General features: G+C 65.1%; 51 protein-coding genes, 1 tRNA gene and 1 pseudogene. 21 read left to right on the top strand and 32 right to left on the bottom strand.

The genetic code is table 11. The features are described 5' to 3' along the window. Nucleotides 1–140 precede the first annotated feature (140 nt). The 3 genes from DV027_RS12350 to DV027_RS12360 all read right to left on the bottom strand — a co-directional run bounded on the left by DV027_RS12350 (nt 141) and on the right by DV027_RS12360 (nt 1,804). Complete coding sequence (locus tag DV027_RS12350; RefSeq protein WP_130732254.1) at nt 141–653, bottom strand: DUF192 domain-containing protein; 513 nt, start codon at nt 651–653, stop codon at nt 141–143. A gap of 35 nt (nt 654–688) precedes the next feature. Then, the gene (locus DV027_RS12355; protein ID WP_130732256.1) at nt 689–1,348 is read right to left on the bottom strand and encodes an MBL fold metallo-hydrolase; all 660 of its coding nucleotides are present in this window, start codon (nt 1,346–1,348) and stop codon (nt 689–691) included. Nucleotides 1,349–1,423: 75 nt separating this feature from the next. Beyond that, nucleotides 1,424–1,804 (bottom strand): host attachment protein, encoded by a 381-nt coding sequence (locus DV027_RS12360; protein WP_130732258.1) that lies wholly within the window; start codon nt 1,802–1,804, stop codon nt 1,424–1,426. A 129-nt stretch (nt 1,805–1,933) separates the two neighbouring features. On the opposite strand from DV027_RS12360, the gene DV027_RS12365 reads away from it, so the two are divergent. The 4 genes and pseudogenes from DV027_RS12365 to DV027_RS12380 all read left to right on the top strand — a co-directional run bounded on the left by DV027_RS12365 (nt 1,934) and on the right by DV027_RS12380 (nt 5,160). Further along, nucleotides 1,934–3,019 (top strand): XdhC family protein, encoded by a 1,086-nt coding sequence (locus tag DV027_RS12365; RefSeq protein ID WP_130732260.1) that lies wholly within the window; start codon nt 1,934–1,936, stop codon nt 3,017–3,019. Between the two features lie 29 nt (nt 3,020–3,048). Beyond that, nucleotides 3,049–3,543 (top strand): annotated as a pseudogene (locus DV027_RS12370) (nucleotidyltransferase family protein); the annotation flags it as partial. 195 nt (nt 3,544–3,738) lie between these two features. Further along, nucleotides 3,739–4,089, top strand: a complete 351-nt coding sequence (locus DV027_RS12375; protein ID WP_130732330.1) for a RidA family protein — start codon at nt 3,739–3,741, stop codon at nt 4,087–4,089. Between the two features lie 321 nt (nt 4,090–4,410). Then, on the top strand, nt 4,411–5,160 hold the full coding sequence (locus DV027_RS12380) for a CHAP domain-containing protein (RefSeq protein ID WP_207303485.1): 750 nt from the start codon (nt 4,411–4,413) through the stop codon (nt 5,158–5,160). A gap of 139 nt (nt 5,161–5,299) precedes the next feature. On the opposite strand, the gene DV027_RS12385 is transcribed toward DV027_RS12380, so the two are convergent. The 14 genes from DV027_RS12385 to rfaD all read right to left on the bottom strand — a co-directional run bounded on the left by DV027_RS12385 (nt 5,300) and on the right by rfaD (nt 17,500). Then, on the bottom strand, nt 5,300–5,761 hold the full coding sequence (locus DV027_RS12385; protein WP_130732264.1) for a 23S rRNA (pseudouridine(1915)-N(3))-methyltransferase RlmH: 462 nt from the start codon (nt 5,759–5,761) through the stop codon (nt 5,300–5,302). A 3-nt stretch (nt 5,762–5,764) separates the two neighbouring features. Further along, nucleotides 5,765–6,214: a ribosome silencing factor gene (gene rsfS, locus DV027_RS12390; RefSeq protein ID WP_130732332.1), complete on the bottom strand. Its 450-nt coding sequence runs from the start codon at nt 6,212–6,214 to the stop codon at nt 5,765–5,767. A gap of 89 nt (nt 6,215–6,303) precedes the next feature. Next, entirely contained in the window at nt 6,304–6,897 is a 594-nt protein-coding gene (locus tag DV027_RS12395; protein WP_130732266.1) for a nicotinate-nucleotide adenylyltransferase, read from the bottom strand. A gap of 35 nt (nt 6,898–6,932) precedes the next feature. Further along, on the bottom strand, nt 6,933–8,216 hold the full coding sequence (locus DV027_RS12400) for a glutamate-5-semialdehyde dehydrogenase (RefSeq protein ID WP_130732268.1): 1,284 nt from the start codon (nt 8,214–8,216) through the stop codon (nt 6,933–6,935). Between the two features lie 46 nt (nt 8,217–8,262). After that, on the bottom strand, nt 8,263–9,357 hold the full coding sequence (gene ychF, locus DV027_RS12405; protein WP_130732270.1) for a redox-regulated ATPase YchF: 1,095 nt from the start codon (nt 9,355–9,357) through the stop codon (nt 8,263–8,265). 6 nt (nt 9,358–9,363) lie between these two features. Beyond that, nucleotides 9,364–9,936 (bottom strand): aminoacyl-tRNA hydrolase, encoded by a 573-nt coding sequence (gene pth / locus DV027_RS12410; protein ID WP_130732272.1) that lies wholly within the window; start codon nt 9,934–9,936, stop codon nt 9,364–9,366. A gap of 41 nt (nt 9,937–9,977) precedes the next feature. Then, the gene (locus DV027_RS12415) at nt 9,978–10,598 is read right to left on the bottom strand and encodes a 50S ribosomal protein L25/general stress protein Ctc (protein ID WP_130732274.1); all 621 of its coding nucleotides are present in this window, start codon (nt 10,596–10,598) and stop codon (nt 9,978–9,980) included. A 113-nt stretch (nt 10,599–10,711) separates the two neighbouring features. Then, nucleotides 10,712–11,302, bottom strand: a complete 591-nt coding sequence (locus tag DV027_RS12420) for a histidine phosphatase family protein (RefSeq protein ID WP_130732276.1) — start codon at nt 11,300–11,302, stop codon at nt 10,712–10,714. Nucleotides 11,303–11,384: 82 nt separating this feature from the next. After that, nucleotides 11,385–12,374, bottom strand: coding sequence for a ribose-phosphate pyrophosphokinase (locus tag DV027_RS12425; RefSeq protein WP_130732278.1), 990 nt, complete (start codon nt 12,372–12,374; stop codon nt 11,385–11,387). Nucleotides 12,375–12,666: 292 nt separating this feature from the next. Further along, the gene (locus DV027_RS12430; protein WP_242621890.1) at nt 12,667–13,653 is read right to left on the bottom strand and encodes a hypothetical protein; all 987 of its coding nucleotides are present in this window, start codon (nt 13,651–13,653) and stop codon (nt 12,667–12,669) included. A 7-nt stretch (nt 13,654–13,660) separates the two neighbouring features. Continuing rightward, nucleotides 13,661–14,458, bottom strand: a complete 798-nt coding sequence (gene pgeF, locus DV027_RS12435; protein WP_130732280.1) for a peptidoglycan editing factor PgeF — start codon at nt 14,456–14,458, stop codon at nt 13,661–13,663. Nucleotides 14,459–14,582: 124 nt separating this feature from the next. Further along, a complete protein-coding gene (locus DV027_RS12440) occupies nt 14,583–15,620 on the bottom strand; it encodes a class I SAM-dependent methyltransferase (RefSeq protein ID WP_130732282.1) in 1,038 nt (345 codons plus the stop codon). Further along, nucleotides 15,617–16,471, bottom strand: a complete 855-nt coding sequence (lgt, locus tag DV027_RS12445) for a prolipoprotein diacylglyceryl transferase (protein WP_130732284.1) — start codon at nt 16,469–16,471, stop codon at nt 15,617–15,619. The genes DV027_RS12440 and lgt overlap by 4 nt, the downstream gene beginning before the upstream one ends. Nucleotides 16,472–16,519: 48 nt before the next feature. Further along, nucleotides 16,520–17,500: an ADP-glyceromanno-heptose 6-epimerase gene (gene rfaD, locus DV027_RS12450; protein WP_130732336.1), complete on the bottom strand. Its 981-nt coding sequence runs from the start codon at nt 17,498–17,500 to the stop codon at nt 16,520–16,522. A 162-nt stretch (nt 17,501–17,662) separates the two neighbouring features. Between rfaD and DV027_RS12455 the strand changes: the two genes are divergently transcribed. The 5 genes from DV027_RS12455 to DV027_RS12475 all read left to right on the top strand — a co-directional run bounded on the left by DV027_RS12455 (nt 17,663) and on the right by DV027_RS12475 (nt 20,429). Next, nucleotides 17,663–17,953 (top strand): accessory factor UbiK family protein, encoded by a 291-nt coding sequence (locus DV027_RS12455; protein WP_061275473.1) that lies wholly within the window; start codon nt 17,663–17,665, stop codon nt 17,951–17,953. A 149-nt stretch (nt 17,954–18,102) separates the two neighbouring features. Continuing rightward, nucleotides 18,103–18,606, top strand: a complete 504-nt coding sequence (locus tag DV027_RS12460) for a type III secretion system chaperone family protein (protein ID WP_061275471.1) — start codon at nt 18,103–18,105, stop codon at nt 18,604–18,606. Beyond that, on the top strand, nt 18,606–19,442 hold the full coding sequence (gene proC / locus DV027_RS12465) for a pyrroline-5-carboxylate reductase (RefSeq protein ID WP_130732286.1): 837 nt from the start codon (nt 18,606–18,608) through the stop codon (nt 19,440–19,442). Before DV027_RS12460 ends, proC begins: the two co-directional genes overlap by 1 nt. Nucleotides 19,443–19,499: 57 nt before the next feature. Next, the gene (locus DV027_RS12470; protein ID WP_130732288.1) at nt 19,500–20,132 is read left to right on the top strand and encodes a TetR family transcriptional regulator; all 633 of its coding nucleotides are present in this window, start codon (nt 19,500–19,502) and stop codon (nt 20,130–20,132) included. 222 nt (nt 20,133–20,354) lie between these two features. After that, nucleotides 20,355–20,429: transfer RNA gene (locus DV027_RS12475), tRNA-Gln, on the top strand. Between the two features lie 98 nt (nt 20,430–20,527). Here the strand turns inward: DV027_RS12475 and DV027_RS12480 are convergent. Together DV027_RS12480 and DV027_RS12485 are read right to left on the bottom strand one after the other, a co-directional pair. Beyond that, nucleotides 20,528–21,562: an alpha-E domain-containing protein gene (locus DV027_RS12480; protein ID WP_130732290.1), complete on the bottom strand. Its 1,035-nt coding sequence runs from the start codon at nt 21,560–21,562 to the stop codon at nt 20,528–20,530. Further along, a complete protein-coding gene (locus tag DV027_RS12485) occupies nt 21,544–23,010 on the bottom strand; it encodes a circularly permuted type 2 ATP-grasp protein (RefSeq protein WP_130732292.1) in 1,467 nt (488 codons plus the stop codon). Before DV027_RS12485 ends, DV027_RS12480 begins: the two co-directional genes overlap by 19 nt. Before the next feature lie 279 nt (nt 23,011–23,289). On the opposite strand from DV027_RS12485, the gene DV027_RS12490 reads away from it, so the two are divergent. After that, complete coding sequence (locus DV027_RS12490) at nt 23,290–24,201, top strand: transglutaminase family protein (RefSeq protein WP_130732294.1); 912 nt, start codon at nt 23,290–23,292, stop codon at nt 24,199–24,201. Further along, nucleotides 24,198–25,259, top strand: a complete 1,062-nt coding sequence (locus tag DV027_RS12495) for a zinc-binding metallopeptidase family protein (protein ID WP_130732338.1) — start codon at nt 24,198–24,200, stop codon at nt 25,257–25,259. The genes DV027_RS12490 and DV027_RS12495 overlap by 4 nt, the downstream gene beginning before the upstream one ends. A gap of 84 nt (nt 25,260–25,343) precedes the next feature. Here the strand turns inward: DV027_RS12495 and DV027_RS12500 are convergent, their stop codons facing one another. Continuing rightward, on the bottom strand, nt 25,344–26,282 hold the full coding sequence (locus DV027_RS12500; RefSeq protein WP_130732296.1) for a LysR family transcriptional regulator: 939 nt from the start codon (nt 26,280–26,282) through the stop codon (nt 25,344–25,346). Between the two features lie 106 nt (nt 26,283–26,388). On the opposite strand from DV027_RS12500, the gene DV027_RS12505 reads away from it, so the two are divergent. The 3 genes from DV027_RS12505 to DV027_RS12515 are packed head-to-tail and all read left to right on the top strand — an operon-like array spanning nt 26,389 to nt 29,128. Next, on the top strand, nt 26,389–27,132 hold the full coding sequence (locus DV027_RS12505) for a (Fe-S)-binding protein (RefSeq protein ID WP_129551661.1): 744 nt from the start codon (nt 26,389–26,391) through the stop codon (nt 27,130–27,132). Next, on the top strand, nt 27,129–28,544 hold the full coding sequence (locus DV027_RS12510) for a lactate utilization protein B (RefSeq protein WP_130732298.1): 1,416 nt from the start codon (nt 27,129–27,131) through the stop codon (nt 28,542–28,544). The genes DV027_RS12505 and DV027_RS12510 overlap by 4 nt, the downstream gene beginning before the upstream one ends. Beyond that, a complete protein-coding gene (locus tag DV027_RS12515; protein WP_130732300.1) occupies nt 28,541–29,128 on the top strand; it encodes a LutC/YkgG family protein in 588 nt (195 codons plus the stop codon). The genes DV027_RS12510 and DV027_RS12515 overlap by 4 nt, the downstream gene beginning before the upstream one ends. A gap of 48 nt (nt 29,129–29,176) precedes the next feature. Here the strand turns inward: DV027_RS12515 and DV027_RS12520 are convergent, their stop codons facing one another. Then, nucleotides 29,177–29,446 carry an HU family DNA-binding protein gene (locus DV027_RS12520; protein ID WP_010514654.1) on the bottom strand — a complete coding sequence of 90 codons (270 nt, stop codon included), beginning with the start codon at nt 29,444–29,446 and terminating at the stop codon, nt 29,177–29,179. A 197-nt stretch (nt 29,447–29,643) separates the two neighbouring features. Here DV027_RS12520 and DV027_RS12525 point away from each other — a divergent pair, with 197 nt between their 5' ends. Then, complete coding sequence (locus tag DV027_RS12525; protein WP_130732302.1) at nt 29,644–29,925, top strand: hypothetical protein; 282 nt, start codon at nt 29,644–29,646, stop codon at nt 29,923–29,925. Here DV027_RS12525 and DV027_RS12530 read toward each other — a convergent pair. After that, entirely contained in the window at nt 29,915–31,264 is a 1,350-nt protein-coding gene (locus DV027_RS12530) for a calcium-binding protein (protein WP_130732304.1), read from the bottom strand. The genes DV027_RS12525 and DV027_RS12530 overlap by 11 nt on opposite strands. A gap of 150 nt (nt 31,265–31,414) precedes the next feature. Next, on the bottom strand, nt 31,415–33,475 hold the full coding sequence (locus DV027_RS12535) for an NAD(+) synthase (protein WP_130732306.1): 2,061 nt from the start codon (nt 33,473–33,475) through the stop codon (nt 31,415–31,417). A 160-nt stretch (nt 33,476–33,635) separates the two neighbouring features. On the opposite strand from DV027_RS12535, the gene DV027_RS12540 reads away from it, so the two are divergent. Continuing rightward, the gene (locus tag DV027_RS12540) at nt 33,636–33,812 is read left to right on the top strand and encodes a DUF1328 domain-containing protein (protein ID WP_078526178.1); all 177 of its coding nucleotides are present in this window, start codon (nt 33,636–33,638) and stop codon (nt 33,810–33,812) included. Here DV027_RS12540 and DV027_RS12545 read toward each other — a convergent pair. From DV027_RS12545 to DV027_RS12575, 7 genes are all read right to left on the bottom strand, one after another. Beyond that, the gene (locus tag DV027_RS12545; protein ID WP_130732308.1) at nt 33,766–34,275 is read right to left on the bottom strand and encodes a disulfide bond formation protein B; all 510 of its coding nucleotides are present in this window, start codon (nt 34,273–34,275) and stop codon (nt 33,766–33,768) included. The genes DV027_RS12540 and DV027_RS12545 overlap by 47 nt on opposite strands. Before the next feature lie 6 nt (nt 34,276–34,281). Beyond that, complete coding sequence (locus DV027_RS12550; RefSeq protein WP_130732310.1) at nt 34,282–35,634, bottom strand: alpha,alpha-trehalose-phosphate synthase (UDP-forming); 1,353 nt, start codon at nt 35,632–35,634, stop codon at nt 34,282–34,284. After that, nucleotides 35,622–36,377, bottom strand: a complete 756-nt coding sequence (gene otsB / locus DV027_RS12555; RefSeq protein WP_130732312.1) for a trehalose-phosphatase — start codon at nt 36,375–36,377, stop codon at nt 35,622–35,624. The genes DV027_RS12550 and otsB overlap by 13 nt, the downstream gene beginning before the upstream one ends. A 96-nt stretch (nt 36,378–36,473) precedes the next feature. Then, the gene (locus tag DV027_RS12560; protein ID WP_130732314.1) at nt 36,474–37,115 is read right to left on the bottom strand and encodes a DUF2155 domain-containing protein; all 642 of its coding nucleotides are present in this window, start codon (nt 37,113–37,115) and stop codon (nt 36,474–36,476) included. After that, entirely contained in the window at nt 37,112–37,330 is a 219-nt protein-coding gene (locus DV027_RS12565) for a hypothetical protein (protein WP_130732316.1), read from the bottom strand. Before DV027_RS12565 ends, DV027_RS12560 begins: the two co-directional genes overlap by 4 nt. Then, nucleotides 37,327–37,863 (bottom strand): outer membrane lipid asymmetry maintenance protein MlaD, encoded by a 537-nt coding sequence (mlaD, locus tag DV027_RS12570; RefSeq protein WP_130732318.1) that lies wholly within the window; start codon nt 37,861–37,863, stop codon nt 37,327–37,329. The genes DV027_RS12565 and mlaD overlap by 4 nt, the downstream gene beginning before the upstream one ends. Nucleotides 37,864–37,922: 59 nt before the next feature. Next, nucleotides 37,923–38,291, bottom strand: coding sequence for an NADH-ubiquinone oxidoreductase subunit NDUFA12 family protein (locus tag DV027_RS12575; RefSeq protein WP_061272448.1), 369 nt, complete (start codon nt 38,289–38,291; stop codon nt 37,923–37,925). 301 nt (nt 38,292–38,592) lie between these two features. On the opposite strand from DV027_RS12575, the gene DV027_RS12580 reads away from it, so the two are divergent. From DV027_RS12580 to DV027_RS12590, 3 genes are all read left to right on the top strand, one after another. Further along, the gene (locus DV027_RS12580) at nt 38,593–40,155 is read left to right on the top strand and encodes a TSCPD domain-containing protein (protein ID WP_207303486.1); all 1,563 of its coding nucleotides are present in this window, start codon (nt 38,593–38,595) and stop codon (nt 40,153–40,155) included. Nucleotides 40,156–40,198: 43 nt separating this feature from the next. Then, nucleotides 40,199–40,666, top strand: a complete 468-nt coding sequence (locus DV027_RS12585) for a RidA family protein (protein ID WP_130732322.1) — start codon at nt 40,199–40,201, stop codon at nt 40,664–40,666. A 77-nt stretch (nt 40,667–40,743) separates the two neighbouring features. Then, entirely contained in the window at nt 40,744–41,898 is a 1,155-nt protein-coding gene (locus DV027_RS12590) for a GNAT family N-acetyltransferase (RefSeq protein ID WP_165399191.1), read from the top strand. A 9-nt stretch (nt 41,899–41,907) separates the two neighbouring features. On the opposite strand, the gene DV027_RS18090 is transcribed toward DV027_RS12590, so the two are convergent. Continuing rightward, nucleotides 41,908–42,030: a hypothetical protein gene (locus tag DV027_RS18090; RefSeq protein WP_275101002.1), complete on the bottom strand. Its 123-nt coding sequence runs from the start codon at nt 42,028–42,030 to the stop codon at nt 41,908–41,910. Nucleotides 42,031–42,116: 86 nt separating this feature from the next. Here DV027_RS18090 and DV027_RS12595 point away from each other — a divergent pair, with 86 nt between their 5' ends. Then, the gene (locus DV027_RS12595; protein ID WP_130732324.1) at nt 42,117–43,103 is read left to right on the top strand and encodes a zinc-dependent alcohol dehydrogenase family protein; all 987 of its coding nucleotides are present in this window, start codon (nt 42,117–42,119) and stop codon (nt 43,101–43,103) included. A 284-nt stretch (nt 43,104–43,387) separates the two neighbouring features. Then, nucleotides 43,388–45,163 (top strand): DEAD/DEAH box helicase, encoded by a 1,776-nt coding sequence (locus tag DV027_RS12600; protein WP_130732326.1) that lies wholly within the window; start codon nt 43,388–43,390, stop codon nt 45,161–45,163. Between the two features lie 322 nt (nt 45,164–45,485). Here DV027_RS12600 and DV027_RS12605 read toward each other — a convergent pair whose 3' ends face one another. Then, nucleotides 45,486–45,842, bottom strand: coding sequence for a hypothetical protein (locus tag DV027_RS12605; RefSeq protein ID WP_242621892.1), 357 nt, complete (start codon nt 45,840–45,842; stop codon nt 45,486–45,488). Nucleotides 45,843–45,983: the final 141 nt, after the last annotated feature.

Raw genomic sequence — 45,983 nt, forward strand, 5'->3', positions numbered from 1 at the left:
CTCAAGAAGTTTCCTCAGCGCCGCCGGTGATTGGGGATATAGGACCACCATCACATACCGTCAATCAGAAAATCGCACCGGAGATGAAAAATATGGTCCGGGGTGCCATCAAGCCCCCGGAAAACAGCCAGATAATAGAATCACTTACCGGCGGGCTTGTTGGCCAGCACGTCAGAATCGACCTTGTCACCCACCACGATTCCCAGTTTTTCGGTAATGCCGGCCTGCAGTTCCAGGGTTGCGCGCACGGGGCCGTGGCTGCTGATGCGGGCCAGGCTGAGTGGCACGGCGTTCTCGACAATGGAGGAGATGCGGTTATCCGCGCCGATAAAGACGATATCGAGCGGGGCCTTGGTGTTCTCCATCCACATGTCGCTCTGGCGCGGATAGGACCAGACGAAGATCATCCCGGCATCGGCAGGCACTGACGGGCGGAACATCTCACCCACCTGCTGCTCGCGCGGGGTCATGGCCTTTTCCACCGTGAACACGTGCTTTGCGCCATCGGCCGTGGTGATGGTGAGCGGCACGGTGGGCAGCGGGGCCTGCGCGTGGGTGGGTTCACCCGTTTCCTCCGCCGCCATGGCGGGAACGGACACTGCGGCCATGCATACGGCCAGGGCCAGCCACCGGCCCGCCTTGAAGGACATCATAAGCAAATACTCTCCTGCACCCTTTGATCTGTCTGTCAGGTCAGGAAGGGATTGCCCTTCCGCTCCGCGCCGATTGTCGTTGCGGGACCATGACCGGGCAGGATCGTGACATCATCATCCAATGTAAGCAATTCCCGCCCGATCGCCCCAATCAGCTGCGCATGGTCGCCATAGGGGAAATCGGTCCGCCCCACGCCGCCCTTGAACAGGGTATCGCCCACAAAGGCGAAACGGGCAGCGGGATCATAAAACACGACATGGCCCGGCGTATGGCCGGGCACATGACGCACCTCAAAGCTGTGGCCCAGCGCTTCGAGCGTTTCACCATGCTTTACAAACCGGTCGGGCCTTACATTTTCCACCCCGGTCAGGCCGAACAGGGCGCCTTGCTGCACAATGGTTTCAAGCAGGGGCGCATCGGCCTTATCCGGCCCCAGCACCGGCACGGGAGCCCCCTGCCGGGCCGAGAGCGCGCGCCGCAGGGCATCGGCCCCGCCCGCGTGGTCGAGATGGCCGTGGGTGAGCCAGATGGCATCCACCGTCAGGGCCCTGTCCGTCAGGGCGGCCATGATGCGGGGCACATCACCCCCGGGATCAACCACGACCGCATGATGCGTATCGGGGTTCCACAGGATGGAGCAGTTCTGCCCGAATGCGGTCACGGGCACGACTTCGAGTGACAGGGGTGCTGGCATGATAAAAAGCCCTACAAACAAAAAATGCGCCCCACGCTACCGCGGGGCGCACCGTTACTGAACCACGCAGGCGGCTCAGCGCTCCTTGGCGAGCGGCCAGCCGGTGGCCGGAATATCGAAATGCGGGGCCAGCTTGTTGTCCGGTGTGTTGGTCAGGTCATGCTCGACAACCTTCACCACCAGCGGGCGGGCTTCCACGTCCAGATGTTCGCGGATCTGGTGCATCACCTCGCCGGGGGCGGCAAGCGCCAGGCCCGGTGTTTCCTTCGCGCGGATGGCCTTGTTCAGGAACTCGGCAATCACCTTGCCATAGGCACCATTGCGCGGGGCATCCATGCCCTTGGCATCGTCGCTCTTGAGGTGGGTGATGGTGGCCAGGCCGTGTTCGCCGTGCTTGAGGATGCGGGCGTGAATGCTATCGGCCACAACATACCAGACCGGATCGACATAGCTCATGTAAAATACTCCGTTCATGCATCGGGCCACCCTGTGGTGGCCCACGTGTTGTTACATTACATGGGGTGTTCGGGCATGCATGTCCAGCGGGTGACAGGCGCACATGCGTGCTGATAAAGTAAAGCTGCCATGACAAAGCTTTCCTCTACGCCCGATCCTCTGGATCTCCTGATTGAATGGGCCCGGGCGGGACTGCCCTGCGCCCTTGCCACCGTCACCTCGACATGGGGCAGTTCCCCCCGGCCTGCGGGCAGCATGATGGCCGTGTGCGAGAATGGTCGCATCGAAGGCTCGGTCAGCGGCGGCTGCGTGGAAGGCGCCGTCATAGAAGAAGCCGCCACCGTCATGCACACCGGCACGCCGGCCGCCCTGTCCCATGGCGTATCGAGCGATGATGCCTGGGCGGTGGGGCTGGCCTGTGGGGGGCGGCTTGATGTGTACGTGGCCGCCATCGGCACCCCGGCCCGCCCGCAGGGCACGCTGCCGCTGGAAATGCTGGAAACCGTGGCCGAAAAGCGCCGCGCCCGCGTGCCGGTCATCATGGCGACCGAACTTGCCACCGGCACGTGCCGCCTGCTGTATGATACCAGCACCCCCGCCACCGCCCCCGCCACGGACCTTGAAGCCCGCCTGGCCGCCCGCGCGCGCGAGGTGTTTGAAACCGGCCGCAGCCTGCGGCTGGAAGATGAAGCGGGGCAGGCCATATGGTTCCTGCATCTCGTGCCCATGCCGCCGCGCCTTCTGGTAGTGGGGGCGGTGCATATCGCGCAGGTGCTGGCCCCCATGGCGCAGACCACCGGCTTTTCGGTCACGGTCATTGACCCGCGCACGCAGCTTGCCACGCCCGAGCGCTTTCCCGGCATCACGCTGGATACCGACTGGCCCGATGAAGCCCTTGCACGGCTGGGTATCGATAACCAGACCGCCATCGTTACCCTGACGCATGACGCCAAGCTCGATGACCCGACGCTGCAATACGCCCTGGGCAGCGAGGCCTTCTATATAGGCGCGCTCGGCTCGCGCAAAACGCAGGCCTCCCGCGTGGCCCGGCTGCATGAGGCCGGTTTTGACACAGGCCGCATCGCGCGCATCCACGGCCCCGTTGGGCTTGCCATTGGCGCGGTCGGGGCGGCGGAAATCGCGCTCTCGATCCTGGCCGAGATCGTGGCCGTGCGGCACAACAAGCCACTGGGGCGGGTATCGGGCTGGGCGTGACCGCCGCACCGGGGCGCATCGCCGCCATCGTGCTGGCGGCGGGCGCCTCGAGCCGCACGGCGCCCGCGCACAAGCTGCTTGCCCCGGATGCCACCGGCCTGCCCATGATCGCCCGCACCCTGCGCGCGGTCATGGCCAGCCGGGCCGACCCCGTTGTGGTCGTGCTGGGCCACCGGGCCGCCGAGATCCGGCAGGCGGCAATGCTGGGGCTGGAACCGGGCCGCCTGCCCCATTTCATCATCGCGCCCGACCATGCCCATGGCCTGTCACGCACGCTGGCCGCAGGTGTGGGGGCGGTCATGGATGACCCCACCATAACAGGTGCGCTGATCTGCCTTGGTGACATGCCGCTGGTCGGCACGGAACTGCTCGACCGCATGATGGCCACATTCCATGCCCATCCCGGCTGCCCCGGCGTGCTGGCCACGCATGAGGGCAGGCGTGGCAACCCGGTGCTGTGGAGCCGCAGCCTCTTTGCCGCCCTGACGGCAGGCCACGGCGATAGCGGGGCCCGCCACCTGCTGGCACGGCATGCCACCGCCATGCCCCGGGTGGCGGCAGGTGCGGAAATCACGGCGGATTTTGATACCCCGGAACGGCTGGCGGAATTCAGCCGCCTTTTCGGCGCGGAGCAGTTGACCTCAGCCCGGGCCAGCGCGAAGAGGGAAGGCAGCGCATGTGGCGCGCCGCATGCCAACCAACCAACCAGGACCCATAACATGAGCAAGATCATTCGCACCGAGCCCAACGCCATCCTGTCGAAGGTGGTGGAGTATCATGGCTTCCTGTTCACGCAGGGATTCGTGGCGCGCGACCTGTCCGCCGACATCACGGCCCAGACCAAGGACGTGCTGGCCCAGATCGACGCGGCGCTGGAGCTGCATGGCACCGACAACACCCGCCTGCTGCAGACCCAGATCTGGCTGAAGGACATCAATGACCGTGATGCGCTGAACGCCGTATGGGGCCCCTGGCTGCCCAAGGGCGGCGCACCGGCCCGCGCCTGTGTCGAGGCCAAGATGGCGCATCCGGACGTGCTGGTCGAAATCATGGTCATCGCGACCAAATAAGACCCCGGGGCAGCGGGAAGGGAGCCTGTGAAACATGTCACATTTTTGCAACTTTCCCGCTTTCCCAGAATCATTCTACTTCTGTTCTCCCCGCTGGAATCCTTGGGATAAGCGACGGAAAATCAGGGCGTAAACAGTCCGAATAAAGAATATATTCCTATTTTTTTAATCTGAGCACGTTTTTGGGGGAAATATGCAATGTTGCTCTTCATCCTCCACAGCGCAGGCTTGTCAGACTTGCAATGGGCTTGCTACTCGATGAACGCGATGTGAGCGGATCATTTTGAGAATCACCCGGATGCGGTGGAGAGATTGCGAAAAATGCGGATCAGAAACATGAAGCGTGGCGTCTTGCTTTCCGTCCTTACGGCCACTTTCGGATTCATGTTTTCTGAACAGGGTCAGGCCCATGCCGTACGGCATGTCAGCCATGTGCACCCGACCACCCCTTCCCATCATGTTTCCGTCCATCATGCCGCCTACCATGGCACCCATAGCCATGAGCGCGGGCATGTCATCCAGTGCGTGGCCTTCGCCAAGGCGGCATCCGATGTCGAGATTCGCGGCAACGCGGTAGACTGGTGGTATAACGCCGCAGGCCGCTACGCACGCGGCAACGCACCGGAGGAGGGCAGCGTGCTCAACTTCCGTGGCACGCGCCGCATGCCGCTTGGACACGTGGCCGTGGTGCGCCAGGTGGTCAATAACCGCACCATCGTCATTGACCAGTCGCACTGGGGCCAGCGCGGCATCAGCCGCGACGTGCCGGTGATCGATGTCTCCCCCAATAATGACTGGTCGGCCGTGCGCGTGGCGCTCAACAGCCGCAACGGCGCCTTTGGCAGCATCTACCCCACCTACGGCTTCATCTACGCCCGGCCTGACACCACCTCGCACATGATGCTGAGCACCTACCAGAAGGCCATGCGCAACCCTGCCGTCATGGCGCAGGCGCATACCACTACCCGCCGCAACAGCACGGAAGTGGCCGAAGCGCCTGAGGGCATTGCCGGACGGGCTTCCTCATCCCTCGCCTATTCGGATGACGCGCCCAACCGTTCGCTACGCTAAAACGCACACCCGGCACGGGGCCTGTTTTCAGGCAGTTTTTTCAAAAAAAACCTGAGATAACACTGCTTTTTTAAAAAAGTGGTGCGTCAGGTCATGCAACTTCATGCTCATTTTCCATAACGACCACACGGGCAGCCTTTCAGTCAGGACGGCCCGCACGGTGATAGGGATGCCCGGCTGAAATGGCGCGGGCGCGATAAAGCTGCTCGGCCAGCATGCCGCGCACGAGCATGTGCGGCCACGTCATCTTGCCAAGCGAGAGCGTATGGTCGGCACGCTGCACAACCGGGCCATCAAGCCCTTCCGCCCCGCCAATGACAAAGCACAGCGGCCGCGGCGTCTCGATCCACTGTTCCACCGCGCGCGAAAAGGCCATGCTATCGTAGGTGCGGCCGCCTTCATCCATGGCCACGACAATGGCGCGATCCGGCAGGGCAGCCAGAATCGCCTGCCCTTCCCTGCGCTTGATCTCGTTGGGCGCGCCGCGCCCTTCAGGCAGTTCAACCAGCTTGATGCGGGGCGAAAGCCGGGTGGCATAACGCTCGAACAGGTCGCGCTCCACCCGGTCCTTCATGCGCCCCACGGCAATCAGGTGAAACAAGGCTTACGCCACCGGGCCTGCGGGCGCCTCCGGCGGCACGTCCAGGTCATCGCCCCACATGCGCTCCAGCCCATAAAGCGCGCGGGCTTCAGCCTTGAACAGATGCACCACGATATCGCCTGCATCCAGCAGCACCCAGTCGGAGCCGGTCGCCCCTTCCGTGCGCACGCGCTTGAGCCCGGCCTCGCCCAGCTTGCGCTCGATATGCGCGGCCATGGCAGCGATCTGCCGGTCAGCCAGACCGGTGGCGATGACCATGCGGTCGGCAAAGGAAGCGCGGCCCGTCAGGTCGATCACCACGATATCCTCAGCCTTGTCATCTTCCAGGCTGGTGGTGATGATCTCCAGAAACTGTTCCACGCGCGGGTCAGGCTCGCGCGTTTCGGCACGGGCCGGGCCGGCCACGGCAGCCTTCTTGCGCGGCGTGCCCGGCACCTGCACGGCACTGCCCAGTGAACCCGTGACGGCACGCGGCGCGGCATGGGGGCTGCCGGTACGGCGCTTGGCGCCACTCTCGGCTATAGGCTTTCTGGTTATGGCTGTTACTCCCGTCGGCGGCCATGCGCGGCCTGCGATGCACGTATTTCTGTAGCTGATATAGCGTTCTGCGGCGCGGGAAGAAAGACCCATGCGGGCGGCGTGCATGTTGCCAGCGTTCCCGCCCTGCGCGCGGGCAGCCGCCAGCGCGCAAGCCTGCGGGCAATCTGGCCGTGCAATGCGGCAGGATTATAGCCAGGGCGCGGCAATACGGCGAAGGGGGCCATCTGCACGATATCGCGCCACCGCCGCCACCGGTTCATCTGCGCCAGCCCATCCGCCCCCATCAGCCAGACAAAACGCACATGCGGGAAGAGCCGCTTCAGCCGCGCCAGCGTATCGACCGTATAGCGGGTGCCAATGCGGCTTTCGATATCGGTGGCCACCAGCCGCCTGCCCGCAACACCATCAATACGCGCCCGCACCCCCGCCAGCCGTTGCGCCAGCGGGGCCATGCCCGCTACCGGCTTGAGCGGATTGCCCGGCGAGACAAGGAACCATACCTGATCCAGCCGCAACTGCCGCAACGCCCGGCAGGCCAGTTGCACATGTCCCTCATGAACGGGGTTGAACGAGCCACCAAGCAGGCCCACGCGCATGCGTCGGCCATCGCCATGCGCCGGTATCAACAGGATCAGGCCCGGACCTGCCCCGTGCCGATCACCTCGTAACGGAAAGTGGTAAGCTGCTCGAGCCCGACCGGCCCACGGGCATGAAAGCGCCCGGTGGCGATGCCGATCTCGGCGCCAAAGCCGAACTCGCCGCCATCACAGAACTGGGTGGAGGCATTCCACATCACCACCGCGCTATCCGTGCCGTTGAGGAAGGTGGTGGCGGCCTGCGCATCTTCCGTCACGATGGCCTCGGTATGGGCGCTGCCATAACGGGCGATATGGGCCAGCGCATCCTCCACGCCATCGACTACGGCAACCGAGAGCACGGCATCAAGCCATTCGGTGGCGAAATCCGCATCGGTGGCGGCAGGCAGGTCGGGGATGATCGCGCGCGCGCGATCATCGGCACGGAAGGTGCAGCCGCGGGTCGCCAGATCCTCGATCAGGCCGGGCAGGATTTTCGGCGCAATGGCCTGGTCCACCAGCAGCGTCTCGGTCGCGCCACAGATTCCGGGGCGGCGCAGCTTGGCGTTGAGCACGATGCGCCGCGCCATTTCCAGATCAGCCGCCGCATGCACATAGGTGTGGCAAAGCCCTTCGGCATGGGCCAGCACCGGCACGCGGGCCTCGGCACAGACACGCTCGACCAGCGACTTGCCACCACGCGGAATGATGAGGTCGATCAGCCCGGCGGCCCCCAGCATGGAGGCCACATGGGCGCGGTCGGCATCGGGCGGGATCTGCACGCATTCAACCGGCAGCCCCGCAGCCGCAAGCCCCGCCTGCATGGCCGCATGGATCACGCGCGCGCTGTTCAGGCTGTCCGACCCGCCGCGCAGGATCACGGCATTGCCGGACTTGATGCACAGCCCCGCCGCATCCGCGCCCACATTGGGGCGGCTTTCATAAATCATGCCAATCACGCCCACGGGCGTTGCCACCCGGCGGATGCGCAGGCCGTTGGGCCGGTCCCATTCCGCCATGATGTGCCCCACGGGGTCCGGCAGGGCGGCAATCTGTTCAAGCCCCTGCGCCATGGCCTCGACCCGCTCGGGGTTGAGTGTCAGCCGGTCACGGAAGGCAGCCGCCCCGGTAAACGCCGCCACGTCACGCGCATTGGCCGCGAGCAGTTCCGGCTGGGCCGCGCGCAGGGCGGCAGCGGCGGCACCCAGGGCCTTGTTGCGGGTTTCGGTCGTGCTGCGGGCCAGCACGCGGGCCGCCGTGCGGGAGGCGAGCGCCATGGTGCGGATCACGTCCGGCTGCGGTGCGTCGGCCCGCGTGGGGGTTGCAACAGCCTGGTCCATGATCCGTAACTCCCTGATCTATTCCTGAACGGGCACTGTGCCCGTATCAGACGTTAAAGCGGAACAGCAGGACATCACCATCCTGCACCACGTAATCCCGCCCCTCGATGCGCAGCTTGCCCGCCTCACGGGCACCGGCCTCGCCATTGCAGGCGATGTAATCATTATATGCAATGGTCTCGCACGCAATGAAGCCCCGCTCGAAATCGTTATGAATGACGGCGGCGGCCTGCGGGGCCTTCGTGCCTTCGGTAATGGTCCAGGCCCGCGTCTCCTTGGGGCCTACGGTAAAGTAGGTGCTCAGGCCCAGAAGGCGGTAGCCTGCGGCAATGACGCGGTCGAGCCCGCTATCCTTCAGGCCAAGCCCGTCCAGGAACTCGACCCGGTCTTCCGCGCCCAGCTGGCTCACTTCGGCCTCGATCGCAGCCGAGACGACAACCATCGCCGCCCCCTCTTCTTCCGCCCGCGCGCGCACGCGCTCGGAAAATTCGTTGCCGGTGGCAGCCGAGGCTTCATCCACGTTGCACACATACAGCACCGGCTTCGAGGTCATGAGCTGCAGGCGGCGCACGGCCTCCTCCTGCCCCGCCGGGATGGCCTTGCGCGCGGGCAGGCCCTCACGCAGGGCTTCGATCAGCGGCTCCATCAGTTCAACCTGGGCTGCCGCCTCGCGGTCATTTCCGCGCGCCTTCTTCTGCAGCGCCACGATCCGCTTCTCCAGCGATTCGAGGTCGGCCAGCATCAGTTCGGTCTCGATGATCTCGGCATCGCGGATGGGGTCCACGCCACCTTCCACATGGGTGATGTCGTCATCTTCAAAGCAGCGCAGCACGTGGATGATGGCATCCACCTCGCGGATATTGGCCAGGAACTGGTTGCCCAGGCCCTCCCCGCGCGAGGCGCCGCGCACGAGGCCCGCAATGTCCACGAACTCGAGGCTGGTGGGCAGGATCTTCTGCGACTTGCCAATCCGCGCCAGTTCCGCCAGCCGCGCATCGGGCACGGCCACGCGCCCGACATTGGGCTCGATGGTGCAGAACGGATAGTTCGCGGCCTGCGCCGACGCGGTCTCGGTCAGGGCGTTGAACAGGGTCGATTTGCCCACGTTGGGCAGGCCCACGATGCCACAGTTAAAGCCCATACGCCCTTACTCCCCGGCCTGCGCGGCCATTCTTGTCATGAACAGTTCCGGCCTGCCATCCGCCAGCAGCGTGGCTTCATCAGCCAACGTATCAAGCATCGGGTCCAGCCACTCGCGGTCCGTGCGGGAAAAATCGCCCAGCACATGGCCCGTCACACGCTCGCGGCTGCCGGGATGCCCGATGCCAAGCCGCACGCGCCAGTATTCTTTCGTGCCCAGCATGCGGTCCATCGACCGCAGGCCGTTATGCCCCGCCGCCCCGCCGCCACGCTTGACGCGGATGCGGCCCGGCTCGAGGTCAAGTTCGTCATGGAAGGCCGTAATGGCCTCGGGCGGCAGCTTGTAGAAGGCCGCCGCCTGCTGAACGCTCTCGCCCGAGAGGTTCATGTAGGTCATGGGCTTGAGCAGCAGCACCTTGTGCCGCCCCACCATGCCTTCGGCAATCTCGCCACGGAAGCGCTTGCGCCACGGGCCAAACCCGTGGCGCTGCGCAATCCGGTCCACCGCCATGAAGCCGACATTGTGACGATTCCGGCTCATCCCCGCCTCGGGATTACCAAGACCGGTCCAGAGCAGCATCGTTCAGTCTCCTGTCAGGGTTCGTGGCGGTGGGCGGGCAATCAGCCCTCGGCTGCGCCTTCGGCGCCTTCAGCAGCCTCGGGCTCTTCATCAACACTCGGCGGCGCCACGTTGGCGATGACGAAGTTGTTGTCCTGCAGCACGGGGGTCACTTTTTCGGTGCCCTTGAGGTCTTCCCAGCGCACGTTGTCGTGGAAGTCGAGCTTGGACAGGTCGGCGGTGAAGAATTCCGGAATATCAGCCGGATCAACCACGACATCGACCGTGTGGCGGACGATGTTCATCACGCCACCGCGCTTGACACCCGGGGAGACATCTTCACCCGTGAAGCGGACTGCCACTTCCACATGCACCTTGTGGCCGGCGGCGAGGCGCTGGTAATCCACATGGATCGGGGCATCGGTTACGGGGTGCAGCTGGATCTCGCGCAGCAGGGCGTGCACGGATGCGCCACCTTCAACGGAGATGTCATAGATGCGCGAACGCCAGCCGGACTTGTGCAGCTCACGCTTCACGATACGGGGGTCGAGCGCGATCAGGGTGGGTTCCTGGCCGCCGCCATAGATTACGCCGGGCACGTGGCCGGCACGCCTCGTTGCACGCGCTGCCCCCTTACCAGCCTTCGCGCGCGAAGAGACTTCGATTTTGGTGAATTTGGTCACTTGTCTGCTCCTGAAACACAAGCGCGCGGGCCTCCAGGGGTGCCAGCGCGTGCGCGGCGTTTAACGGAAAACCGCGCCTTATGCAATCACCAAGCCCGGACAGCCCCGGTTTTTCAGGAAAGCGCGGTGAGACTCCACACCTGCGTCGCCCCCGGCTCGGCCCACATGGGGGTAGCGTTGGGCAGGCGCACGTTGGGCTTGAGGTGCATGGCCGCGCGCAGCGCGCGGAACATCGCGCCATGGCACACGATCAGCGGCACGCCATCTTGCTCAAGCGCGCGATTGACGGCCGAGACCGCGCGCTCGCGCAGGTCGGCAAAGCTTTCGCCATCAGGGGGGGTATAGTCGCCCGCGATCCAGCTATCGTACCACGAGCCCATCGGCTTGCCTTCTTCCGCCCCGAAGCAGACTTCCTTCAGCCCGTCATCAAGGGCGACCTCCAGGCGGGGGGCGCCATGTGCCGCAAGCTGGTCGGCCACGATCTCGGCCGTGCGGCGTGCGCGCACCAGCGGCGAGGAGACAATGCGCACGATGGGCGCGTGGTCGCGCCAGTGCCGCGCCAGCAGCAGCCCTGCCGCCTCGGCCTGGGCAACACCCGTGGCATTGAGCGGAATATCGGTGCGCCCCTGCGAGCGCCCCTGCGCATTCCAGTCCGTTTCCCCATGGCGCAGGTACCAGTATGGCCGGGTAATCAGGTCAGTCATGCGTCGTTCCTTCAACTCTACTACACCCTTGGGGGTAGCGCCGCGCGGGCGGGGCGGTCAATCCCGCCCTGCCCCAAAGCGTTCAGTCAAACAGCGAGGAAACGGAGCTTTCATCGGATATGGCCTGCATGGCGCGCGAAATCAGGGCCGCCGTGCTGATCTGGCGGATATTGGCCGATTCCTTCACCGCCTCGGTCGCCCTGATGCTGTCGGTCAGCGTCAGCATGCCCAGCGGTGACTGGGCCACGCGGCTGACCGCGCTGCCGGTCAGCACGCCGTGGGTCACATACGCCTCGACTGCTGCGGCCCCGTGCTTCATCAGCGCTTCGGCCGCGTTGCACAGCGAGCCGCCGCTATCGACGATATCATCGACCAGGATGCAGTAACGGCCCCGCACGTCACCGATCACGTTCATCACCTCCGACACGCCCGCGCGTTCGCGGCGCTTGTCGATGATGGCAAGATCCACGTTCAGCCGCTGCGCGAGCTGGCGGGCGCGCACCACGCCGCCCACGTCGGGCGAGACGATCATGAGGTTGTGCGGGCCACCGGGAATGTCCATCGGCGGTGCGTCATAGGGCAGCGGGGGCTCGCCCTCGAGCTTCATGCGGCCACGGATGTCGCGCGTGAACAGGGGCGCTGCGTAAAGGTTATCGACCGGTATGTCGAAGAAGCCCTGGATCTGCATGGCGTGCAGGTCCATGGTCAGCACGCGGTTCGCACCGGCCTCGACCAGGATGTTGGCCACGAGCTTGGCGCTGATGGGCGTGCGGGGGCCGGATTTGCGGTCCTGCCGGGCATAGCCGAAATACGGCATGACCGCCGTGATGCGCCGTGCCGAGCCCCGGCGCAGGGCATCGAGCATGATCAGCAGTTCCATGAGGTTGTCATTGGTGGGCGAGCAGGTGCTCTGGATGACGAACACATCCTCGCCACGCACGTTTTCATGAATCTCGACAAAAATTTCCATGTCGGCAAAACGCCGCACGGTCGCGTTGCAGAGCGGTAGGCCCAGCTCCGCCGCAACTTTCTCGGCGAGAGGCAGGTTGCTGTTACAGGCGACAATTTTCATCGTGTGACGCTCCCGGGCGGCGGTAGAGGCGCTGGAGGGCGGTTTTTCCGCCCCCGTCGTGTATGTGCGGCGTTCTATCAACCGGCACATGGCCTGTCACCTGCCTAAGGGTCTGCAAACCTGCACGTCTGCCCCCCGTTGCCGATCCGTCACACCCTTGTGGCCTGCCGGGCAGCAGGGCCGCTTTTTTCTACAGGCCGCGCCAGAACGCCACCTTTTTTGAGAAAAGGCAGCACCCGGAAACTTTTATTATTTTTTATCAGGGCCTTGTTTTTTAAAGACCCATTCAAATTCAGGGCTGCGCAGGAGCCGCGGAAGATGCGCTGGCCGCCGGGGCTGGAGCCGGTGCGCTGCCTGGCGCGGGCAGGGTGCCATCGGCGGCAAGCGGCGCGTTTTCGCGGCCGGAATAGCGGGTGATGATCTGGCGCACGGCCCCTGCCGCCTCATCGGCAGCGGCCACGGCCACATCGCCCCAGCGGGAATCCAGCGAATGGGCCGCGATGTCATGAATCTGGGTGGCAGCACCGGCTTCGGTGCCCTGTGCGTCGAGCACCTTCCATGTCAGCACGATATGCTGCTGCGGCGTGGTGGATGTAGTGGTCACCGCATCATTAAGCACCACGGTGCAGCGCACCGTGTAATCCGCGCCCGTCGCCGCATGCCGCAGGTCTTCATGCGCATCGGGGAAGGCGGCTGTAAAGGCGCGGGCCAATGCGCGGTCGCCATCGCCCGGCGCGCCCTGCACGCCCGCGAAATAGACATGGGCGGGGCGATTCTTGAGGCTGTTGGGGTCTTTCTGCATCTGGGCGGCCTGGATGCCGGTCAGCAGTTCGGCAACCCCGGGGGCCACCTCCTGCGCCGAGCGGGTCTCAGCCTGCCCGTCCGTTGCCTGCCATTGCGCCGCGGGCACCGCGGCGCCGCTCATATGGCCGCGTTCCTCGCCCTTGGGGGTCATGACGGCATAGGTGGGAATGACCGTGTCACCCTGCGCCGTGGTGGTCATTTTCAGCCACCAGTCACCCGGCTTGGCGGGCTGGCCCAGGGCGGGCACCGACTGCGCGAGCATGGCCTCGACCATGGCATGCTGCCAGGCCTGCGCGCCGGCCTCATCCGTGCCCGATGCACTGGAAACCGGCACGGCCAGCCGCGCGGTGGGGGGCTGCGCGCCGGAGCCATCATGGCGGAAGGGGTGCGGCACATCCACGCAGCCACCCAGCAGGGAAAGCCCCACAAGGGCCGCGAGCGCGCCCGACCGGCGGGCAAGAACGTCTGACATCATGGCCCCCTTATACCGCCCGGCAGGCGATAACGGAAATCTGGTGCCCGATCGGCCCACCCCCTGCCAGCGTGCGGCGACGATGGCTGAAAAACTGCGCCTCATCACGCAGCGTGTCGAGGCCAAGCGCCACGGCGGATCCCACCCCGCACCGCTCAAGGCGCATGACGCAGAAACCCGGCAGGTCGAACATGAAATGCCCTGCCCGCCCAGCCGGGCGGAAAAACGCGCCAGCCGTTTCATCACACGCCAGCACGGCACTGCGCATGTCCGGCCCGACCTCGTAGCTGCCCGGCGCAATACAGGGACCGACCACAGCGGTGATCTCACCTGCGGCGCAGCCCAGCGCGCCCATTGCCGCCACCGTGGCCTCGATAATGCCGCCACACGCGCCCCGCCAGCCCGCATGGGCCGCGCCCACCACCGTGCCCTGCGCATTACTGAACAGAATCGGCGCGCAATCCGCCGTAATCACGCCCAGCGCCAGGCCGGGCGTGGCGGTGACCAGCGCATCGCCCTCCGGCCCGGCCCCTGCGGGCCAGGGAGCTGTTGCCGTGAGCACCCGGTCGCCATGCACCTGTGTCAGGCCCAGAAGATGGTCGGGCGCGACACCGACATACCGCGCCACGCGGCGGCGGTTCTCGTGCAAGGCGCGGGGGTCATCAGCGGAGCGGGTCGAGCAGTTGAGCGTGGCATAGGGCCCGGTGGAGACCCCGCCAAGGCGGGTGAAAAATCCATGCCGCATGCCTTCAAGGGCCGGGGCCGGGGCCCGCACCACCTGCGCATCCGTGATCGCGCTATCCGTCATCACTGTTTTTCCCTTTACCCCTGACGGGCTGGCTTAAAGTCATAAAAGTTTCCGGGTGCCACCCTTTTCCAAAAAGGCAGCGCCCCCTGAAGCTTTTGAAAAAAAAGCTTCACCAAAAACTTCCCTATGCTGACTGCGGGGAGCGATCCTCGCGCAATCCCGCAAAACCCGGCAGGAGACCCGCCACCCCCACCGACAGCCCCAGCACGCGAAACAGCCGCCCCATCAGCTCAGGTGCGGCCAGCCGCCTTGCCGCCGCCCTGATGTCGTGTGCCTGGTCGGGTGCCGCGCGCGCAAGCTGCTCACAGCGCGCGCCCAGCCCGAGGGCTGCAAGGAAATCGCCCTGCTCCACACTCCCCCATGCATCCATCCCGCAAGCCGCCTGCGCCATGCTGGCAAAATCGACATGGGCGGTCAGGTCCGCCGTGCCGGGGCCGCATAGCGGGTCGACAGGCTGGCCCGCCCGTAGCGCCTGCAGGCTGTCACCCCAGGCCGGGGCGTCATAACCGTAATCAATCAGCAGCGCCGCCCCGCGCCCGCGTTGCAGGCGGGCGGCAAGGTTACGGACAAAATCGAGCGCGGGCTGGCAGGTTTCCAGCACGCAGCCCTCGGGAACGGACCGCGCACAAGCCGGGTGCCCGGATGGCAGGACAGCCGCCTGCTCCACAAACCGCCCCGCCTGCACAAAGCGCTCCGCCCAGCCCTGCCCGTGGCGCACGAACTGGCGGATGGGCAGCGCATCCACAAACTCGTTGGCCAGCAGGACCAGAGGCCCCTCGGGCAGGCTGGCCAATCCATCATGCCAGTTGACCGGGTTGGGCGTGGCCGCCTTCAGGGCCGCGTTCTGGCAGGCGCGCAGGCGGGGCGAGGTCTCGATCAGGTGCACCTGTGCCGCTTCGTGGCAGGCGGGGGCAATGCTGCGCAGCAGGCGCAGGGCATCGGCCATGAGCGTGCCCCGCCCCGGACCGGCCTCGGCCAGCACGAAGGAGGCGGGGCGGCCAAGCTGCCCCCACACCACGGCCACCCACGCGCCCAGCAATTCACCGAACATCTGCGAGATTTCAGGCGAGGTCGTAAAATCGGCAAACGGGTCGCGGCCTGCGTAATAGGCCGCGTTGGCCCGCGCCATGAAGTGGTCCAGCCGTTCGGGCTGCCCGGTCATGCCTTGGCCCCGGCGTCATCTTCCGCCGGTTCCGCCATCACCACGGTGCGGGCGGGGCGCATATACGCATTAAGCATCAGACCCAGCCCGCCAATGGCCATGGGCACGCACAGGACCTGCCCCATGGTCACGCCAAAGGGCAGGAAGCCGATGAACGCATCGGGCTCACGGAAGCATTCGCACACCGTGCGCGCCACCGCGTAGCCAAACAGGAACAGCCCGGCAATGAAACCAGGGTGCTGGCGCACCTTCAGGCTGCGCGAGACGCACCACAGCAGGGTGAACAGCAAAAGCCCCTCGGCAAAGGCTTCATAAAGTTCGGATGGATGGCGCGGCTCCGGCCCGGCATCGGGAAAGATCATGGCCCAGGGCAGCGAGGGCGAAGCGGGGCGGCCCCACAGTTCGCCATTGATGAAGTTGGCGATGCGCCCCAGCCCCAGCCCGATGGGCACCACCGTGGTGATCCGGTCGGAAAAGGCCAGGAAGCTCAGACCGTTGAGCCGCGTGAATGCAATCAGCGCAATGATCACGCCCGCAGCCCCCCCATGGAACGACATGCCCCCATGCCACACCTGCAATATGGCCAGCGGGTGCGTGAGGTAATAGCCGGGCTGGTAGAACAGGATGTAGCCAAGCCGCCCACCCAGCACCACGCCCAGCGTGGCCCATGTCAGGAAGTCATCGACCTGCAGCGCCGTGGCGGCCCGGGGTGCGAGGGCTGCGAGGCGGCGGGCAATGCGCCACCCCGCCACCAGCGCCACGATATAGGCCATGGCGTACCAGCGTATGGCGAACGGCCCGAAATGGACCATTACCGGATCAAACTGCGGAAAGACCAGAACAGGCAGCATGGGCCGACTTTCAGTAATCAGGAAAGGAGCAGGGGCAGCACCCGATGCCTAGAGATAGGGATCGGGGGTGGCAAGATAGTCGTGCACGTAGCGCCGCACGCCATCCTCCAGCGTGGTGAAGGGATGGCTGTAGCCCGCAGCCCGCAGCCTGCGCATGTCGGCACAGGTAAAGGACTGGTACTGCCCGCGCAGGGATTGCGGCATGTCGATGAACTCGATCCTGGGCGCAACACCCGCCGCATCGCACACCGCATGCGCAAGGTCGGCATAGGTGCGCGCAATGCCGGTGCCGCAGTTGAACAGTCCGCACACATTCGTATGGTCCAGCAGCCACAGCATGACATTGACCACATCCCCCACCCAGATGAAGTCACGCGCCTGCGCGCCATCGGCCAGGCCCGGCACGTCGGAGCGGAACAGCGTGAGCGGCCCGCCTGCCCGCGCCTCGTCATACTTGACCTTCACCACCGAGATCATGCGCCCCTTGTGGTATTCGTTGGGGCCATAGACATTGAAAAACTTCAGCCCCGCCCATGAAAGGCCCGACAGCTCGCCACGGCCCAGACGGCGGTGCAAAATCTGGTCGAACGCCTGCTTGGACCAGCCATACAGGTTGAGCGGGCTGAGCCGGTCCAGCCCCGCCGGGTCATCGCTGAACTGCTCGACCTTGTCGGCCGCCCCATAGGTCGCGGCTGATGAGGCATAGATGAAGCGCACGCCCTCATGCGCGCACCACTGCGCCAGGCGGCATGACAGATCAACGTTGGTGCGCCACACGAGGTCGCCATCGGTTGCCGTGGTCTCGCTGATCGCACCGAGATGCACCACCGCCGACACATCGGGCCGGGTGGCCAGCCACCCCTCAAGCGCCTCGGGGGCCACGACCTGCACGGGGGCATGGTGGCGCAGGTTGCGCCATTTGCCAGCACTCCCCAGCCAGTCCACCACGACCGTGTCGACCCCGCGCGCGTGCAGGGCCTGCTGCATGCACGAGCCGATAAAGCCCGCGCCCCCCGTAATCACGATCACTGCTCCGCACCCCGCTGCTGCCTGCACATTGATTGCGGCACACGATGGCCGCCACAATCGTGCGGATAGCCCTGAGGCGGCAATGTGTCTATAGTAGCGCCTTTCCCCTTCGCGCGGCAGCCGGGTCACGGTGGCGGCGCGGAACGTCATGGAGTATCCACTATGTCCGACAGGCCCCGCATTTTTGATGACCTTGCCGGTGTGGCCGGCGGCGCGTTCTCCGCCCTTGCTGGCGTGCGCGAGGAAATCGGCGCCATGGTCCGTGCCCGCGTGGATGAAACACTCGGCAGCCTGAACCTCGTGCGCCGCGATGAATTTGAAGTGGTGCGCGAAGTCGCGACCCGCGCGCGCCTGGCACAGGGCGAGATGGAAAACCGCATCGCCCGCCTTGAAGAGCGCGTATCCGACCTGGAAGCCAGCCTGACCACCCCCACCCCGCATGCCGGTAGCTGAACGAGGCTTGCAGCCAGTGCCTGCGGGCCATAGTGTAACAGGACGGTCCGCGCCCTGATTCCCCGCAACAGGACACGGACCGGGTTGCAGAGACACGGAATCCGGCGTCACGGCCGGATCTCCTCCACGACGGCTTCGGGGAGTGCCACATGCCTGCTCTGACTCAGATCACCACCTCTCGTAATACAAACCCGCTCGACCAGATGGAACAGATCGTGGGCGGCTACGACTGGAACTTCGAGCGCCGCAGCGATTCGGAAATGGCAGCCGAGGCACCGGGCAAATGGTGTGATTACGGCCTGTTCTTCTGCTGGTCGGAAGAGGTGAACGCCATGCACTTTACCTGCACGTTCGACCTCAAGGTGCCGCCCGAGCAGCGCCGCAACCTGTTCGAACTCGTGGCGCTGGCGAATGAGCGGCTGTGGATCGGCCATTTCGGCATGGATCTTGACCACGGCACGCCCGTATTCCGCCACGCGGTGCTGCTGCGCGGCTCGCGCGGGGCCTCGATGGAAAGCCTTGAGGACATGATCGACATCGCCCTGACGGAATGCGAGCGATTCTACCCTGCCTTCCAGTTCGTGCTGTGGGGCGGCAAGAAACCGGCCGAAGCCCTCGAGGCGGCCATGCTTGACTGCGCGGGGATGGCGTAATGGGCGAACTCCTTCCGCCGCTGCTCCTCATTGGCTGCGGCAAGATGGGGGGGGCCATGTTCGATGGCTGGCTGAAGGAGGGGCTTGCCCCTTCCTTCATCGTCGATCGCCATCGCGACTCGGTGCCGCCGCCGCATCAGCTCGTGCGCAGCCTCGACGCGGTTCCCGCCAGTTTCCGCCCCGGCATGATCGTGCTGGCCACCAAGCCCCAGAAGGTGGACGCGGTGCTGCCCGCCCTCGCCCCCTTCGCCGCCCACGCCCCCGTTCTGTCCGTGCTGGCAGGCCGCACGGTGGGGAGCCTGAGTTCGGCCCTGAGTGCCTGCCTGCCCGCAGGCAGCCCGCCGCCTGCCGTGATCCGCGCCATGCCCAACACGCCCAGCGCCATCGGGCAGGGCATGACGGTGTGTTACGCCCCGCCACCCGCAACCCCGGCCGACCGCAGGCTTTGCGCGCGCCTGATGAGCGCCGTGGGCGAAGTGGCCTGGATCGACCATGAAGACCAGATGGACATGGTCACCGCCATTTCAGGCAGTGGGCCGGCCTATGTGTTCCTGCTTGCCGAACTGCTCGAGCAGGTGGGCATCGAGCACGGCCTGCCCGCCCCCCTTGCCCGCCAGATCGCGCGCCAGACGGTGGCAGGCTCCGGCGCGCTCATGCAGGCCAGCGGGCTTGATGCCGCCACCCTGCGCCAGAACGTGACCAGCCCCGGCGGCACGACACAGCAGGCCCTTGCGGTGCTGATGGCGCCCGATGCCTGGCCCGCCACGCTCGAGACAGCCCTTGCCGCCGCCGCACGGCGCGCGCGTGAACTGTCAGGCCCGCAGCCCGTTTCATGATACAGCGGCAGCTTGCGGCCACCATTTCCATCCCCAACCCGGAAGATCAGACCCTCCATGGATAACGACCTGTTTGACGCCACCCTTCTCCGCTCCGCGCTGGAGCGTGCCGGTTCGCACGGATGGCGGCGCACCACGGTCGTTGATGCCGCGCGTGATGCCGGGCTGAGCCTCGAGACCGCACGCAAGCGCTTTGCATGCAAGACCGGGCTGCTGTTCATGCTCGGGCGCCTGGCCGATGAATCAGCACTGGTGGAAGACGGGACGGAAGGCAGCGTGCGCGACAAACTGTTCGACATGCTCATGCGCAGGCTCGATGTGTTCCAGCAATACCGTGAGGGCGTGCGCAGCGTGCTGCGCGCCCTGCCCACCGACCCTGTTCTGGCCGTGCTGCTCGGTGGCGCCACGCTGGAAAGCATGCAGTGGATCGCCACCGCCGCAGGCGTCGACACCACCGGCCTTGCCGGGGCGCTGCGCCTGCAGGCGCTGGTGGGCGTATGGACCCTGACCCTGCGCACATGGGACCGCGATGACAGCACCGACATGGGCCAGACCATGGCGGCACTGGAGGAGGCGCTCAAACGCGCGGGCCGCTTCGTCTCCTTCGGGCCTGAGCCCAGCGAACCCACGGCACCCGCAGGCCACGACACCGACCCGCTGGTGGACCTGCCGCTTGAACCTTCAGCCTGACGTGTCAGGGCGCTGTTAAAAACAACATACTGGTAAAACAGAATAAAAGTTTTTGGGTGCCGTCTTTTTTCAAAAAGGCGACGTGCTTTTGAAGCTTTTTGAAAAAAGCTTCACCAAAAACTTCTTTCCGATGGGCGCGATGTTTTGCAGGCAGACTTTTCAAACCGCGCCTGAGATATTAGAACAGCATCACGCCACGCGAATCGCGGAGCGTTTGCCTGTTGGGGCGTAGCCAAGTGGTAAGGCAGCGGATTTTGATTCCGCCATGCGGAGGTTCGAACCCTCCCGCCCCAGCCAGTTCCTTCCTGAAAAACAGCATGTGACATGCCCGGCCCGTATTGTGCTGGCGCTAGAAATTAAACCGCCTTTTTTCAAGAAGGCGGCGTGCCTGGAAGCTATTGCCCATTACCCGCCACCTGCAAGGCCACGGGCGGCCAGAAGGCACCCGCGATCTCGTTCTGGATCAGCCGCAGTTCGCGCTGGATCCAGTCCATGTATTCATGCAGCCCGCGCAGGATGATGTCTTCCACCGTCTGTTCGGCCAATGTCACGCGCAGTTCCTCCACCCGCTCCAGAATCGGCCCGCAATGGCGCAGCCGGTATTCCCCCGCCAGGGAACCGAGCACGCTGTAAACACAGCGCAGGCTGGTGGAGAGCGAACGGGGAAACCCGTCATTCTTGAGCAGGAAGCCCACGATATAGGCAGGCGTCATGCCCTCGGGCAGCACGCGGCGGAAGGCGTGGTAGGCAGCAGCCGAGCGCAGCACCGAAGTCCACTGGCTCAGGTCGATGTCCGACCCCACCCCTTCGCCACAGGGCAGCAGGGTGTGGTATTTGATGTCGATCAGCCGCGTGATCTGGTCCGCGCGCTCCAGGTTCTTGCCCAGCAGGTAGAACAGCCATGCCTGGTCGCGGTAGAGCGTGCCCTCGGTTATGCCGAAATGGGTTTGGCATTCCTGCTTGAGCCGCGTGCATAGCGTGGACAGGTAGCTTGCCCCCACATCATCGGGCCCAAGGTCCATGGCCCAGCGGGTAAAGACATTGAGGTGCATCCACATCTCGGTCGAGATCAGCGGGCGCAGCACGCGGGCGTTTTCGCGCACGCACCGCGCCATGGACACGATCGAATCCGGATTATCGGGATCGGTGATGTAAAAGCCGACCACGGTGCGCTCGGTCGCCACCTTGTGGCGCAGGAAGAACGTCTCCTCATCGGCATTGATGCGGATGACGCTATCCCACCCCGCATCCATGTTGCTGGCATGCACCGATGTGCCCGTGACCTCGATCAGCCGGGCCATGTTCTCGATGCGCTCCATGTAGCGCGCCAGCCACATCGTGCTTTCCGCATAGCGCGAGAGCAGGTTGCGCAGGCCCGGCAGCACCGGGGTGGGAAAAACCGAAACCTGTGTCATGACGCCAGCACCCATGTATCCTTGGCCCCGCCGCCCTGCGAGGAATTGACCACAAGCGACCCCTTGCGCAGCGCCACCCGCGACAGGCCGCCCGGCAGCACCCATGTCTCGCGCCCGGTTACGGCAAACGGCCGCAGGTCCACATGCCGCGCCTCGACGCCTGCGGGGCACAACGTGGGCGAGACCGACAGGCTGATGACGGGCTGGCTGATGTAATTGGCCGGGTCCGCGCGCAGCCTGCCGCGAAAATCCTCCAGCTCGGCCTGGGTTGCGTGCGGGCCGATCAGCAGGCCGTAGCCGCCCGATTCGCCCACCGGCTTGACCACAAGGTGCTCAAGGTTGGCCAGCGTATAGGCCAGCCCCTCGGGCTCGGCGCAGATATGCGTCTCCACATTGGTCAGGATCGGCTCTTCATCAAGGTAGTAGCGGATGATGCGTGGCATGTAGGCATAGACCGCCTTGTCATCGGCCACACCGGTGCCGATGGCGTTGGCCAGCGTGACATTGCCGCGCCGGTAGGCATCGACCAGCCCCGGCACGCCCAGCAGGCTGTCGGGGTTGAACACCTCGGGGTCTAGGAAGTCGTCATTGAGCCTGCGATAGATGGAATGCACCGGCCGCAGCCCGGCTACGGTGCGCATGTACACCCGCCCGTCCTCCACGGTCAGGTCGCGCCCTTCCACCAGCGGAATGCCCATCTCGCGCGCGAGGAACACATGCTCGAAATAGGCGGCGTTGTAGATGCCCGGCGAGAGCAGGACCACCTGTGGGTCATCCACGCCAGCAGGCGCCACCTCGGCCAGCGCGCGGTGCAGGCGGGGGCCATATTCATCGACCGGGCGCAGGTCCAGCCCGGAGGCGAGGTCGGGCATGAGGCGCAGCATCATCTGCCGGTCCTCGAGCACATAGGACACGCCTGAGGGCGTGCGCGCGTTATCCTCAAGCACCAGAAAGCGGCCATCGCGGTCGCGCACGAGGTCGGTGCCGTTGATGTGCACGTACACCCCGCCGGGCACGTCCAGCCCCACCATGGCCTGGCAGTAATTGGCGTTGCCCAGCACCAGCTGGGCCGGGATCACGCCATCACGCAATATGCGCCGCTCGTGATAGATGTCATGCAGGAACAGGTTGATGGCCCTGACGCGCTGCTGCACGCCGCGCTCGACATGATCCCACTCGGGCGCTGTCAGCACGCGGGGAATGACATCGAACGGCAGCACGCGATCGATCGCCTCGCGGTCGGAATAGACGGTAAACGTGATGCCGAGGCGGTAGAACTGCGCCTCGACGGCTGCAGCACGCCGACGCAGCTCGGCCAGGTCAAAGCAGGCCAGCCGGTCGCGCACCTGCTGCAGCCCGGCGGGCGGGATGTCCTTGCGGTTGAGCAGTTCACAGAAAAAATCCGGGACATCATACGTCGCGAACAGCCCGGCGGCCTGTGCCGCCATCTTCATGTCACTCATGCCCTGCCTCCGCTTGCGGGGAGGAGGATCAGGCGTGAAGGAATCATGTCCACCCACCTGCTGTTTCATTTCGATCCAGTACTAGCGGAGCAAGAAAATCATCTCTTGCCAAGAACGAATCTGCAATCCCTTCCCTTTCCGGTCAAAATGCCGAAAAAATACGATATTGCTGCCACCGCCAATCCTGATACCGTGGGGCGGCATACCAACCATGTCCAAACCGTACCATCGCCGGGATCACGACGGCAGGCAGAACAGTTTACCGAGGCTCAGGATTACATGAACGCGCGTGCCATGCTGGTCCACCACACACGCTACCGCTACGACCGGCCTGTCCACCTCGGCCCGCAGACCATCCGCCTGCACCCCCTGCCCGGCTGCGCCACCATGCTCGCGCACGAACTCAGCATCAGCCCCGCGCCCAGCACGCAGGCATGGTGCCATGACCCGTTTGGCAACCGCGTTGCCCGCATCACGTTCAATGAGCGTGTCACTCATTTCGATATTACCGCAACCCTCACCACCGACCAGACGCCCATCATTCCCCGCACCCTTGTCGTGGCACCTGCCGCGCGGGTCTGGACGGCGCAGAGCGTGGATGACGGCCCGTCGCTTGTCGCCTACCGGCACCCCGCCACGACCGATGCCCCGACCGCGCCCACGCCGCATCTCGACGCGCTGGCGGCAAAATGGCGCGCGCGCCTGCCCTGCCCCACGGCCGAGCTGCTCATGGACCTGACGCGCGCCATCGCGGCCGACATCACCTACCGCATCCGCCCGGAGGCTGGCGTGTGGTCGCCCGAGGAAACCCTGGGCCACGGTGCCGGATCATGCCGCGATACCGCCTGGCTGCTCATTACCGTCCTGCGCCGCCTGGGCTTTGCCGCGCGTTTCGTGTCCGGCTACCTGTTCCAGCCCGAGCGAGACGCACCCGGGCAACTGGGCTGCGAACTCCATGCCTGGACGCAGGTGCATGTGCCCGGCGCAGGATGGGTGGGGCTGGATACGACATCGGGCCTGCGGGCGGCGCAGGGGCATGTGGCGCTGGCCGCGGCCCCCCGCCCGCAGCAGGCCGCCCCCGTGAGCGGGCTGCTTGACCAGTGCGAGGCGACGTTCGAGGCGACGATGCGCACCACCGTGCTGCCCCCGCACGCCGCATGCACAAAGCTGCGGTCGAGCCTGTCTTCATGAAGCTGTTTTTCTGCCAGTCGTGTCAGCAGATCCTGTTTTTCGAGAATACGGCCTGCGAACGCTGTGGCCACACGCTGGGCTACCTGCCCGAGCAGACCGAACTCAGCGCGCTCGATGCCCTTGGCGGCGATTTGTGGAAACCCCTCGCCGCCCCCGATCAGGCGCGCGCGCTGTGCGCCAACAACGCCCATAGCGCATGCAACTGGCTGGCCCAGCCGGGGCAGGCCTACTGCATTGCCTGCAGCTTCAACCGCACCATTCCCAACCTGTCGGTGCCCGGCAATATCGAACGGTGGCAGAAGCTGGAGGTGGCCAAGCACCGGCTGTTCTACACCCTGCTGCGCCTGGGCCTGCCGCTGCGCAACCGCAGGCAGGACCCCGAGGGCGGGCTGGCGTTCGACTTTCTGGACAGCCTGCCCGATGGCACGCCCGCCATGACCGGGCACATGAATGGCATCATCACCATCGCCATCCATGAGGCCGATGATGCCCAGCGCGAACGCCTGCGGCTGGAAATGGGGGAATATTACCGCACCCTGCTCGGCCATTTCCGCCACGAGATCGGCCATTATTACTGGAACGTTCTCATCCGCGACGCAGGCCCCGCCCGCCAGGCCGCCTGCCGCGCCGTGTTTGGCGATGACCGGCGCGACTATGGCGCAAGCCTCGAGACCTATTACGCCACGGGCGCCACCACCGCATGGCGGGGGCGGTATGTCAGCCAGTATGCCACCTCCCACCCGTGGGAGGACTTTGCCGAGACATGGGCGCATTACCTGCACATCATCTCGACACTCGAGACCGCCTGGGCCTATGGCATGTCGCTCGACGCGCGGGGCGCGCAGGCCCCGCCGCTGCGCGCCAGCGTCACGCGCGACCCCTATACCGAAATGACCTTTGACGAAATCACGCAGGGCTGGCTGCCACTGACCTATGCCGTCAACAGCCTCAACCGCTCCATGGGCCTGCCGGATTTCTACCCCTTCGTGCTCACGCCCGACATCCTGCGCAAGCTTTCCTTCATCCACGACCTGATCCGCGAGAGCCGCGTGGGGTAATCGGCTGGGTTCCGGATGTTGTCTTTTTTCAAAAAGGCGACGTCTTCCGAAGCGTTTTGAAAAAAGCTTCACCAGAAACTTTTGTCATTCCCCATCAGCCTCACCCAGCGCGATGGTCTGCGTTCCGGCATGCATGTCGCGGCAGCATGCCCGCAGGGTCGAGATGAAATTGGACAGCAGCGGCACATGCTGGCCCGCGCGCATGGCAATGGCCAGCTCCGCCCGCGGCGCCTTGGCACCAAGCGAATGATAGGTCACGCCGCCGGAATGGATCTGGTGCAGCGAGCGCGGCACGACCGAAACCCCCAGCCCCGCCGCAACCAGCGGCACGGTCGAGGCGATCTGCGGGGCCTGCTGGCCCATGCGCGGCGTAAAGCCCGCATTGTGGCAGGCGGACAGGATGGCATCATGAAACCCCGGCCCCAGCTCGCGCGGGAAGATGATGAAGGGTTCATCGGCCAGCATCTCGAGTTCCAGATGCGGGTGGACGGCCAGAGGGTGCCCCTTGGGCAGGGCCACGACCGTTTCCTCCTCCAGCAGCGGCGAGACCAGCAGCCCCGCCCCATCAGGCACCGGCGGGCGCACGATGGCGATGTCGATCGCGCGATCATGCAGCGCCTTGCGCAGGGCAGGGGTGTTGCTTTCCTCAAGGTAGATGGTCACATCGGGCCACACTTCACGGAAGCGACGCACGGTCAGCGGAATCATGGGCAGCAGCGAGACCGCACCCGCCAGCCCCACGCGTATATGCCCCTTCTCGCCCCGCGCCAGCCCTGTGGCGGTCGCGATGAACTGCTGCTGCATGCCTAAAAGCGCGCGGGCCTGGTCAAGCAGCACAAGGCCGATATCGGTCAGCTTGACGCCGCGCGTCAGGCGCTGGAACAGAAGCACGCCCAGTTCATTTTCGAGCTGCTTGATCTGCTGGCTCAGAGGTGGCTGTTCCATGCCTATCTGCTCTGCAGCCCGCGTGAAGCTCCCGTTCTCGGCAACCGCCACGAAATATCGTAAATGCCTTAAATCCATATCCCATATAAATTATATATGGGAATCTTCTTCAATATATATTTGACGAAATAACATGCCATGCGCCACGTTTCGCGCCAACCGTGCTGAGGATGAGTATCCCCTGATGAAAATTGGCCTGTTCATTCCGTGTTATATCGACGCATTCTATCCCGATGCCGGGATCGCCACGCTGGAGCTGCTGGAAAAACTGGGGCAGGATGTCGAATACCCGCTGGACCAGACCTGCTGTGGCCAGCCCATGGGCAACTCCGGCTGCAACTCGGATGCCGCAGCGGCGGAAGCCCTGTTCGTGCGCAACTTCGCCAAATACGACAAGATCGTCATGCCTTCAGGCAGCTGCACGCACCATGTGCGTGACAACTTCGATGCAATTCCCCAGACGGATGAAGTCCGCCACGTGCGTGAAAACACCTATGAGCTGGTGGAATTCCTGCATGATATCCTCAAGGTCGATGCCTTCCCCTGGGCCGAGTTCAACCACACCGTAGGCCTGCACAACAGCTGCGGCACGCTGCGCGCGCTGCGCACGGCCAGCATGTCGGAACTGGGGGAAAAGCCCTTCTCCAAGCCGATGGACCTGCTAAGCAAGGTCAAGGGCATAAGCTTCGCCACCCCAAAGCGGCCCGATGAATGCTGCGGATTCGGCGGCACCTTCTCGGTCACGGAAGAAGCCGTGTCGGCCAGGATGGGCGTGGACAAGGTGCGCGACCACCATCAGGCGGGTGCTGAATACATCGTCTCGGCTGATTCCTCATGCATCATGCACCAGCAGGGCTGCGCTGAACGCGCGGGCGTGCCGATCCGCTTCATTCACATCGCGCAGATCCTCAACGGAGCATCCCAATGAGCGACAAGCCCGTCAATCACGCCAGGGCGGCGGAGCACTTCATCGAGGATGCGCCCCACCTGCAGTTCCATGATGAACGCCTGTGGGACATGCGCCAGAAGCGTGATGCCCAGATGCATATCCTGCCCGAATGGCAGGAACTGCGCGAGGAAGCCTCGCGCATCAAGGAACACACGCTCTCGCGCCTGCCCGAATACCTTGAGCAGTTCGAGACCAATGCCAAGAAGAACGGCATTCACGTGCACTGGGCGCGCGACGGGGCGGAGCACAACCGCATCGTGGGCGAGATCCTCAAGGCCCATAATGCGCGCAACCTGATCAAGAGCAAGTCCATGGTCACCGAAGAGTGTGACATGCGGCCCTATCTTGCCAAACAGGGCGTGACGGTAACCGAGACCGACCTTGGCGAGCGCATCCAGCAGCTTGATGACCAGCTGCCCAGCCACATCGTGGTGCCGGCGGTGCACAAGCTGACGGCCGACGTGGCCAAGATCTTCGCCAAGGATTACCACACCGACCCCGACATCCGCGACCCGCACCTGCTGGCCGAGGCCCAGCGCCAGGCCGCCCGCCCCGTGATCCTGCATGCCGATGCGGGCATGACCGGCGGCAACTTCGTGGTGGCTGAGACCGGCACCTTCGTGGTCTGCACCAACGAAGGCAATGCCGACCTGAGCGCGACAGTGCCCAACCTGCACATCGCGACAATCGGCATCGAGCGCCTGGTGCCACGCATGGCGGATATGGGCGTGTTCATCCGCCTGCTCTCGCGCAGCGCGCTCGGCTCGCCAATCACGCAGTACACCACCCATTTCCGTGGCCCGCAGAAGGGTGGCGAAATGCATGTGGTGCTGGTCGATAACGGGCGTTCCGCACGCCTGGGCATGGAAGATTTCTGGACCTCGCTCAAATGCATCCGCTGCGGCGCGTGCATGAACACCTGCCCGGTCTATCGCCGCTCGGGCGGGCTGTCCTATGGGGCGGTTTATTCCGGCCCGATCGGCGCGATCATCGACCCGACCTTCAACGAGCGGAAATACAGCACCCTGCCCTATGCCTCCACGCTCAACGGCAGCTGCACCAATGTCTGCCCGGTCAAGATCAACATCCACGAGCAGCTTTACAAATGGCGCCGCGTGCTGGTGCAGCACCACGAGATGCCGTTCGTCAAGCGCGAGATCATGCACATGGCGGGCAAGCTGATGGGGCAGCCCAAGATGTACCGCGCCGCCATCAAGGCCACCGAGGTCTCGCTCAGCACCATGCCGCGCTTCGTGCTCTATAACTGGCTCAACCCGTGGGGCAAGCACCGCGAAAACCCGCATCCGGTCAAGCAGACCTTCAATGACTGGTATCGCAAGAACCGCGAGACCGCCAAGCCCGCCGCCGCCGCACCGGAGACCAAGAAATGAGCACCGCACGCGACGAGATCCTGCAGGCCCTGCGCAATAACCGCCCCACGCCGGAAAACCATCCGCTGCCGCCGGTCGCCACCCTTGGCGACCTTGATGCCAGCCGTGAGCGCTTCATCACCAGCCTCAGGATCCTGGGTGGTGACGTGCTTGAGCCGGTGGAGGGTGAAACGCTCGATCAGGCCATCATGCGCCGCCACCCCGATGCCAAGGTGATCTGCTCCAACGTGCCCGAGGCAAAAGGCACGCTACCGGTCGAGAAAGTAAAGACCCCGCAGGATGCCGCCACCATCGACGTAACCGTGGTGCGCGCGCCCTTCGGCATTGCGGAAATGGGCTCGATCTTCCTGAGCGAGGCGCAACTGCCCATCAACTCGTTTGCCCATCTGGGCCAGCACATCGTGGTGCTCCTGGCAGCCGATCAACTGACCGCCAACATGCACACCGCCTATCAGGAGCGGCCCGAGTTCAAGACCGCCAATTACGGCGTGCTGATGAGCGGCCCCTCCGCCACGGCGGATATTCAGGGCGTGCTGATCCGTGGCGCGCAGGGCGTGCGTTCGCTTTCGGTCTGGTTTACCTGAACGCCAGAACGGCTCCTTCCCTGCGGGAAGGGGCCGGGCCTTACAAGGTCAGACCGCCTTTTTCAGGTTCGGGCTGGCCTTGAAGCGCACGGTCTTGCCTGCCTTGACCTTGACCGGCTCGCCCGTGCGCGGGTTGAGCGCCTTGCGGGCCTTGGTCTTCTTGACCGTAAACGTGCCAAAAGACGGCAGGGTAAAACCACCCTCGCGCTTCAGTTCCTTGACAATGGCCGCAATCAGGTCAGATGCGGCCTGATTGGCCGCGACGCCAGTGCAATCAATCGAATCCTGAATGACGGCTGCAATGAAGGCCTTACTCATCGGAACTGCCTACTCCTTCCGGGCTGGAAATGAATTTCGTAAATATCCTGCACCCGTCTTGAAAACAGGCGAGTTTGCCCCACCGGGCCGGACGGTCGCGGCTTGTAACCTGCTGACTGAGGTTAGACCAGCAATTTTTTGTTATCACATGAAAATTATCGCTGATATACGCAGCAACAACCGGCCGAATTCACAAAATGGCAGTTCTGGCCACCGCTCTATTCCACTGTGAAAACTTCATATCGATAAAGCATCATCAGGAATTTATTCAAAATCAACCCATTGATAAAAAAGATAAAAATTTTCAAGAATTTTCTTTTTTTGAAAAAAGCCGTGTTGTTCGAAGCTTTATGAAAAAAGCTTCCCCGGAAACTTCTTTTAATTTGCACAATCTCTCATTGGCATGCTGTTGCGACCACCTTCAGGGGCCGCAACAGCCTGGTTGGGGGGCGATTCCGCCCCCCGGTGTCAGCTTTTGAAATTCTGCGCCTTGAGGTCGGTGACCCCCACGAAGGTGATCTGGGTCTGGTCATCGAGGCTTACGGTTGTATTGCCCCCGCTGATGGTGGCCTGGTCGAGCATGGACTGGATGGAAGCCGGAGTCGCGTCATAGCCGGACAGGAGAATGGCGTTACCGGCTGACTTGCCAAAATCCTGAATGATGTCGGTGCCGCTATCCTTGCCCTTGATGAACTCGAATTCGGTCGCACCACTACCGCCCACCAGCGTATCGTTACCCATGCCACCGACCAGCGTATTGTTGCCCGTGCCACCAACAAGCATATCGTTGCCACTGCCTGCCACGGCATAGACCGCGCCCGCCGTTCCGCCATCGAGCGTTTCATTGCCACTACCGGCATAATACGTGGTCGTGCCGCTGGTGGCAGCGCTCAGCTCCACCCCGGCCGCACCGAAAATGGTGGCGTTACCGCCTGTTACGGTATCGGCCACAGGCATAGCCGTGCCTGGGCTGATGAAGGTCAGCGTGGCCGACCCGCTGGCGTTGATCGTGCTGTCATCCAGGCCACTCACCACCAGCGCGGTGCCGGCGTTGATGGTGTCATACGCGCCGCCATTGATGGTGACGGCCGCGTTGCCTGATCCGCTGTTGAAGAAACCCTCGCTATCCGCGGTATTGACCGTATCGAACTCGGTATCCTGCACCACGACGCCATTGTACACATCGAGCGTGCTCTCCGTGCCGCCGAACTGCTGGGGCGTATTGGCCGCGGCACCGGGGGCATTCCAGTCACCGGTCACGGTGGGGGTACTGTCATAGGCATAGATGGTATCCGTGCCACCCATGGTGTGAATGACATCCTGCCCCTGCCCGCTGAGAAAGAACGTGTCACCCGCAGCGGCATAATAATCTACACTGCCTGACCCGCCGACATAGACCACCGTGCCTTCGTCGCCATCCATCACATTGGTCGCGCCAGACCCGCCGCGGATGTTGACTGTCTGGTCAAGCGCGCTGCCCGTCTCGCTGCCAATCTCCACCGTGCCGGCAGTGGCATCATAGGTGCCCGCTCCGGCCAGCGTTTCGATACTGCCGCCTGAAGCATCCTTGAGCGCCCCGTCCACAGCCACCACATTCAGGGCCTGGGCCGCCTGCACGGCCCCCCAGGCGGAAGCGCTTTTTTCCCCATCCAGCGAATTCACTTCGCTGGGGGAGATACCTTCTTCCTGCGCATAGGGAACAAGGGCTCCAAGGGCCTTCTCGGCGGCCGTATCCTGCAGGCTCTGTATTACTGCCGTCGTGTCCTGGTTAAGCCCCAGCGTGAGCCCGGTGGCACCGGCTACGGTCACGTATCCCATTCATTCCGTTCCTTGTCTCACGGCGGCAGGAACCGGCCTCGCCGCAGATGATCCGCTGCCCCGCCGCCCGGGCGGGGCGGAGAAAGCATTCTTTCAGGACCGTATCTGTCAGGAATGGGTTAAGAAATTCGGAATCAGGATTGATCTGGATCAATCCTGTGGCACGCGCCGCTCCAGTTCTTCCAGCCACAGGCGGGCATTGCCATCCGATGGCGCGCGCCAGTCACCGCGTGGCGACAGCGCGCCACCGGCCACCACCTTCGGCCCGTTGGGCATGGCCGAGCGCTTGAACTGGCTGAACCCGAAGAAACGGTTGAGGAACACCTCCAGCCAGTGGCGTATTTCCGCCAGGGTGTAAGCCCGCCTGCCCTCGGCGGGGAAACCGGGGGGCCAGTCCCCGCCCGCGGCATTGCCCCAGGCATGCCGCGCCATGAACGCGATCTTGGAGGGGCGGAAACCATGGCGCAGCACATGGAACAGGGTGAAGTCCTGCAACGCGTAGGGCCCGATCAGCGATTCCGTGCTCTGCACCGCCTGTGTCGCGGTGGCGGGCACCAGTTCGGGCGAGATCTCGGTACGCAGGATGGCCTCGAGCACCGTACAGGTACGCGCCTGCTCGCGCCCGCTGGCCATGACCCAGCGGATCAGGTGCTGGATCAGGGTCTTGGGCAGGCCTGCATTGACGTTGTAATGCGCCATCTGGTCGCCCACGCCATAGGTGCACCACCCTAGCGCCAGTTCCGACAGGTCGCCCGTGCCAATCACGATCCCGCCCGACTGGTTGGCCAGCCGGAACAGGAAGTCGGTCCGCAGGCCGGCCTGCACGTTCTCGAATGTCACGTCATATACCGCCTCGCCCGCGGCGAAGGGATGGCCCATCTGCTCGAGCATGAGGCGGGCTGCGGGGCGGATATCGATCTCGCGCGCCTGCACGCCAAGGGCGGCCATGAGTTCATGCGCGTTGTCGCGCGTGGCGCCCGTGGTGCCAAAACCGGGCATGGTGTAGCCCAGCACCGCCTGCCGCCCCAGCCCGCATTCCTCTGCCGCGCGCGCGGCGACGAGCAGCGCATGGGTGGAATCCAGCCCCCCCGATACGCCAATGACCAGCGTTTTGGCGCGTGAGGCGAGCAGGCGGCGCTTGAGGGCGGTGACCTGAATGGTAAACGCCTCGTAGCAGTCCTGATCGAGCAGTGCCGGGTCACTGGGCACGAAGGGGAAGCGCGGAATGTTGCGCAGCAAGCCCAGATCGGCTGTGGGCGGGGTGATGGACAGGTTGACATGCCGCCACGTGCCTGCCGCGGCCTGGGCACGGTTATCGGCAAAGGTGCCCATGCGCAGGCGTTCCTGTCGCAGCAGGTCAAGATCCACATCGGCCATGAGCGTGACCTGACCCGAGGGGAAACGCGCGCTTTGCGCCAGTGTCTCGCCATTTTCGAAAATCGAGGTCTGGCCGTCCCATGCCACATCGGTGGTGGATTCGCCCTCGCCCGCCGCGGCATAAACATAGGCGCACAGACAGCGCGCCGAATGCGACTGGCACAGTAGCGTGCGCGTGCGCGCCTTGCCCACCGTGATGTTGCTGGCTGAAAGATTGGCAATGACCGTGGCCCCGGCCAGGGCTGCATCGACACCCGGAGGGTGCGGCACCCACATGTCCTCGCAGATCTCGGCGGCCACGACCAGCCCCTGCACCGCAGGCGCGTGGAACAGAAGGTCGGTGCCAAACGGCACGGCCTCGCCGCCAAGGGTGACCGTGCCACCGCGCAGGCCCGCGCCGGGCGTGAACTGCCGCGCCTCGTAAAACTCGCGGTAATTGGGCAGGTAGGATTTGGGCACCACGCCCACCACGCGCCCGTCATGCAGGGCGATGGCGCAGTTATACAGCGCATCCCCCACGGCCAGCGGCGCGCCGACAAGCACCAGCGGCAGCAGGCCCGCCGTCTGCCCGGCCAGCCAGCCAATCGCCTCGCGCACGCCATCAAGCAGCACATCCTGCTGGCGCAGGTCATCAATGGCGTAGCCCGACAGGCCAAGCTCGGGAAACACCGCCAGCACGGCCCCCGCCTCGTGGCAGGCCGTAATGGCATGCTGCGTGCGGCGGGCGTTTTCCATCGGGTCGGCCAGCACCACGGGCAGCGTGCAGGCGGCCACCCGGGCAAAGCCATGATGGTACAGGCTGTAAAAACCTGCCGTGTCCGTGCTGTCTTTCATGGGCTGCCTCCCGCCTGATCTGCGCGCAACCCCGCTCGGGTCGCGACCGCGCCGGGGCCAAAATAACGTATTGCGATGAACCCGTCGCCCTCTGGCGCATTGTTAAGGGGCGGATGTCATGCCCGCGTCTGTCACAACATCGATCGGAAGGAACCGGATCATGGACCTGTTACGCTGGACCATCACATTCCTTGTTCTCGCCCTGATCGCCGCGGTTTTTGGCTTCGGCGGCATTTCGGACACGTTTGCCTATTTCGGCAAGGTGCTCTTCTTCATCTTCATCGTGCTGTTCATCCTTGGATTGTTTTTCGGCCGCGGCCGCGGAACTTCGCCCTGATCCGCAGCCCCCGGCGCACGACAGGGATCAGCGCCAGCGCGTAGATCCCGCCCATCGCCGCCATGGAAAGCGGCACGCCGGGCACAAGATAGGTTGCCGCATCGCACGGCTTGGCCGGGCGGCGCGGCATGGACGCCAGACGCTGCGCGAAACTGCCGCCATGAAACGTGGGCGCGCGGCATTCGGGCAGCGGACTGGGCCACCAGCCCTGCTCCACCCCTACATGCAGGCCGCCAAGGAAAGCCGCCACGAGCAGCACCGGCATGCACAGCCACAACGCGCCGCGCGCCGCATCACGCGGCAGCACCAGCCCCAGCAGCCCCAGCCCCGCCAGCACCCGATAGGGCCAGCGCTCCCACAGGCACAGCCCGCAAGGCACATGGCCCAGCGTGTATTCACTCCACCAGGCCACGCCAAGGGCGGCGCACCCGGCCAGCACCATCAATAAAGCAGTTGAACGCATGGGTAGTTACGGCCGCCCCGCAACCGGTGCGGCCTCAAGCGCCTGCAGGAAATCAGCCGCCCAGCTTATGGCCGTGGTGCTGCTGACTTCCTGCTCCAGCGCCTGCCAGCGCGTGCGCCGCTCCGCCAGCCCCATGGTCAGGGCGGCATGCAGGGCATCGGCAATCTCATCGGGGTCATAGGGATTGACCAGGATGCCCTCATCCATTTCCGGCGCGGCACCGGCAAAATGCGACAGGATCAGCACGCCCGGATTGGCCGGATCCTGGGCGGCCACGTATTCCTTGGCCACAAGGTTCATGCCATCGCGCAGCGGCGTGATCAGGGCGGCTTCGGCCCGGCGGTAGAACCCGGCCAGCACCTCACGCGGGAGCGGACGGGTGATGTAGCGGATCGGTGTCCAGTCGAATTCGGAATAGGCACCGTTGATCTGCCCGGTCAGTTCATCAAGCTGGCGGCGCAGCTGGCGGTATTCCTCCACGCTGCCGCGCGAGATGGGGGCGACCTGCAGAAAGGTCACCTTGCCCCGATGCTCGGGGTAGCGCGCCAGAAGCGCCTCATAGCCGCGAAACCGCTCGGGCAGGCCCTTGGAATAATCCAGCCGGTCCACGCCCAGCACAAGCTTGGCGCCGCGCAGGCTGCCTTCGAGCCGCTCGACCTCCGGGCCTTCCATGCTCTTTTCAGCCTGTGCGCGGAACTCGTCGGGGTCGATACCGATGGGAAAGGCCTGTCCGCGCGCCGCAAGGCCGTTGGCCTGGAGGGAATGGTTGAGGTTCTCTGCATCCTCGGGCGTCTGCACGCCAATCAGGTCGTAGCTCTGCATGTCCTCAAGCAGAAGGTCTGCGCCGGGCAGCGAGCGCACGAGGCTCCATGGCGGGAACGGAATATGCAGGAAGAAGCCGATGCGGCATTTCACCCCGAGGTCACGCAACGCCTGCCCGAGCGGGAACAGGTGGTAGTCATGCACCCAGATCGTATCATCAGGCTTGAGCAGGGGCAGCAGCGTGCGCGCGAACATGGCGTTGACCGCAAGATATGTTTTCCAGTCCGTGCGGGAATAGTTCATCAGCCCGACGCGGTAATGGAACAGCGGCCACAGGATGCCATTGGAGAAATTCTGGTAGAACCCCTCATACTGCAGCGGGGTCAGGTCTATGGTGGCGTAGGTGACGTTATCGACCCTGTCGAGCCGGGGCACCGGGTCGCCGCCATGGAGCTGCACCTGCTTGCCCGACCAGCCAAACCACAGCGATTCCCCCTCGCGCAGGGCATCTTTCAGCCCCACCGCCAGCCCACCGGCGGGCTGGCTGCGCTCACGCGGGGAAGGCACGCGGTTGGATACGATAATCAGCCGCCCCATGCGCCATCACCCCCCTGTGCCAACTGGGCCAGCCATGCGCGGAAAGCCGCCGGGTCAGGGAAATCATTGGGAATGCGCAGGCCCACGCCACCAAGTCTGACCGCTTCGCGCATGCCATCCTCATCGGTCACGTCATCGCCCACGAAAATGGGCAGCCGGCCCGCAAACGGCGCGCTTTTCATCACCGCATCGACCGCATGGCCCTTGTCGATGCCGGCGGGGCGGATTTCCCACGCCATCTTGGCGGCCTGCACATGGAACGCGCCGTGGGTGGCGTCCACCCATTCATCCGCGATCCGGCCCAGCGCCGGACCCGCATCGGGCGCGCCGCGGTAATGCAGCACCAGCCCCGCCTTCTTGTGTTCGATCCGCACGCCGGGATGGGCCGCGGCCAGCCTCTCCGCTTCATCCATCCATGCTTTCGGCACTGGCGGCAGCGCCGCGCGCTCCACAGCCTGACCCGGCGCGTGGCGGATGGCGATGCCATGCTCGCCCGCCACGGCATAGGGCACATCTGGCAGGAAATGGTCGATCTGGTCGATCGGGCGGCCCGAGATGACCGCGAGCGCGTTGCCGCATTTATCACGCAGGCGGCGCAATGTGTCGCGCAGGCCCGGGGCCACGACCACGGATTCGGGCGTGGGCGCGATATCCACCAGCGTGCCGTCAAAGTCCAGGAGGAAGGCCGCGCGCGCGGGAGACGGCAGCCGATCGAGCGAAGGGAGGGAGGGTGTCTTGCTCATGGTGGGTCTAGCCTCTGGCAAAGCTGGATAATACGCAAGCCCACAAGCGCGCTATACAGGGCTGCAGCATTTATACGACACAAATTAAATTATTTTCTAATGCAGCATCAGGGGGGCGGCGCCCTCATCGGCGGGCTCGGGCGGCATGGCGGGCAGCGGCGGGGAGACCGGCTGCGGCGCGGCCGGGGGGGCTGCCGGAGCGACTGGCGCCGCACCTGCTCCACCCGCTTCAGGCGCCGCGGGCTGGCCATCGGGCGTGGCCATGGCGGGGGCTACGGGCGCGGCCTCCGTCGGGGCTGCCACAGCGGCGAGTGGCGGCGGGGTGGGGGCGACACTGTCACCCGCGCAACCGACCAGCTGCACATCATAAAGCGGGTTCTGGAACACGCCGGTCGCGGGCTCGGCCACCGCCATCCAGCCCTGGAAGGCGGCCATGCCCTCATGCGCGTCATGCACGTCCAGCCAGGCAGCGCTATCGGCTGGCAGGGTGGCGGGGCGCTGCAGGCATGACGTGGCGCGCAGGGTCAGGCTCTTGTAGGGCATGTCCTGACCCACGGGCACGTTGAGCAGTTCGGTATGGGCATCGAGCTTGTCGAGCACGCGCACCACCGCCACCGTGCGGCCCTGCCACGTATCGGGTGGGTACATAGCAGGGGGCGCCAGCCATTCGGTGGCATGGGCAAGGCCCGGCAGGCCAGCAAGCAGCAGGGCGGGCAGGGAGCGGAGCACGCGCCTCATGCGTGGGGGCTCCGCAGGGTGTTGACCACGTCGATCAGGATCTGGCGCATGGCCGCCTCATCCACGCCCATCAGCACGGCATCCTCGAACGCATCCTGCAGGACACCCCGCACTTCCTGATGGTTTTCGCGCAGGACCAGCAGTTTGTCACGGCAGGAAACCGGCGTGCCATCACGCTGTGGCCACATGGCGGGCAGGGCGTCTTGACCGCTCATGGCGCGTCTCCGCCCGGCGCGGGGGCAGCAGGCTGGTTCGCCTTGTCCTGCCGGGCCTTGGTCAGGGTATCGGTTACCGAGAAGATGAACTTGCTGAGCAGCTGCTCAAGGCTGATCGCGCCCTGGGTCTCGCCAATCGTGCCGCCGGGGGCGAGCATCTTGTCATCGCCACCGGGCGAGAGGGCAATGTATTTGCCACCCAGCAGGCTGTCGCTGGTAATGATGGCCGCCGTATCATCAGGCAGCCTGATGTCGGGGCGTACGGTAAAGGTGACCTGTGCGGCATACGTCCTGGGGTTGACGCGCTCATCGACCACCTGCCCCACCGTAATGCCCGCAAGCCTGACATCCGAGCCGATGGACAGGCCATCGATATGGGCGAACCCGGCATTGAGCCGGTAGCCGGTTTCATGCGGGCGGCCCTTGTCGAGCACGGCATAGGCCAGCAGCCCCGCAAGCCCGGCCAGCACGGCAAAACCGGCAAGAAGTTCCGCTGGCTGACGGCCCGCGCGCCCTGAAACAGCAGCAACCATGGTGGCAAAGCTTCCCCAATATCCAATGGCGCGCACCCTAGCAGGTTACGCCACGGGTTTCATCCCTCGGGGTACCATGCCTCATAATCACTGGTGGTTGAAGCCCGCTGGCCGCCCCGGCAGTCGCTGCCCGGCGGGTGGTAGGCTCCCGCTGTTCCGGTCTGGTTGGGCTGCCAGGGCTGCTGCCACGGCTGGCGCGCGCTCTCGGGCAGGGGGGCGGCCTCCATGTGGTGCAGCCAGCCCCACCATTCGGGCGGCACGGCGGATGCGTCCTCGCCCCTGTGATAGATGACCCAGCGCTCGTGGCGCTTTTCCCCGCCGCCGGTGCGGTTGGGCGTGCGGGCCTCATAATAACAGCGCCCGTCGGCATCCTTGCCGACCAGTCGCCCCCTGAAGCGGGTGTAGATGCGGGTGCCTAGATTTGCCATGCCGCAAGCCTAATCCGCCCGTGGTCGCGCGGTCCACGCGCATATGCGTGCGCGACCGTCACATCTGCGGGATCGGCGGGGGGGCGTCGAGGCAGCCCGCACCCTGTCAAAGGCATTTCAAAGACCCCCGCCTCACGGCGCGGTGATGGCCACGCGCATGGTCGCCGCACAGTTATCCCCCATATCCACTGTATTCAGGGGCATGTATAGTTGCGACTCCGCCGCAAGCGGGTTCCGCCAGCGTGCTGCCGCCCGGTAAACATAAAGCATGACAGCACGAAGCCACTGGAACGGCGTGCGTATGCGTACCGTTGAAGCCGCAGCGGACCCAGACGACGCGCCGCGTTCCGTAACCCTGCCCGCCGACTGGGATGACACGGCAGCCGAGGCCGTGGCCCGGCTGGCCCCCGGCCATGGCCCCGCCAACCTGCCCGAACTCGCGGCGCGATGGATCGATGACCTGTGCGCGGGCGAGGTGTCCGGCCCGGTCATTGGACCGGTCGCGCGCGCGCTGTCGTGCCTGCTGCTCATGCGCCAGGCCGCACCGAGCGAAAGCCTGTGGCATGGCCACCATGACCGCAGGCCCGCCTTCGTGGTCAACCTCGCCGCCTTTGTCGAGGCCGATAACAGCTTCATGGCGCGCGACTTCGTAGCGGCCCTGCGCCTGCTGGCCCGCGTGCTGCGCACCCTTGCGCACCAGAAGCTGCACATGCGCAATGGCGAGCTGCCCCTGCCCGAGCCTGCGGGCGGCGCGGTGGCCCACCTGCGTGCCGTCACCCTGCCTCCTGCTGGCGAAAGCCATGAGCGCGCCCCTGTTGCGGGTGCGCTGCTGCTGACCAACCTCGATGCCTGCCTGGCCGGGCTGGGGCTCGATTATGACAGCGAGGCCGGGCGCGACGCGGCATGCAGCATCGTGGCCCTTGCCACCCTCGTGGCCCATGCGGGCGAAGGGGCGGACGCCATGCCCCTGCCCCCCGTGCGCAGCATCCTGCCCGGCGTGAGCCAGATCGCACGCAGCGTATGGCAGGAAGCGGCTGTCGAGACCGACCAGCCCGCCGCCCGTGTCGAGACCGGCTTTTCCACCCCCGGCCCCATCGATGCGCTGCTGGGCGTGGAAGCATGCGGGCTGGCCCCCGTCTTTTCCCCGCTGCGGCCTGACGGGCGGCTGGCCATGAGCACGCTGGCCCGACTGGCCAGCCGGGGCCTGACGCTGGAGGCAGCCTTCGCCGCCACCCTTGCGGGCGAGAGCGTGCTGCCCCTGCCCGCCGCCGCCTCGCACCAGGCCATGCACCGCGCGCTCAGCGGGTTTGTGGACCGCGTGCCCGCCCGCCCCGATGCCACGCGTGACACGCTGGCCACCCGCGCGGGGCTGGAGCGCGGCGTGCGCCGCCACCTGCCCGCACGCCATGGCGGCTTTACGCAGAAAACCCGCATCGGCGGCCACCGCCTGTTCCTGCGCACGGGGGAATATGCCGACGGGTCGCTGGGCGAAATCAGCCTGACGCCCACGCGGGAGAGCCCGATGGTGCGCGGCCTGATGGACACGCTGGGCCAGGCCGTAAGCATCGGCCTGCAATATGGCGCGCCGCTGGAAAGCTATGTCGAGGCCTTTGCCTACACCCAGTTCGGCCCCGCGGGCACGGTGGAGGGCGACCCGGTTGCATCCTACGCCACATCCATGCTCGACTACGCCTTCCGCGCCCTGTCAGATGCCTATCTGGGCCGCAGGCTACCCGATGCCCCGCATGAGGAGACGCTGGCCGAAAGCCCCGCCCCCATGCTGCCGCTCGACCTGCCCGGCTCCGGCAATGACGATGGCGATGACACGCCCCCCCGGCGGCGCGGGCTGCGGCTGGTCGGATAACCCGGCGCCGTACCCCGCCGCCTGAATGCAAGGATTGTTGCCCATGCCCGATACAACCCCCGAACAGCGCCTCAAGCAGCTTGGCATCATGCTGCCCACCCCCGCCACACCCGTGGCCAATTACGTGGGCACCGTCATCAGCGGGTCATCGCTGGTGGTGTCAGGCCAGTTGCCGCTGGTTGATGGCAAGCTGCTGACCACCGGCAAGCTCGGCGGCACCGTGGCGGTGGAACTGGCGGTGGAAGCCGCGCGCTACAGCATGATCAACGTGATCGCGCAGGTTAAGGCGGCCCTTGGCGACCTTTCACGCGTGAAGCGCGTGGTGCGGCTGGGCGGGTTCATTGCCTGCACGCCCGACTTTACGCAGCATGCCGCCGTCATGAACGGGGCCTCCGACCTGGCGGTAGCCGTATTTGGCGATGCGGGCCGCCATGCGCGCTCGACCGTGGGCGTGCCCTCGCTGCCGCTCGACTCCGCTGTCGAGGTCGAAGGCCTGTTCGAAATCGGCTGATGTAACCACCACGCATAACAAAGGGAGCCTGTCATGACCGCACCGCCCCGCACAGCCTGCACCACGGCGCAGGCATCATGACCGGCACCACCATGACCCTGCACCGCCGGATTGCCGAGATCCCGGCGGCGCAGTGGGATGGCTGCGCGGGCGATGAAAACCCGTTTGTCAGCCACGCCTTCCTCTCGGCACTTGAAGACAGCGGCTCCACCGGCCCGCAGACCGGCTGGATGCCCCAGCACCTTGCCCTGCGCGACGGCGAAGGCAGCCTGCTTGCAGTCGCCCCGCTTTACGCCAAGGGCCATTCCTTTGGCGAATACGTGTTCGACCATGCCTGGGCCCGCGCCTTCGAGCAGGCGGGCGGGCAGTATTATCCCAAACTGCAGGTCGCCGTGCCGTTCTCGCCCGTGCCGGGGCCGCGCCTGCTCGTTCACCCCACCGCCCCCGATGCCGACAGCCTGCGCCTGCTGGCGGGCCGCGCGCTGCGGCAGGCCTGTGGCGAGATGGGACTTTCCTCCGTGCATGTCACCTTCTGCACGACGCATGAATATGAACTGCTGGGCGAAGGCGGCTGGCTGCAGCGCCTTGGCGTGCAGTACCACTGGGATAACCAGGACTATGCCAGCTTTGACGATTTTCTGGGCATGCTGGCCTCACGCAAGCGCAAGGCCATCCGGCGCGAGCGACGCGATGCCAATGCCTGCGGGCTGACATTCCACACCTATCGCGGCGCGGAGATTACCGAGGCGCTGTGGCATGATTTTTATCACTTCTACCTCTCTACCGTGGACCGCAAATGGGGCAGCGCCTATCTGCAGCCCTCCTTCTTCCCGCTCCTGTCCGAGCGGCTGGGCGACAGGGTGGTGCTGATGATCGCCAGGCAGGACGGCGTGCCGGTGGCCGGCGCGCTCAACCTGATGGGGCGCGATACGCTGTACGGCCGCAACTGGGGGCGGCGCGAGGGGGACTGGCCGTTCCTGCACTTCGAGCTGTGCTATTACCGCGCCATCGACTTCGCCATCGCCCATGGGCTGAAACGGGTGGAAGCGGGCGCGCAGGGCGAGCACAAGCTGCAACGTGGCTACCGCCCGTGCCTGACCCATTCCGCCCACTGGATCAGCCACCCCGGCCTGCGCGAGGCCGTGGCCGAATTCCTGCAACATGAACGCGCGGCCATACGGGCCGAACTGCCCGCCCTTGAGGCCATGACCCCTTACCGCGCAGAAGAATAAATCTGGAATTCATTCAAACGTTTTTGGTGAAGCTTTTTTCCAAAAAGCTTCAGGGAACGCCGCCTTTAAAAAAAAGGGGCACCCAAAAACTTCTGTTTTTTTGAAGCCGAACAGCGCGATGATGCAGGTCATGCCGCAGGGGCCACAGCCATGCTAGCCTGCACGTCATGGCACCAGCGGCCAGCAGGCCGCCCCTGTACAGACAAAGGAGCGCCACCATGTACGCAATGCGACTGCTCGCCCCCCACACCCCCCTGCAATGGACCGAACTGCCCGACCCGCAGCCGGGGCCGGGGCAGATCCGCGTGACCGTGGGGGCCTGTGGCGTATGCCGCACCGACCTGCACGTGGTCGATGCCGACCTGCCCTTTCCCGGCCATGCCCTCACGCCCGGGCACGAGATCGTGGGCCGGATCGACGCCATCGGCCCAAATGTGGAGGGGCTGCACATGGGCCAGCGCGTGGGCATTCCGTGGCTCGGCCATACCTGCGGCTGCTGCCACTACTGCCAGACCGACCACGAGAACCTGTGCGACCACCCGCTTTTTACCGGCTACACGCGTGATGGCGGCTATGCCACCAAGGCGGTGGCGGATGCGCATTTCACCTTCCCCCTGCCTGACGGCGATGACGACGTGGCCACCGCCCCGCTGCTCTGCGCGGGGCTGATCGGCTGGCGCTCGCTGGTCATGGCGGGCAAGGAGGCCCGCAGCATCGGGCTGTATGGCTTTGGGGCGGCAGCCCACATCATTGCGCAGGTGGCGGCCTGGCAGGGCCGCAAGGTCTATGCCTTTACCCGCCCCGGTGACACAAAGACGCAGGAATTCGCCCGCTCGCTCGGCTGCGTATGGGCCGGTGGCTCGGATGAGGCCCCGCCCGAACAGCTTGACGCCACCATCATCTTCGCCCCTGTGGGCGCACTCGTGCCCGCCGCACTCAAGGCCGTGCACAAGGCAGGCCGCGTGGTGTGCGCGGGCATCCACATGAGCGAGATCCCGGCCTTTTCCTATGACCTGCTGTGGGAGGAACGCCAGATCGTATCCGTGGCCAACCTGACAAGGCAGGACGGGATCGACTTCCTTGAACTCGTGCCGCGCGTGGGCATCCGCACCACTACCACGCCGTATGCGCTCAAGGACGCCAACAAGGCCCTTGATGACCTGCGCCACGGCCGCTTTGAAGGCGCTGCGGTGCTGGTGCCCTGAAAAACTGATCAAGTTTCTGGTGAAGCGGTTTGCAAAAAGCCCCAAAAAGAACGCCGCCTTATGAACATAAGGCGGCATCCGGAAACTTTTTCCCCTCCCCCTGCCCCGCACTGATGGTGCCTGGGCGCGCGTGCAAAAATGCCCCGGCCATTATTAATTCTGGCTTTTGGGGCAATCATTCTTTATGCACCGGCCTTCTCCCCTGACGCATGAACACGGCCGGCGGCCAGTTTCCTTCCTGCGTCGCCCATGTTCTTCATGTTTTTGTCCGGATTGCCCGATACATGCCGTTTCCCGAAACCCACCCCGCCCTGCAACGCGCGCTGGACGAGCGTGGGTACGATAACCCGACTCCCGTCCAGAAAGCGGTCCTGGATGTCGCAGCCGAGGGGCGCGACCTCCTTGTCTCCGCCCAGACCGGCTCGGGCAAGACCGTTGCCTTTGGCATCGCCATGGCCGACACCCTGCTTGGTGGCGCGGAGCATTTTGGCCCAGCAGGCCCGCCGCTGGCCGTCATCATTGCGCCGACGCGCGAACTGGCCATGCAGGTCACGCGTGAACTGACCTGGCTGTATGCCCCGGCAGGCGGGCGCATCGTGTCGTGCATTGGCGGCATGGATGCGCGGCGCGAGGCCCGTGCGCTCCAGATGGGCGCGCATATCGTGGTCGGCACGCCGGGGCGGCTGTGCGACCATCAGTCCCGTGGCCGTCTGGACATGTCGGACCTGCGCGTGGTCGTGCTGGATGAAGCCGACGAGATGCTTGACCTCGGCTTCCGCGATGAACTCGAGCAACTGCTCGACGCCATGCCCAAGACCCGCCGCACGCTGCTGTTCTCGGCCACCATCGCCAAGGAAATCGCATCCCTCGCGCGCCGTTACCAGAACGACGCCGTGCGCATCGATACGCTTTCGGGCGCCAAGCAGCATGCCGATATCGAATACCGCGCCATCGTGGCCGATGCGCGCGAACTGATCCCCGCCGTTGTCAACGTGCTGCGCTATACCGACAGCCAGACCACCATGGTGTTCTGCGCAACCCGCGAGATGGTGCGCCACATGCAGGCGGCCCTGGTCGAGCGTGGCTTCTCCTCGGTCGCCCTCTCGGGCGAGCTGGGGCAGAACGAGCGCACCCGCGCCATCGACAGCCTGCGCAAGGGCCAGGCCAATGTGTGCGTGGCGACCGACGTGGCCGCCCGTGGCATCGACATCCCGGCCCTGGCGCTGGTGGTGCATGCCACCCTGCCGACTGATTCGGCCACGCTGCTGCACCGTTCGGGCCGCACGGGCCGCGCGGGCCGCAAGGGCGTGTGCGTGCTGATGGTGCCCATGTCGCAGCGCCGCCGCGCCGAGCGCCTGATGCAGGGCGCCAAGATCACGGCCACATGGTCCGGCGTGCCGACGGCCGCCGAAATCCGCGCGAATGACGCCAAGCGCCTGCTGGCCGACCCCGTGCTGAACCAGGACGTGGCGGAAGCCGATGCCGAACTGGTGGGCCAGCTTGTGGAAGGCCGCACGAGCGAACAGCTCGCCGCAGCCCTGCTGCAGATGTACCGCGCCCGCCTGCCCGCGGCAGAGAACGTGCGCCACATCACGCCCGATGCTCCGCGCCCCGTGCGTGAGCGCCCCGAGCGCGATGGCCCCCGCCCCCCGCGCGAGAGCTATGGCAGCGGCGAGCCGGGTGCCTGGTTTGCCATGAATGTGGGCCGCCAGGAAAAGGCTGACCCGAAATGGCTGATCCCGCTGATCTGCCGCCTTGGTGGCGTGCGCAAGGCGGATATCGGCGCCATCCGCATCAATGACAGCCAGACGCTGTTCGAGATCACGCCGGAATCGACCGAGAAGTTCCGCTCGTGCATCGCCGCGATCGAGAATGACGAAGTGCAGATCTCGCCCGCTGCGGCCCCTGCCGGTGGCGCGGGCCCGGCCCGCCGCGGCCCGCCGCGTGGTGGCCGCCCCTTCGCCCGCAAGCCCGGTGGTGGCGGTGGCCGCCCCGGTGGCGGGTTTGGCGGCGGACCGCGCGGGGCGGCTTCATCGCGCAAGCGGCCGCCGCGTTCGTAAGCGCCAGACATCTCCCTGCGTTTCCTTCATGCCCGGCATCGTCCGGGCATGTTGTGTTTCAGGGCCTTGAACGGCGCCACTTTCCATGCCGCGTGAGCGTCGCGCAACACGGCGGGTATCGGGCCACGGGCAAGCAGCGGCTGGCGACGCGCTTTTTCCAAAGAAATTCACAAAGACAGCCTGTTTGAAAAAACCTTAATAGTCAGGGCATTTGTGCTGATGCTTCTGCTGGAGGGTACAAAAAAATGCCACCTTCCCAAAAAAGGTGGCATTCCGAGACTTTGGTATTTTTTATCTAAAAAACCTGTTCTTAAACAGTTCTTTACTGGTTGTTCTGGCTATTGCCGCCGAACAGGCTGCTCACGTCGGAGCCGGTCTGGCTTTTCAGGTTATCCCAGCGCTGGCGTTCCTCGCTGCCTGCGTCACGCAGCTTGTCGAGGCGATTTTTGGGCGCGTTGCGAATCGCATCAAGCCGGTCACGACCGTTCTGGATCTTCTGGTCCACACGGTCGCGGTCATCGGACAGATTCTGCTTTTCATTGTCCCACCGGCCTACCGTATTCTGGCGCAGCGCATCCTTGCGGTCCTGATAGCCTTGCTCCACGTTCTGCTGCTTGTCCTTCCACGCCTGCTCACGGTCCTGCAGCCGGGTGTTGGCGCAGTCACCAGCCTGCGCCACGCGGCCAAGCACATCCCATTTGGAGGTGGTCTGGCTGCTGTCGCAATCAGCGGCCCGCGCCGTTAGTGTCTGACCGAAAATGAGTTGAGTGATTTCAGTAGGTTATGATTCATGGGTTTGTGACAACCTGATGAGATCAAA

This window comes from Komagataeibacter xylinus, from assembly GCF_004302915.1.
Taxonomy (GTDB): Bacteria; Pseudomonadota; Alphaproteobacteria; order Acetobacterales; family Acetobacteraceae; genus Komagataeibacter; species Komagataeibacter xylinus_C.

Bases quoted from the DNA above. Each gene is read 5' to 3' on its own strand.
- DV027_RS12490 (WP_130732294.1), top strand. From the start codon at position 23,290: ATGAACGCGCGTGCCATGCTGGTCCACCACACACGCTACCGCTACGAC.
- mlaD (WP_130732318.1), bottom strand. From the start codon at position 37,863: ATGGTTGCTGCTGTTTCAGGGCGCGCGGGCCGTCAGCCAGCGGAACTT.
- DV027_RS12440 (WP_130732282.1), bottom strand. From the start codon at position 15,620: ATGACCGGGCAGCCCGAACGGCTGGACCACTTCATGGCGCGGGCCAAC.
- DV027_RS12560 (WP_130732314.1), bottom strand. From the start codon at position 37,115: ATGAGGCGCGTGCTCCGCTCCCTGCCCGCCCTGCTGCTTGCTGGCCTG.
- DV027_RS12535 (WP_130732306.1), bottom strand. From the start codon at position 33,475: ATGAAAGACAGCACGGACACGGCAGGTTTTTACAGCCTGTACCATCAT.
- DV027_RS12590 (WP_165399191.1), top strand. From the start codon at position 40,744: ATGACCGGCACCACCATGACCCTGCACCGCCGGATTGCCGAGATCCCG.
- DV027_RS12395 (WP_130732266.1), bottom strand. From the start codon at position 6,897: ATGCGCGTGGGCCTGCTTGGTGGCTCGTTCAACCCCGTTCATGAGGGA.
- lgt (WP_130732284.1), bottom strand. From the start codon at position 16,471: ATGCTGCCTGTTCTGGTCTTTCCGCAGTTTGATCCGGTAATGGTCCAT.
- DV027_RS12530 (WP_130732304.1), bottom strand. From the start codon at position 31,264: ATGGGATACGTGACCGTAGCCGGTGCCACCGGGCTCACGCTGGGGCTT.
- DV027_RS12480 (WP_130732290.1), bottom strand. From the start codon at position 21,562: ATGGGTGCTGGCGTCATGACACAGGTTTCGGTTTTTCCCACCCCGGTG.
- DV027_RS12525 (WP_130732302.1), top strand. From the start codon at position 29,644: ATGGCAGTTCTGGCCACCGCTCTATTCCACTGTGAAAACTTCATATCG.
- DV027_RS12425 (WP_130732278.1), bottom strand. From the start codon at position 12,374: ATGAAAATTGTCGCCTGTAACAGCAACCTGCCTCTCGCCGAGAAAGTT.
- DV027_RS12580 (WP_207303486.1), top strand. From the start codon at position 38,593: ATGCGTACCGTTGAAGCCGCAGCGGACCCAGACGACGCGCCGCGTTCC.
- ychF (WP_130732270.1), bottom strand. From the start codon at position 9,357: ATGGGCTTTAACTGTGGCATCGTGGGCCTGCCCAACGTGGGCAAATCG.
- DV027_RS12575 (WP_061272448.1), bottom strand. From the start codon at position 38,291: ATGGCAAATCTAGGCACCCGCATCTACACCCGCTTCAGGGGGCGACTG.
- DV027_RS12420 (WP_130732276.1), bottom strand. From the start codon at position 11,302: ATGACTGACCTGATTACCCGGCCATACTGGTACCTGCGCCATGGGGAA.
- DV027_RS12515 (WP_130732300.1), top strand. From the start codon at position 28,541: ATGAGCACCGCACGCGACGAGATCCTGCAGGCCCTGCGCAATAACCGC.
- DV027_RS12400 (WP_130732268.1), bottom strand. From the start codon at position 8,216: ATGGACCAGGCTGTTGCAACCCCCACGCGGGCCGACGCACCGCAGCCG.
- DV027_RS12350 (WP_130732254.1), bottom strand. From the start codon at position 653: ATGATGTCCTTCAAGGCGGGCCGGTGGCTGGCCCTGGCCGTATGCATG.
- DV027_RS12505 (WP_129551661.1), top strand. From the start codon at position 26,389: ATGAAAATTGGCCTGTTCATTCCGTGTTATATCGACGCATTCTATCCC.
- DV027_RS12365 (WP_130732260.1), top strand. From the start codon at position 1,934: ATGACAAAGCTTTCCTCTACGCCCGATCCTCTGGATCTCCTGATTGAA.
- DV027_RS12500 (WP_130732296.1), bottom strand. From the start codon at position 26,282: ATGGATTTAAGGCATTTACGATATTTCGTGGCGGTTGCCGAGAACGGG.
- DV027_RS12520 (WP_010514654.1), bottom strand. From the start codon at position 29,446: ATGAGTAAGGCCTTCATTGCAGCCGTCATTCAGGATTCGATTGATTGC.
- DV027_RS18090 (WP_275101002.1), bottom strand. From the start codon at position 42,030: ATGACCTGCATCATCGCGCTGTTCGGCTTCAAAAAAACAGAAGTTTTT.
- proC (WP_130732286.1), top strand. From the start codon at position 18,606: ATGGGCGAACTCCTTCCGCCGCTGCTCCTCATTGGCTGCGGCAAGATG.
- DV027_RS12375 (WP_130732330.1), top strand. From the start codon at position 3,739: ATGAGCAAGATCATTCGCACCGAGCCCAACGCCATCCTGTCGAAGGTG.
- pth (WP_130732272.1), bottom strand. From the start codon at position 9,936: ATGCTGCTCTGGACCGGTCTTGGTAATCCCGAGGCGGGGATGAGCCGG.
- DV027_RS12510 (WP_130732298.1), top strand. From the start codon at position 27,129: ATGAGCGACAAGCCCGTCAATCACGCCAGGGCGGCGGAGCACTTCATC.
- DV027_RS12545 (WP_130732308.1), bottom strand. From the start codon at position 34,275: ATGCGTTCAACTGCTTTATTGATGGTGCTGGCCGGGTGCGCCGCCCTT.
- pgeF (WP_130732280.1), bottom strand. From the start codon at position 14,458: ATGACGGATAGCGCGATCACGGATGCGCAGGTGGTGCGGGCCCCGGCC.
- DV027_RS12460 (WP_061275471.1), top strand. From the start codon at position 18,103: ATGCCTGCTCTGACTCAGATCACCACCTCTCGTAATACAAACCCGCTC.
- DV027_RS12470 (WP_130732288.1), top strand. From the start codon at position 19,500: ATGGATAACGACCTGTTTGACGCCACCCTTCTCCGCTCCGCGCTGGAG.
- DV027_RS12495 (WP_130732338.1), top strand. From the start codon at position 24,198: ATGAAGCTGTTTTTCTGCCAGTCGTGTCAGCAGATCCTGTTTTTCGAG.
- DV027_RS12380 (WP_207303485.1), top strand. From the start codon at position 4,411: ATGCGGATCAGAAACATGAAGCGTGGCGTCTTGCTTTCCGTCCTTACG.
- DV027_RS12430 (WP_242621890.1), bottom strand. From the start codon at position 13,653: ATGATGTCAGACGTTCTTGCCCGCCGGTCGGGCGCGCTCGCGGCCCTT.
- DV027_RS12565 (WP_130732316.1), bottom strand. From the start codon at position 37,330: ATGAGCGGTCAAGACGCCCTGCCCGCCATGTGGCCACAGCGTGATGGC.
- DV027_RS12540 (WP_078526178.1), top strand. From the start codon at position 33,636: ATGGACCTGTTACGCTGGACCATCACATTCCTTGTTCTCGCCCTGATC.
- DV027_RS12600 (WP_130732326.1), top strand. From the start codon at position 43,388: ATGCCGTTTCCCGAAACCCACCCCGCCCTGCAACGCGCGCTGGACGAG.
- DV027_RS12485 (WP_130732292.1), bottom strand. From the start codon at position 23,010: ATGAGTGACATGAAGATGGCGGCACAGGCCGCCGGGCTGTTCGCGACG.
- DV027_RS12455 (WP_061275473.1), top strand. From the start codon at position 17,663: ATGTCCGACAGGCCCCGCATTTTTGATGACCTTGCCGGTGTGGCCGGC.
- otsB (WP_130732312.1), bottom strand. From the start codon at position 36,377: ATGAGCAAGACACCCTCCCTCCCTTCGCTCGATCGGCTGCCGTCTCCC.
- DV027_RS12550 (WP_130732310.1), bottom strand. From the start codon at position 35,634: ATGGGGCGGCTGATTATCGTATCCAACCGCGTGCCTTCCCCGCGTGAG.
- DV027_RS12360 (WP_130732258.1), bottom strand. From the start codon at position 1,804: ATGAGCTATGTCGATCCGGTCTGGTATGTTGTGGCCGATAGCATTCAC.
- DV027_RS12595 (WP_130732324.1), top strand. From the start codon at position 42,117: ATGTACGCAATGCGACTGCTCGCCCCCCACACCCCCCTGCAATGGACC.
- DV027_RS12585 (WP_130732322.1), top strand. From the start codon at position 40,199: ATGCCCGATACAACCCCCGAACAGCGCCTCAAGCAGCTTGGCATCATG.
- DV027_RS12355 (WP_130732256.1), bottom strand. From the start codon at position 1,348: ATGCCAGCACCCCTGTCACTCGAAGTCGTGCCCGTGACCGCATTCGGG.